Origin of the sequence: Herminiimonas sp. KBW02, from assembly GCF_003852535.1 — a bacterium.
GTDB lineage: Bacteria > Pseudomonadota > Gammaproteobacteria > Burkholderiales > Burkholderiaceae_D > Oxalicibacterium.
Window position 1 is genome coordinate 6,013 of record NZ_QAJP01000008.1, and the last position, 57,671, is coordinate 63,683.

General features: G+C 53.5%; 53 protein-coding genes and 2 tRNA genes (1 of these 55 running past the window's edge). 8 read left to right on the forward strand and 47 right to left on the reverse strand.

Annotated features, from left to right (window positions below):
- The 9 genes from DBR37_RS13290 to DBR37_RS13330 form a co-directional block, all read right to left on the reverse strand.
- On the reverse strand, nt 1-732 hold a 732-nt coding region (locus DBR37_RS13290; RefSeq protein WP_233588383.1), incomplete at its 3' end, for a phenylalanine--tRNA ligase subunit alpha.
- Nucleotides 733-861: 129 nt separating this feature from the next.
- Nucleotides 862-1,221, reverse strand: a complete 360-nt coding sequence (gene rplT / locus DBR37_RS13295) for a 50S ribosomal protein L20 (protein ID WP_012079346.1) — start codon at nt 1,219-1,221, stop codon at nt 862-864.
- 28 nt (nt 1,222-1,249) lie between these two features.
- Nucleotides 1,250-1,447, reverse strand: a complete 198-nt coding sequence (gene rpmI, locus DBR37_RS13300; protein WP_124574982.1) for a 50S ribosomal protein L35 — start codon at nt 1,445-1,447, stop codon at nt 1,250-1,252.
- 161 nt (nt 1,448-1,608) lie between these two features.
- Complete coding sequence (infC, locus tag DBR37_RS13305) at nt 1,609-2,130, reverse strand: translation initiation factor IF-3 (RefSeq protein WP_124574983.1); 522 nt, start codon at nt 2,128-2,130, stop codon at nt 1,609-1,611.
- Between the two features lie 60 nt (nt 2,131-2,190).
- A complete protein-coding gene (gene thrS, locus DBR37_RS13310) occupies nt 2,191-4,098 on the reverse strand; it encodes a threonine--tRNA ligase (protein WP_124574984.1) in 1,908 nt (635 codons plus the stop codon).
- A gap of 222 nt (nt 4,099-4,320) precedes the next feature.
- Nucleotides 4,321-4,397: transfer RNA gene (locus DBR37_RS13315), tRNA-Val, on the reverse strand.
- Nucleotides 4,398-4,501: 104 nt separating this feature from the next.
- On the reverse strand, nt 4,502-6,778 hold the full coding sequence (locus DBR37_RS13320) for a bifunctional (p)ppGpp synthetase/guanosine-3',5'-bis(diphosphate) 3'-pyrophosphohydrolase (protein WP_124574985.1): 2,277 nt from the start codon (nt 6,776-6,778) through the stop codon (nt 4,502-4,504).
- A 7-nt stretch (nt 6,779-6,785) separates the two neighbouring features.
- Nucleotides 6,786-7,136: a RidA family protein gene (locus tag DBR37_RS13325; RefSeq protein ID WP_124575405.1), complete on the reverse strand. Its 351-nt coding sequence runs from the start codon at nt 7,134-7,136 to the stop codon at nt 6,786-6,788.
- 33 nt (nt 7,137-7,169) lie between these two features.
- Entirely contained in the window at nt 7,170-8,036 is an 867-nt protein-coding gene (locus DBR37_RS13330; RefSeq protein ID WP_124574986.1) for an alpha/beta fold hydrolase, read from the reverse strand.
- A 164-nt stretch (nt 8,037-8,200) separates the two neighbouring features.
- On the opposite strand from DBR37_RS13330, the gene DBR37_RS13335 reads away from it, so the two are divergent.
- Nucleotides 8,201-8,995, forward strand: coding sequence for a 3-hydroxybutyrate dehydrogenase (locus DBR37_RS13335; protein ID WP_124574987.1), 795 nt, complete (start codon nt 8,201-8,203; stop codon nt 8,993-8,995).
- 23 nt (nt 8,996-9,018) lie between these two features.
- Here DBR37_RS13335 and DBR37_RS13340 read toward each other — a convergent pair whose 3' ends face one another.
- A complete protein-coding gene (locus tag DBR37_RS13340) occupies nt 9,019-9,672 on the reverse strand; it encodes a CoA transferase subunit B (RefSeq protein WP_124574988.1) in 654 nt (217 codons plus the stop codon).
- Between the two features lie 18 nt (nt 9,673-9,690).
- Entirely contained in the window at nt 9,691-10,389 is a 699-nt protein-coding gene (locus tag DBR37_RS13345; RefSeq protein WP_124574989.1) for a CoA transferase subunit A, read from the reverse strand.
- Between the two features lie 117 nt (nt 10,390-10,506).
- On the opposite strand from DBR37_RS13345, the gene DBR37_RS13350 reads away from it, so the two are divergent.
- Nucleotides 10,507-11,091, forward strand: a complete 585-nt coding sequence (locus tag DBR37_RS13350; protein ID WP_233588384.1) for a LuxR C-terminal-related transcriptional regulator — start codon at nt 10,507-10,509, stop codon at nt 11,089-11,091.
- 42 nt (nt 11,092-11,133) lie between these two features.
- Here DBR37_RS13350 and DBR37_RS13355 read toward each other — a convergent pair whose 3' ends face one another.
- Nucleotides 11,134-11,910 carry an SDR family oxidoreductase gene (locus DBR37_RS13355; protein WP_124574991.1) on the reverse strand — a complete coding sequence of 259 codons (777 nt, stop codon included), beginning with the start codon at nt 11,908-11,910 and terminating at the stop codon, nt 11,134-11,136.
- Nucleotides 11,911-12,334: 424 nt separating this feature from the next.
- On the opposite strand from DBR37_RS13355, the gene DBR37_RS13360 reads away from it, so the two are divergent.
- A complete protein-coding gene (locus tag DBR37_RS13360; RefSeq protein WP_124574992.1) occupies nt 12,335-14,023 on the forward strand; it encodes an electron transfer flavoprotein-ubiquinone oxidoreductase in 1,689 nt (562 codons plus the stop codon).
- Between the two features lie 59 nt (nt 14,024-14,082).
- Here DBR37_RS13360 and DBR37_RS13365 read toward each other — a convergent pair whose 3' ends face one another.
- The 21 genes from DBR37_RS13365 to rpsO form a co-directional block, all read right to left on the reverse strand.
- Entirely contained in the window at nt 14,083-14,637 is a 555-nt protein-coding gene (locus DBR37_RS13365) for an NUDIX domain-containing protein (RefSeq protein ID WP_124574993.1), read from the reverse strand.
- A 69-nt stretch (nt 14,638-14,706) separates the two neighbouring features.
- A complete protein-coding gene (locus DBR37_RS13370) occupies nt 14,707-15,012 on the reverse strand; it encodes a DUF2818 family protein (protein ID WP_124574994.1) in 306 nt (101 codons plus the stop codon).
- Between the two features lie 11 nt (nt 15,013-15,023).
- A complete protein-coding gene (gene nuoN / locus DBR37_RS13375; protein ID WP_124574995.1) occupies nt 15,024-16,508 on the reverse strand; it encodes an NADH-quinone oxidoreductase subunit NuoN in 1,485 nt (494 codons plus the stop codon).
- Between the two features lie 45 nt (nt 16,509-16,553).
- Nucleotides 16,554-18,044 carry an NADH-quinone oxidoreductase subunit M gene (locus tag DBR37_RS13380; RefSeq protein WP_124574996.1) on the reverse strand — a complete coding sequence of 497 codons (1,491 nt, stop codon included), beginning with the start codon at nt 18,042-18,044 and terminating at the stop codon, nt 16,554-16,556.
- Between the two features lie 26 nt (nt 18,045-18,070).
- The gene (gene nuoL / locus DBR37_RS13385; protein WP_124574997.1) at nt 18,071-20,170 is read right to left on the reverse strand and encodes an NADH-quinone oxidoreductase subunit L; all 2,100 of its coding nucleotides are present in this window, start codon (nt 20,168-20,170) and stop codon (nt 18,071-18,073) included.
- A 28-nt stretch (nt 20,171-20,198) separates the two neighbouring features.
- Nucleotides 20,199-20,507, reverse strand: coding sequence for an NADH-quinone oxidoreductase subunit NuoK (gene nuoK, locus DBR37_RS13390; RefSeq protein WP_012079328.1), 309 nt, complete (start codon nt 20,505-20,507; stop codon nt 20,199-20,201).
- Between the two features lie 10 nt (nt 20,508-20,517).
- Complete coding sequence (locus DBR37_RS13395; RefSeq protein ID WP_124574998.1) at nt 20,518-21,159, reverse strand: NADH-quinone oxidoreductase subunit J; 642 nt, start codon at nt 21,157-21,159, stop codon at nt 20,518-20,520.
- Between the two features lie 67 nt (nt 21,160-21,226).
- Nucleotides 21,227-21,715 (reverse strand): NADH-quinone oxidoreductase subunit NuoI, encoded by a 489-nt coding sequence (nuoI, locus tag DBR37_RS13400; protein WP_012079326.1) that lies wholly within the window; start codon nt 21,713-21,715, stop codon nt 21,227-21,229.
- Nucleotides 21,716-21,747: 32 nt separating this feature from the next.
- Nucleotides 21,748-22,821, reverse strand: a complete 1,074-nt coding sequence (nuoH, locus tag DBR37_RS13405) for an NADH-quinone oxidoreductase subunit NuoH (RefSeq protein ID WP_124574999.1) — start codon at nt 22,819-22,821, stop codon at nt 21,748-21,750.
- Nucleotides 22,821-25,160 carry an NADH-quinone oxidoreductase subunit NuoG gene (gene nuoG, locus DBR37_RS13410; RefSeq protein WP_124575000.1) on the reverse strand — a complete coding sequence of 780 codons (2,340 nt, stop codon included), beginning with the start codon at nt 25,158-25,160 and terminating at the stop codon, nt 22,821-22,823. The genes nuoH and nuoG overlap by 1 nt, the downstream gene beginning before the upstream one ends.
- 62 nt (nt 25,161-25,222) lie before the next feature.
- A complete protein-coding gene (gene nuoF, locus DBR37_RS13415) occupies nt 25,223-26,518 on the reverse strand; it encodes an NADH-quinone oxidoreductase subunit NuoF (RefSeq protein WP_124575001.1) in 1,296 nt (431 codons plus the stop codon).
- A complete protein-coding gene (nuoE, locus tag DBR37_RS13420; RefSeq protein WP_124575002.1) occupies nt 26,515-26,994 on the reverse strand; it encodes an NADH-quinone oxidoreductase subunit NuoE in 480 nt (159 codons plus the stop codon). Before nuoE ends, nuoF begins: the two co-directional genes overlap by 4 nt.
- A gap of 27 nt (nt 26,995-27,021) precedes the next feature.
- The gene (locus DBR37_RS13425) at nt 27,022-28,275 is read right to left on the reverse strand and encodes an NADH-quinone oxidoreductase subunit D (protein ID WP_124575003.1); all 1,254 of its coding nucleotides are present in this window, start codon (nt 28,273-28,275) and stop codon (nt 27,022-27,024) included.
- A complete protein-coding gene (locus tag DBR37_RS13430; RefSeq protein ID WP_124575004.1) occupies nt 28,275-28,871 on the reverse strand; it encodes an NADH-quinone oxidoreductase subunit C in 597 nt (198 codons plus the stop codon). The genes DBR37_RS13425 and DBR37_RS13430 overlap by 1 nt, the downstream gene beginning before the upstream one ends.
- Before the next feature lie 13 nt (nt 28,872-28,884).
- Nucleotides 28,885-29,361 carry an NADH-quinone oxidoreductase subunit B family protein gene (locus DBR37_RS13435; protein WP_012079319.1) on the reverse strand — a complete coding sequence of 159 codons (477 nt, stop codon included), beginning with the start codon at nt 29,359-29,361 and terminating at the stop codon, nt 28,885-28,887.
- 3 nt (nt 29,362-29,364) lie between these two features.
- On the reverse strand, nt 29,365-29,724 hold the full coding sequence (locus DBR37_RS13440) for an NADH-quinone oxidoreductase subunit A (protein WP_041296455.1): 360 nt from the start codon (nt 29,722-29,724) through the stop codon (nt 29,365-29,367).
- Nucleotides 29,725-29,842: 118 nt separating this feature from the next.
- Nucleotides 29,843-29,927, reverse strand: a tRNA-Leu gene (locus DBR37_RS13445).
- Between the two features lie 84 nt (nt 29,928-30,011).
- Complete coding sequence (gene secG / locus DBR37_RS13450; protein WP_124575005.1) at nt 30,012-30,398, reverse strand: preprotein translocase subunit SecG; 387 nt, start codon at nt 30,396-30,398, stop codon at nt 30,012-30,014.
- Nucleotides 30,399-30,442: 44 nt separating this feature from the next.
- Nucleotides 30,443-31,201, reverse strand: a complete 759-nt coding sequence (gene tpiA, locus DBR37_RS13455; protein WP_124575006.1) for a triose-phosphate isomerase — start codon at nt 31,199-31,201, stop codon at nt 30,443-30,445.
- 144 nt (nt 31,202-31,345) lie between these two features.
- Nucleotides 31,346-33,481, reverse strand: a complete 2,136-nt coding sequence (gene pnp, locus DBR37_RS13460; RefSeq protein ID WP_124575007.1) for a polyribonucleotide nucleotidyltransferase — start codon at nt 33,479-33,481, stop codon at nt 31,346-31,348.
- 201 nt (nt 33,482-33,682) lie between these two features.
- Complete coding sequence (gene rpsO / locus DBR37_RS13465; protein ID WP_012079314.1) at nt 33,683-33,952, reverse strand: 30S ribosomal protein S15; 270 nt, start codon at nt 33,950-33,952, stop codon at nt 33,683-33,685.
- Between the two features lie 151 nt (nt 33,953-34,103).
- On the opposite strand from rpsO, the gene bamE reads away from it, so the two are divergent.
- Nucleotides 34,104-34,613, forward strand: a complete 510-nt coding sequence (gene bamE / locus DBR37_RS13470) for an outer membrane protein assembly factor BamE (protein WP_124575008.1) — start codon at nt 34,104-34,106, stop codon at nt 34,611-34,613.
- A 191-nt stretch (nt 34,614-34,804) separates the two neighbouring features.
- Here the strand turns inward: bamE and oxlT are convergent, their stop codons facing one another.
- The 3 genes from oxlT to gdhA form a co-directional block, all read right to left on the reverse strand.
- Entirely contained in the window at nt 34,805-36,115 is a 1,311-nt protein-coding gene (gene oxlT, locus DBR37_RS13475) for an oxalate/formate MFS antiporter (RefSeq protein WP_124575009.1), read from the reverse strand.
- A gap of 244 nt (nt 36,116-36,359) precedes the next feature.
- Nucleotides 36,360-36,677 (reverse strand): hypothetical protein, encoded by a 318-nt coding sequence (locus DBR37_RS13480; protein WP_124575010.1) that lies wholly within the window; start codon nt 36,675-36,677, stop codon nt 36,360-36,362.
- A gap of 282 nt (nt 36,678-36,959) precedes the next feature.
- Nucleotides 36,960-38,303: an NADP-specific glutamate dehydrogenase gene (gdhA, locus tag DBR37_RS13485; RefSeq protein ID WP_124575011.1), complete on the reverse strand. Its 1,344-nt coding sequence runs from the start codon at nt 38,301-38,303 to the stop codon at nt 36,960-36,962.
- Nucleotides 38,304-38,900: 597 nt separating this feature from the next.
- On the opposite strand from gdhA, the gene DBR37_RS13490 reads away from it, so the two are divergent.
- Nucleotides 38,901-40,646: an amidohydrolase gene (locus DBR37_RS13490; RefSeq protein WP_124575012.1), complete on the forward strand. Its 1,746-nt coding sequence runs from the start codon at nt 38,901-38,903 to the stop codon at nt 40,644-40,646.
- A gap of 153 nt (nt 40,647-40,799) precedes the next feature.
- On the opposite strand, the gene DBR37_RS13495 is transcribed toward DBR37_RS13490, so the two are convergent.
- Nucleotides 40,800-41,711, reverse strand: coding sequence for a LysR family transcriptional regulator (locus tag DBR37_RS13495; protein WP_370454257.1), 912 nt, complete (start codon nt 41,709-41,711; stop codon nt 40,800-40,802).
- A gap of 241 nt (nt 41,712-41,952) precedes the next feature.
- Between DBR37_RS13495 and DBR37_RS13500 the strand changes: the two genes are divergently transcribed.
- Genes DBR37_RS13500 through DBR37_RS13510 form a run of 3 tightly spaced genes read left to right on the forward strand, consistent with a single transcriptional unit; the run spans nt 41,953 to nt 45,610 of the window.
- Nucleotides 41,953-42,810 carry a xanthine dehydrogenase family protein subunit M gene (locus tag DBR37_RS13500; RefSeq protein ID WP_124575014.1) on the forward strand — a complete coding sequence of 286 codons (858 nt, stop codon included), beginning with the start codon at nt 41,953-41,955 and terminating at the stop codon, nt 42,808-42,810.
- The gene (locus DBR37_RS13505; RefSeq protein WP_124575015.1) at nt 42,807-43,295 is read left to right on the forward strand and encodes a (2Fe-2S)-binding protein; all 489 of its coding nucleotides are present in this window, start codon (nt 42,807-42,809) and stop codon (nt 43,293-43,295) included. The genes DBR37_RS13500 and DBR37_RS13505 overlap by 4 nt, the downstream gene beginning before the upstream one ends.
- On the forward strand, nt 43,292-45,610 hold the full coding sequence (locus DBR37_RS13510) for a xanthine dehydrogenase family protein molybdopterin-binding subunit (protein ID WP_124575016.1): 2,319 nt from the start codon (nt 43,292-43,294) through the stop codon (nt 45,608-45,610). Before DBR37_RS13505 ends, DBR37_RS13510 begins: the two co-directional genes overlap by 4 nt.
- A gap of 76 nt (nt 45,611-45,686) precedes the next feature.
- Here the strand turns inward: DBR37_RS13510 and DBR37_RS13515 are convergent, their stop codons facing one another.
- The 10 genes from DBR37_RS13515 to DBR37_RS13560 form a co-directional block, all read right to left on the reverse strand.
- On the reverse strand, nt 45,687-47,072 hold the full coding sequence (locus DBR37_RS13515; protein WP_124575017.1) for a UbiD family decarboxylase: 1,386 nt from the start codon (nt 47,070-47,072) through the stop codon (nt 45,687-45,689).
- A gap of 97 nt (nt 47,073-47,169) precedes the next feature.
- A complete protein-coding gene (locus DBR37_RS13520) occupies nt 47,170-48,084 on the reverse strand; it encodes an amidohydrolase family protein (protein ID WP_124575018.1) in 915 nt (304 codons plus the stop codon).
- A gap of 60 nt (nt 48,085-48,144) precedes the next feature.
- On the reverse strand, nt 48,145-49,059 hold the full coding sequence (locus tag DBR37_RS13525) for an amidohydrolase family protein (RefSeq protein ID WP_124575019.1): 915 nt from the start codon (nt 49,057-49,059) through the stop codon (nt 48,145-48,147).
- A 315-nt stretch (nt 49,060-49,374) separates the two neighbouring features.
- Nucleotides 49,375-50,793: an amidohydrolase family protein gene (locus DBR37_RS13530; RefSeq protein WP_124575020.1), complete on the reverse strand. Its 1,419-nt coding sequence runs from the start codon at nt 50,791-50,793 to the stop codon at nt 49,375-49,377.
- 133 nt (nt 50,794-50,926) lie between these two features.
- The gene (locus tag DBR37_RS13535) at nt 50,927-52,012 is read right to left on the reverse strand and encodes a BMP family ABC transporter substrate-binding protein (RefSeq protein ID WP_124575021.1); all 1,086 of its coding nucleotides are present in this window, start codon (nt 52,010-52,012) and stop codon (nt 50,927-50,929) included.
- A gap of 73 nt (nt 52,013-52,085) precedes the next feature.
- On the reverse strand, nt 52,086-53,018 hold the full coding sequence (locus DBR37_RS13540) for an ABC transporter permease (RefSeq protein WP_124575022.1): 933 nt from the start codon (nt 53,016-53,018) through the stop codon (nt 52,086-52,088).
- Nucleotides 53,003-54,094 (reverse strand): ABC transporter permease, encoded by a 1,092-nt coding sequence (locus tag DBR37_RS13545; protein ID WP_124575023.1) that lies wholly within the window; start codon nt 54,092-54,094, stop codon nt 53,003-53,005. Before DBR37_RS13545 ends, DBR37_RS13540 begins: the two co-directional genes overlap by 16 nt.
- Nucleotides 54,087-55,661 (reverse strand): ABC transporter ATP-binding protein, encoded by a 1,575-nt coding sequence (locus DBR37_RS13550; RefSeq protein WP_199739121.1) that lies wholly within the window; start codon nt 55,659-55,661, stop codon nt 54,087-54,089. The genes DBR37_RS13545 and DBR37_RS13550 overlap by 8 nt, the downstream gene beginning before the upstream one ends.
- A gap of 65 nt (nt 55,662-55,726) precedes the next feature.
- Nucleotides 55,727-56,839, reverse strand: coding sequence for a GTP-binding protein (locus tag DBR37_RS13555; protein WP_124575024.1), 1,113 nt, complete (start codon nt 56,837-56,839; stop codon nt 55,727-55,729).
- 552 nt (nt 56,840-57,391) lie between these two features.
- Nucleotides 57,392-57,671, reverse strand: the 3' end of a protein-coding gene (locus DBR37_RS13560; RefSeq protein ID WP_199739122.1) for a UbiX family flavin prenyltransferase. Its footprint extends 308 nt past the window's final position; 280 of the gene's 588 nt are visible here — the last part of the coding sequence; the start codon falls outside the window, past its right edge — the gene reads right to left on this strand; it ends in the stop codon at nt 57,392-57,394.

The following is a 57,671-nucleotide window of genomic DNA, read 5'->3' on the forward strand; positions in this document are numbered from 1 at the left end:
GTCGGTTTCAAAAAACGCTTTGACGAAATTGAGGTAGACGCCTTTGAGGTCGGCGAAGCTGATGTTTTCATCGATCCACAGACCTTCGACCTGATGGAACATAGGTGAATGGGTGGCGTCGCTATCGACGCGGTAAGTACGACCCGGCGCGATGACTTTGATCGGTGGTTTGTTCATGCGCGCATAGCGCACTTGCATCGGGCTGGTATGCGTACGCAGCAGCAAAGGCTTGCCTTGCGTATCGTTGCCTTCGATGTAGAAAGTATCCTGCATCGAACGCGCAGGATGATTTTCCGGGCTGTTCAATGCGGTGAAATTGGTCCAGTCGTTTTCAATTTCCGGACCGTCGGCAACGTCAAAGCCGATGGAACCGAAGATTTCTTCAACGCGCTGCCATGAGCGCATGACCGGGTGGATACCGCCGGTGCCGCGACCGCGACCTGGCAGTGTAATGTCGATTGCTTCTGCGTTCAGACGCGCTTCCATCTGTGCATTCGATAATGCATCGCGGCGCGCAGTCAGTGCAGCTTCAATCTTTTCTTTGGCAGAGTTAATGACAGCGCCCTGTGCTTTGCGCTCTTCCGGCGCAAGCTTGCCAAGGCTCTTCATTTGTTCGGTGATCTGTCCCGTTTTACCGAGGTACTTCGCTTTCGCGTTTTCCAGCGCGGCGGCATCTTCTGCGGCGGCGAAATCGGTCTGGGCCTGGGTGACTAATTGTTCGAGGTGATTCATGCGGTTTGTTCTCGTCCTTTGCAAGGAAGCCGAAAAGGAAAGCAAAAATAAAACGGGGCATAGGTATGGAACCCTGCCCCGCTCGGATATTGCTGCACCGTCCGCAGACGGTGCATACGATCACAACACTTAAGCAGCGATGTTTGCTTTCACCTGATTCACAATTGCAGCGAATGCCGGTTTGTCCATCACAGCCATATCGGCCAGGACTTTACGGTCCAGCTCGATGGATGCGCGTTTCAGACCGTTCATGAACACGCTGTATGTCAGACCATGTTCACGCGATGCTGCATTGATACGGGTGATCCACAGAGCGCGGAAAACGCGTTTTTTGTTACGACGATCGCGGTATGCATATTGGCCAGCGCGCATAACTGCTTGCTTGGCAATACGGTAAACCTTGCTGCGACGACCACGGTAGCCTTTGGCTTGGTCGAGGACTTTCTTATGACGGGCCCGTGCTGTGACCCCACGTTTTACTCTAGGCATGATTACTCCTTAATAATTGAGTGTGAGGTTAAGCGGTAGGCATCATTGCGCGTACGGAATTCATGTTGGTGTCATGGACACCGACAGCACCGCGCAATTGACGTTTGTTTTTAGTGGTTTTTTTGGTCAGGATGTGACGTTTGAACGCTTGACCGCGTTTAACGGTACCACCCGGACGTACACGAAAGCGCTTTTTGGCGCTGCTTTTCGTTTTCATTTTAGGCATGACACACTCTGTCCTTTTAAGGGACAGTTCCATTTTATATGATTGCAGGTGGCAACAATTTCGTTACGCTTGGATGCCTGCTTTCACTTGTTATGCAGTGGAATCGAGTCCACTGCTATTTTGTGTAAATCGTCCGTTACCGGACGACTCGCACGAAATTCTTATTTCTTCTTCTTCGGCGACAGAACCATGATCATCTGACGACCTTCCATCTTCGGCCATTGTTCAACCTGGCCGTATGGTTCGAGATCTTGTTTCAGACGTTCCAGCATTCTTACGCCGATATCCTGATGCGCCATTTCACGACCGCGGAAACGCAGTGTGATTTTGGTTTTATCGCCGTCTTCCAGGAATTTGATCAGGTTGCGCAGCTTGATGTTGTAATCACCATCATCGGTACCAGGCCGGAATTTGACTTCCTTCACCAGAATAACCTTCTGTTTCAGCTTGGCTTCGTGCGCCTTCTTTTGTTCCTGGTACTTGAACTTGCCGTAGTCCATCAGGCGTGCGACTGGCGGTTGCGCGGTTGGCGCAATCTCTACCAGATCGACGTTAGCCTCTTCCGCCAGGCGGAAGGCTTCAGCCAGAGTGACGATACCGAGCGGCTCGTTTTCTACACCAGTTAAACGTAGCTCAGGCGCTGTAATTTCACCGTTGATCCGATGCGACTTGTCAGTAGCTATTGCAATTTCCTTTTAAAATCAAATAATTAAGCCGTGCTCTTGCGCTATGGGTTACCCCTTTTAGGCTTTGGTATCCATCTCGTTTTTGAGACGTTCCACCAATAAATCGACAGGCATTACACCCAGATCGACATTGCCTCGCGCTCGCACGGCCACTGTACCTGCGTCCCGCTCTTTATCGCCAATAACAATGATGTACGGCAGCTTCTGAACGGAATGCTCGCGTATTTTATAGGTAATTTTCTCATTACGCAAATCAAGGTGCACCCTAAACCCTTGTTTTTTCAGGTTTTGTGCAACAGCCTGTGCATATTCAGCCTGTGCGTCAGAGATGTTCAGCACGGCAATTTGCACCGGAGCTAGCCATAATGGCAACGCGCCAGCGTAATGTTCGATCAAAATACCGATGAAACGCTCGAGCGAACCGACGATAGCCCGGTGCAACATAATCGGCGTTTTACGGCTGTTATCAACTGCCACATACTCGGCACCCAGGCGACCCGGCATCGACGGATCGATCTGCACGGTACCGACTTGCCATGCGCGACCCAGGCTGTCTTTCAGGTGATATTCGATTTTCGGACCGTAGAAGGCGCCCTCGCCCGGCAATTCAGTCCAGCTGACGCCACAGGCACGCAACGCCGAACGCAGCGACTCCTCGGCGATATCCCAGCTTTCTTCGGTACCGATACGGCTATCCGGACGCAAAGCCAGTTTGACGTCGATATTTTCAAAGCCGAAAGCTGCATACACCGCCATCGCCTGCGCGTGGAACGCTGTTACTTCTTCGGCAATTTGCTCTTCTGTACAGAAAATGTGGCCGTCATCCTGCGTAAAGCCACGCACCCGCATCATGCCGTGCAAGGCGCCGGACGGCTCATTGCGGTGGCACTGCCCGAATTCGCCGTAGCGCAAAGGCAGGTCGCGATAGCTGCGCATATCGCTATTGTAAATTTGTACGTGACCCGGGCAGTTCATAGGCTTGAGCGCGTAAGAACGGTTTTCCGACTCGGTCACGAACATGTTTTCGCGGTAGTTATCCCAGTGACCGGTTTTTTCCCACAAACCACGATCCAGGATTTGCGGCGCCTTGACCTCCTGGTAATCGTTATCCTGGTAGACCTTGCGCATATATTGCTCGACCTGTTGCCAGATCGACCAGCCTTTTGGATGCCAGAAGATCAAGCCTGGCGCTTCTTCCTGGAAATGGAAGAAATCCAGCTGTTTGCCCAGTTTGCGGTGATCACGCTTCTCGGCTTCTTCCAGCATGTGCAGATAAGCTTCCTGCTCTTCCTTCTTCGCCCAGGCGGTGCCGTAGATACGCTGCAGCATTTCATTCTTGGAATCACCACGCCAGTAAGCACCCGCCAGCTTCATCAGCTTGAATACTTTCAGCTTGCCGGTCGACGGCACGTGCGGTCCGCGGCACAAGTCGGTGAACTTGCCTTCGGTGTACAGCGAGACTTCCTGATCCGCCGGAATGGATGCAATGATTTCAGCCTTGTACGCTTCGCCTATCGATTTGAAATAGGCCACAGCTTCATCACGTGGCATGACCTTGCGTGTGACCGGCTCGTCTTTCTTCGCCAGCTCGGTCATTTTCTTTTCGATCGCAACCAGATCGTCCGGCGTAAACGGGCGCTTGTACGAGAAATCGTAGTAAAAGCCGTTATCGATTACGGGGCCGATGGTGACCTGCGCGTCCGGGAACAATTCCTTGACTGCATAGGCCAGCAAGTGAGCGGTCGAGTGACGGATCACATCTATGCCTTCAGCATCCTTGTCCGTGATGATGGCCAGATCGCTGTCTTTGTCGATCAGATACGAGGTATCAACCACATCGCCGTTGACTTTGCCTGCCAATGCAGCTTTGGCAAGGCCGGTGCCGATATTGGCAGCAACTTGCGCTACGGTGACAGGCGTATCAAATTCGCGTTGCGAACCATCGGGAAGTCGGACTGTAATCATTTTGCTCTCCGTTTCAGCGGGACCCTGCATGCTGACGCTAGACTGGATAAATTGAACAACAAAAAATGCGGGCGAAAAAAAACGCGGGCTAGCCGCGCTTTTTCAATGGTAATGACGAAAAAGAACCCGACTTAGCGTCGCCTGGAAACCAATGTGGTTGCCGTTCGCGGTGTCATAACCGGGTTGCCTTTCTCGCTCTTACAGGTTTTACCAATTTTTCGTTGGTAGGCACGATTGGACTCGAACCAACGACCCCTACCATGTCAAGGTAGTGCTCTAACCAGCTGAGCTACGCGCCTAAAGAAGCGAAATTATAGCGGCAAATTATTTACTTAGCTAGTGCTTCTGCGAACTAAGTGCAAAAAATTCATCGCAAGCGAATTCCGCCACTGAAAAAATGCCATTAATGCCGCTTGGCTTCGAGTACGCCGTTGACCTCACGTATCACGTTCAGCGCTTTCTGCAATTGCGCAGTCGAGGCAATTTCTGCGGTAAAGGCCATGCGTGCCTGCCCTTTGACGCTTTGTGTACTGACGCCGATCACATTGATTTTTTCACGCAGGAAAATATCCGAGATATCGCGCAGCAAGCCTTGCCGGTCGCCGGCCAGCACAAAGATATCGACCGGATACACGGTCGCCGACTCCGGCCGGCCCCAGGCAGTCTGAATAATGCGCTCCGGTGCCTTGTTACGCATCTCGACGAAATTCTTGCAATCCGCACGATGGATGGAAACGCCTTTACCGCGCGTAATGAAACCGACGATCTCATCCGGCGGCGCCGGTTTGCAGCACTTCGCCAATTGCGTCATCAGGCCGTCGGTACCGACCACCAGCACGCCGGACTTGGCGCCGTGCACCACGCTGGAAGCGCGACTCTTGCGCGGGATGACGGCATCTTCCGGTTCCGCAGCATTCGGATCTTCACCATGCAGTGCCTGTTCTACCGTGCGCAGGCTGAATTCATCCTTGCCCACTGCGAGGAAGAGATCATCGACTTTGGAGAAGCCGAGCTTGTGCGCCAGCTCTTCAAGATTGACAGCTGTTTTACCTTCGCGCTGCAAGGTTTTTTCCACCAGGCCACGACCCTGCGACAGGGTCTCTTGCATATCGATCGCATTGAACCATGCGCGCACCTTGGCGCGGGTACGCGAACTGACTGCATAACCAGGTGACAGCCAGTCGCGCGACGGACCGACAGTTCCGGTCACTGTGCTGACGCCTTTAGCGGTGATGATGCCTACCGTCTGGCCATTCTTCAACACGGTATTCAGCGGCACCAGCACGCCGTCCACACGCGCACCACGGCAGCGATGTCCTACATCGCTGTGCAAGTGATACGCAAAGTCGATAGGTGTTGCGCCGTTCGGCAATTCGATGACGCGTGCCTGTGGCGTCAATACATAGATGCGATCATCCAGCGTCGCCGACTTGAGTTTCTCGACCCAGTCGCGGTGCACTTCTTCCTGTCCGACGACGGTATCGACCACCTCGCTTTTCCACGCCAGCAACTGACGCAGCCAGGCGATCTTCTCATCGTATTTTTGTCCGGAGAAGTTAGAGCCGCCGGACTCCTTGTAACGCCAGTGCGCCGCTACGCCATACTCGGCGAAGTCGTGCATATCGTTGGTGCGTACCTGCACTTCCAGTGGACGACCATCCTCCGCAATGACGATGGTGTGCAGCGATTGATAGCCATTCGGTTTCGGTCGCGAAATGTAATCGTCGAACTCTTCCGGTATCGGCGCCCAGATGTTGTGGATGATGCCCAGCACCGTGTAGCAGGTTTTCACATCGTCGACGATCACGCGGAATGCGCGTACGTCATACAAATCAGAAAACTCGATGGCCTTGCCACGCAGCTTGCTCCAGATACTGAAGATGTGCTTCGGACGACCAAAGACTTCCGCCTTGATACCGGCGGCCGCCATTTCCGATTGCAAACGTTTGATCGCGTTGGCGATGAAGGCTTCGCGCTCGACGCGTTTTTCTTCAAGTTGCGACGCAATGCGTTTGTACGCTTCCGGCTGCAGGAAACGAAAGGATAAATCTTCCAGCTCCCATTTGAGCTGCCACACGCCGAGACGGTTGGCCAATGGCGCATAGAGATCAAAAGTCTCGCGCGCGTATTGTTTCGAACGTTCGTTCTGTACCTTGTTATCGGCGAAATAGCGCAGCGTAGTGACGCGTGTACCGAGACGCACCAGCACGACACGCATATCGGACGCCATCGCCAGCAACATCTTGCGCACGACTTCGAGTTGCGCCGCCGCTTCCTGCGCCGCATTCTTGCTGCGCGCCGCCTCATGCTGGACGAAGGTGACTTCGTGCAGGCGCATCAATTGCCGTACACCCTGCACCAGGTTGTTCACTTCGGTACCGAAGCGCTCTTCTATCTTTTCAGCAGCGGCCGGGTCTACGGTTGCCAATTCAAACAGCAAGGCGGCAATCCGCGTATCCGCATCAGTTTCCAATTGAGAGAGAACCGTGGCGACGCCTTGCGCAAACTCGAAGGTGTCCTGTTCACTTTCAAATGCATCCTGTCCGGCCGAAACATTCTTGCCGCTATAAATCGGTTTGACGAAGGCGAGCGCATCCATCACGCGCGCACTGTCGTGTTCGGTCAAACCAGAGCGAAGCAGCTCCTGCGTATCGCTCTGTGATGATGCTAAGGAAACCATTTAAAACCTAAGAAGATGCTGCAACTACAATTATCTCTACCAGGCGCTTAGTATCAGGAAACTGCGCACCCACTGTGGCACGTGGGGGTGTATGGCCTTCCGGCACCCACTCATTCCACGCTTCATTCATACCGTCGAAGTCCTTCACGTCAGCAATAAAAATCTGACACGACAAAATACGCGTCTTGTCGCTACCCGCTTCTGCCAGCAGGCGGTCAATATGACCCAGCACCTCGCGGGTCTGTCCCTGGATGTTTTGCGTCGTGTCTTCGGCGATTTGTCCCGCCAAGTATACCGTGCCGTTGTGTATCGCTACTTCAGACAGCGTATCGCCTATGTGCAAACGTGTAATGTTCATCATGTATCCAATATAAAAACCGACCTGAAAATATCAAGCCAGCAAAAAAATTTTCGCTACTGCGATCTGATCCGCATGCAGGAAAGTCGGCGCGTGACCGACTCCCGGCAACTCCACAATTTGCGCTTTCGGCCCGCGTTGTGACATCGCCTGCACTGTTTGGTTCGACAGCAAATCCGACTCCGCACCGCGTATCACCAGCGTCGGGCACCGGATCGCATCGTACGCAGCCCACAGACGCTGCGTATCCGCTTGCACGCTGTGCACCGTGGTCGCCTTGAACGGCACGGCAATGCCCGGATCGTAGCTAAAGACCCATTGCCCGTCAGCATCCTGATGCATCACATCAGCGGCCAGTTTGCGCCACTGCGGATCACTATGCTGACCGAAGGAGAGCGAAATGGCGCGCACATAATTCCATGCCTCATCGAAAGTTGCGAAGCGCACATCCTTGCCGACATACTCGCCGATGCGCGCCAGAGCCGCCGCATCCATCTCCGGGCCGATATCGTTCAGGATCAGCCTGCGTATCGGATTCGCAGGCAGGGATGCAAGTGCCATGCCTATCACGCCACCGAGGGATGTCCCTAACCAGTGCAGCTCGTTCACACCGAGGCGCGCGATCAGCGTGACCATATCGCTGACGTATTGCGGGATCTGGTAATACTGCGGATCCAGCAGGTGACCGGAACGACCGCGCCCGACCACATCCGGGCATATCACCCGGTAATCCCTGGCCAGTTCTTGCGCCAACACATCAAAATCGTCAGAAACCCGGCTCAGGCCATGCACGCAAATCAGCGTTTTCGGATTGTTGCTCGCGCCCCATTCCTTGTATGCCATTTGATGCAGGCCGGTCGGGGAAAGACATTGCACAGACTTGATTTGTACCTGGGTCATAAGTTTCGCCATGGGATGGTCGGCGCATAAAGCGCGACATTTGCGGTTTTCTCTTGCTTATCTCTTGTTGATTTCTTGTCTCTTTATTGCTTCTTTTTTCTCTCTTACGCGTAGAATCTTACCAAAGATCGCCAGGCAGAAACTTTCAGATTGAAAGGTACACCATGCAAAAAGCTCCACTACACGGCAAGACCGCGCTGGTAACCGGCTCGACTTCAGGCATAGGATTGGGAATTGCACAGGCGCTGGCGCAGCAAGGCGCTGATATCGTGCTCAATGGTTTCGGTGATGCGAATGAGATCAAGACACTGCAGGCAGCATTGATGCGCAAGCACGGCGTCAAATGTGTGCATCACCCTGCCGACATGTCCAAGCCCGCCGAAATTGCCGCCATGATGGCGTTTGCCGCCGAGCAGTTCGGGACTGTAGACATCCTCGTCAACAATGCCGGTATCCAGCATACCGAGACCATAGAAGACTTCCCGGTTGAGAAATGGGACGCGATCATCGCCATCAACCTGTCCTCTGCCTTCCATACCACGCGCCTCGCGCTGCCTATGATGCAGGCGAAGAACTGGGGTCGCATCATCAACATCGCATCGGTACATGGGCTGGTCGGCTCGGTGCAGAAATCAGCTTATGTCGCAGCCAAGCACGGCATCGTCGGCCTGACCAAGGTGACGGCACTGGAGATGGCGCATACCGGCATTACCTGCAATGCAATATGTCCGGGCTGGGTCCTGACGCCGCTGGTGCAAAAACAGGTGGATGCGCGTGCCGCACGCGAAGGTTTATCGGATGAAGCAGCGAAGAAGGATTTGGTTTCAGAGAAGCAGCCGTCCGGCGAATTTGTCACGCCGCAGCAATTGGGTGCGCTCGCGGTGTTCCTATGTAGCGAGGCTGCAGTGCAGGTACGCGGTGCAGCATGGAATATGGATGGCGGCTGGACTGCACAGTAAGTCCAGCGCCCCGCTCCTCTGCTTTATTGCAACTTGCTGCTGTCCAGCGGTACACCAGTACCGGCCTGGATTTCTTCCAATGTGACACCTGTCGCCAGTTCCACTAACTGCAAACCTTGCGGCGTCACATCCATCACACCCAGATCGGTGATGATGCGATCAACCACTGCAACACCCGTCAACGGCAGGCTGCATTGCGGCAATATCTTGTGCGATACCGTGCCATCCTTGGCACGCGCCACATGCTCCATCAACACCACGATGCGTTTGACACCTGCAACCAGATCCATCGCGCCGCCCATGCCCTTTACCATCTTGCCCGGGATCATCCAGTTTGCAAGGTCGCCCTGCGCCGATACCTGCATCGCACCCAGCAAGGCGATATCGATTTTGCCGCCGCGTATCATGCCGAAGGAATCCGCCGAGCTGAAATAGGAGGAGCCAGGCAAGGAGGTTACCGTCTGCTTGCCGGCATTGATCAGGTCAGGGTCTAGCTCATCTTCGGTCGGAAACGGGCCTATGCCCAGCAAACCGTTCTCCGATTGCAGCCAGACGTGGATATCGTCCGGCACGTAATTCGCCACCAGCGTCGGTAAACCGATGCCGAGGTTAACGTAAGCACCATCCTGTAATTCCTGCGCTGCGCGCGCTGCCATTTCTTCCCGGGTCCAGGCCATATTATGTCTCCGCGTTGATTAGTTAGCGCGCAAAGTGCGTTGCTCTATCCGCTTTTGCGGGTGCGCATTCAGCACAATGCGATGGATGAAAATACCTGGTGTGTGGACGTGATCCGGATCGATTTCGCCGATTTCAACCAGCTCCTCCACTTCCACCACGGTGATTTTTCCGGCCATCGCCACATTCGGATTGAAGTTGCGCGCGGTGCGGCGATAGACCAGGTTGCCCGCCTTGTCCGCCTTGTAGGCTTTAACGATGGAAATGTCAGCGACCAGCGCCCGTTCCATGACGTATTTTTCGCCATCGAATTCCCGCACATCCTTGCCTTCAGAAACCACCGTACCAACACCGGTTTTAGTGAAAAAAGCAGGTATGCCTGCACCACCGGCGCGCAATTTTTCGGCCAGCGTGCCTTGCGGCGTAAATTCCAGTTCCAGTTCCCCGGCCAGGTACTGACGCTCGAATTCCTTGTTTTCACCGACGTAGGAGGCAATCATTTTCCTGATTTGACGGGTGACCAGCAATTGGCCAAGGCCAGCGTCATCGATCCCGGCATTATTGGAAATGGCAGTCAGATTCCGTACGCCGGAGTCGCGTAAGGCCGCGATCAGGGCCTCAGGGATGCCGCACAGGCCAAAACCGCCGACGGCGATGGTTTGCCCGTCGCGGACTATATCTGCCAGCGCGGATGCCGCATCAGGATAAACTTTGTTCATAGTCACCCTTCTTTGTGTAGAGTAGTCAGAAGCACAGCAGGTGCATCCGCCAGCATACGGCGGTGCTGTCATCGTCACAATACCGTAGAACTACGAGGCATGAGGGCTAAATCCGGCATGAGTGAACCAGCAGACATCGCAGCTATCGATTACGAAGGCATATTCCGGCACGCGCCCATAGGCATGTGTATTTCGCAGCATCGTGTGATGCATGACTGTAATCATGCGTTGACCACCATGTTTGGCTATGCGCCCGGCGCATTGAGCGGCCTGTCCTTCGCCCTGCTCTATCCAAGCTACGCGGAATTCGAGCGCACCGGTGCACGCATCGTCCCCATCATGAATGCCAAAGGCTGCTACTCGGATGAGCGCATCATGAAGCGTGCGGACGGGCAATTATTCTGGTGCCATGTCAGCGGACGCGCCTTGCAGAGCAAGGATCCGCATGCGGCAGGAATCTGGACGTTTGAAGACTTGAGTGAAAAGCGCCCGGTCACGGCTGAGCTGACGCCGCGTGAACGGGAAATCGCCGCACTACTGGTAGATGGCAAAACCAGCAAATTAATCGCGAAACAAATCGGCCTCAGTCCCCGTACGGTAGAGATGCACAGGGCGAAACTGATGCGAAAATTTACCGCAACCACGTCCAGCGAACTGGTGAACCGTTTGCTGGGCGTAGCCAGGCAGAACACTGCCGGTTAGCAGGCCAGGCACCATTAGCCAACCGGCGTTTCCGAATGGAAGTTACTGCACGCTCATGCCGTCGTCGGCAGTCATGATAGAGCCGTTGATAAAGTGCGATTCCTCCGCCGCCAGTAGCAGCAGCAAGCCATCCAGATCTTCCGGCTTGCCTATGCGTTTGCGCGGCAACAGTTCCAGCACTTGCCGTCCTTGCTCACTCTGGAAGTATTCAGAATTAATCTCGGTACCGATATAGCCTGGGCAGATGGCATTGACGTTAATACCAAACTTGCCCCACTCCAGCGCCATCGCCTTGGTCATGTGCACCACCGCCGCCTTGCTGATGCAATACAGGCCCAGCTCCGGCACGACGCGCAAACCTGCGACCGAACCGATATTAATAATACGGTGCTGTTTTTTCGGATCGCCTTTGTAGCGGGTGATCATGCGTTTGGCGACTTCCTGCGCCACGAAAAATGCGCCGCGCTGATTGGTATCCATCATGTGTGCGTAATCTTCCGGCGTCACATCGACCAGGCGCTGGCTGGCAGAAACACCCGAGTTATTGACCAGGATATCGATCGCGCCGGTTTCGGTCTCTGCATGCGCAATCGCAGATTTGATGCTGGCGTAATCAGTCACATCCAGGCTGACGACCTGGGCAGCGCCACCTTCGGCTTCGATCTCGGCACGCAACTCCTTCAAGCGGTCAACCCGGCGTGCGGCCAGGATGACCTGTGCCCCTGCCATCGCCAATACTTTTGCAAAACGCGCACCCAGACCACTGGAAGCACCGGTAACGAGGGCTACCTTGCCCTCAAAATTGACTTCTATGCCCACTGAATTCCCCTGATTATTGATGCAGTGCAAATAAAAACGTACGACTTACGCGTTATCATTACACGAAAGCGCAGGAATGCGCGTTTTTGCGCTTCGTATTGCTGCTAAAACAAGGGACAATATCGGCTTCAAGCGTGAAAATATCAGAACTCATTTCATAAATATCCGTGAGATGCGTTCTTACCAAAAGCGGTGCTGGCAAGGCGTGCGACGCGTCGCATAGTGGCCTATGCGCAAGGAGCACAACGCGGCCAGCGCCGCTTTTGGTAAGAACCCGAAGGGAACGGGCTATTTGGGCGTATTGCTGCGTTGCGCCGCTTGCCAAGGGGACCACCCTTGGCGGCACGACGCGCCTTGCACTACATCCCCAATAGCCGCGTTCGCACTCGCGGATATTTATGAAATGAGTTCTAGACAATACATAATGACCAATACCCAAACTGCCGATTCCAGCCTGCTCGAACAATACGGCCCGCGTGAAGCGATGGAATACGATGTCGTGATCGTCGGCGGCGGCCCTGCAGGCCTGGCTGCGGCGATACGCCTCAAACAACTGGCGGCTGAAAAGAATAGCGAAGTATCCGTCTGCATCCTGGAAAAAGGCGGCGAACTAGGCGCGCATATCCTGTCCGGCGCAGTGATGGATCCGCAAGCGATCACCGAACTGTTTCCTGACTGGAAGGAACTCGGCGCTCCGTTGAATACAGCTGTCAGCGAAGACCGCTTCCTGTTCCTGAGTGAGAAAAAAGCCTACAAGACACCGAACTTCCTGTTGCCTGCCTGCTTCCAGAACCACGGCAATTATGTAGTTTCACTGGCTAATGTCGTACGCTGGCTGGGCCAGCAAGCCGAAGCACTGGGCGTCGAAGTATTCCCCGGCTTCCCCGCTGCTGAAATCCTGTACAACGACGACGGCTCGGTCAAAGGTGTAGCGACCGGCAATATGGGCGTGAATCGCGCTGGCGAGCCTACTGCTGCCTTCCAGCTGGGTATGGAACTGCACGCCAAGTACACACTGTTTGCCGAAGGCTCGCGTGGCCACCTTGGCAAGCAGCTGATGGAGAAATTCAATCTGAACGAAGGCAAGGCACCGCAAACCTATGCCATCGGCATCAAGGAATTGTGGGAAATCGATCCGGCCCTGCATCAGCCTGGTCTGGTGATCCACACCGCAGGCTGGCCACTTGCCAGCGATACCTATGGCGGCTCTTTCCTCTATCATCTGGAAGACAATCAGGTCGCAGTTGGCTATGTGGTCGGCCTCGGCTATGACAATCCTTATCTGTCGCCGTTTGAAGAATTCCAGCGCTACAAAACGCATCCGGAAATCAGCCGCTTCTTTGTCGGCGGCAAACGTATTTCCTACGGTGCGCGTGCGATCACCGCTGGCGGTTTGCAATCGCTGCCGAAGCTGGTGTTTGCCGGTGGCGCACTGATAGGCTGCGATGCGGGCTTCCTCAACGCCAGCCGTATCAAGGGCAGCCACGCGGCGATGAAGAGCGGCATGATGGCAGCCGACGCTGCCTTCGTCGCCCTGGGTGAAGGTCGTCAGGCCGATGAGTTGAGCGACTACCCTATCGCGTTCAAACAATCATGGCTGCATGAAGAACTGCACGTCGCGCGCAACTTCAAACCGTTCATGAGCAAAGGCCTGTACACCGGCTCGCTGATGGTCGGCATAGACCAACTCATCTTCCGCGGCAAGGCACCGTGGACCCTGCGTAACACGCACGCTGACCACACTTGTCTGCGCCCTGCCTCCGAGTTCCAGCCTATCGCGTATCCGAAACCGGACAACAAGCTGACGTTCGACCGCCTGTCATCGGTATTCATTTCGAATACCAATCACAGCGAAGACCAGCCTATCCATCTGACGCTGAAAGATCCCAACGTACCGGTGCAGGTCAACCTGGCTGAGTATGCGGGCCCTGAAGCACGCTACTGCCCTGCCGGTGTCTATGAATTCGTCAAGACAGATGCGGGTGACGACCGTTTACAAATCAATGCGCAAAACTGCGTGCATTGCAAAACCTGTGACATCAAGGATCCGACACAAAACATCGTATGGGTTACGCCTGAGGGTGGCGGTGGCCCTAACTATCCGAATATGTAAAAACAAAAAGCCGCTTTTCAGCGGCTTTTTTAATATTCATTGCACGACAGCGTGAAGGCTTAGAGCTTCCATTCCCCGCTGATTATTTTCTCCAGCCAGAATGCGCCGATGACGGTTTTGACGTCGGTGATTTTTCCTTCGCGTATCAGGCCGGGTAGTTCATCCGCGCCCAGCGTAAAGATATCGAGGAACTCCTCATCATCCAGCTTGCGCTCGCCGGCAGTCAGGCCGCGCGCCAGATACAGGTCCAGGTGCTCGTCTGCATAAGCAATCGCATTGTGTATGGTGCACACGAATTGCCAGTCGGTCGCGGTGTAACCGGTTTCTTCCAGCAACTCACGCTTCGCGCAGGCCAATGGCTCTTCGCCCGGATCTATCTTCCCGGCAGGGAATTCGATAAAGACGCGATCTATCGGGTAGCGGAACTGCCGCTCCATCAACACCTTGCCGTCATCAAATAAAGGCAGGACGACCACCGCACCAGGATGCTTGATGTACTCACGCGTAGTCGGCTGGCCATTCGGCAGACGCACGGTATCGCGTTGTACTTTCAGGAAATGACCGTCGTAGGCGAGCGTGCTGTCGATGCGAATTTCTTTGAGGTGATTATCCATCTGCAGCTCCGGTAGGCACTCAGCCTGCATGATAAGGCCGATGTGCGTCACTGATGTCAGTAAAGTCTGTCAGTGATGACGCTTGCGCATATAGCGCATGACAAAGCCTGGATAGGCCAGCACGATAAATAGACAGCCGGTCACGGCGAAAAATTCCCAGCCTTGCGGGAAAACACTGCCGATACGGGACTCCAGCCCGCGTGCGACCAAACCGACGACCAGATACAGTACGAACAGTTCGATCAGACGCAGCCAGACCGGCTTGCTGGAGGAAGATAAAGGAAGAACGGCGAAAAGCCGTTCATTGAAGAATGGAAGGTTGGCGCTGAACAGCGCCAACAAAATCACAAACCAGCTGGCAAGTGAGACATCCACTCAGTTTCAGATCAGGACGCGAGCGTCTTGACGATAGCAGCTGCGCAAGCTGTCATCAAAGGACCTGGTACCAGGCCCAGAACCAGCAAGGAAGCGCCGTTGATGCTCAGTGCAACACTCACGTCTTTGCTGACCACGATCTTGGAGTTATCCAGTGGCTCATCGAAGTACATGACTTTGACCACACGCAGGTAGTAGTAAGCACCAATCAGCGAGAACAACACTGCTACGATCGCCAGCCAGATCTGGCCTGTGCTCAATACAGCTTGCAATACCGACAGCTTGGCGTAGAAGCCGACGACTGGTGGCACACCTGCCAGCGAGAACATCAGCATCAGTGTAACCAGCGCGAACCATGGGCTGCGTTGGTTCAGGCCTTTGAAATCGTCGATGTTTTCAGCTTCGAAACCAGCACGCGACAACAACATGATGACGCCGAAGATGCCCAGGGTAGTCAGCACATAGGTGATCGAGTAGAACATCGCTGCGCTGTAACCGTTGGTAGTCGTGCCATCAGCACCGACAACCACGCCGGACAACAAACCGAGCAGGATGAAGCCCATTTGCGAAATCGTCGAATACGCCAGCATGCGCTTGATATTCGTTTGTACGATCGCGGTAACGTTACCGATTGCCATCGACAGCACAGCCAGGATGGTCAGCATTTGCTGCCAGTCGATCGCCAGTGCCGGCAAACCTTCTACCAGCAGACGGATGGTGATCGCGAATGCAGCCAGTTTAGGCGCACCACCCAGCAACAGGGTGACCGATGTAGGCGCACCTTGATAAACGTCAGGTACCCACATGTGGAACGGTACCACGCCCAGTTTGAACGCCAGACCAGATACCAGGAATACCAGACCGAAGATCAGGATAGGTTTGTTCACGGTACCAGCTGCGGTAGCACGTGCCACTTCGGTCAGGTCGAGCGAACCGGTTGCACCGTACAACATCGAGATACCATACAACAGGAAACCGGAAGCCAGCGCACCCAGGATGAAGTACTTCATCGCAGCTTCGGTCGAGACAGCGTGGTCACGACGCATAGCAACCAGTGCGTACAGCGACAACGACATCAGTTCCAGACCCAGGTAGATGATCAGGAAGTTGTTGGCCGAGATCATGACCATCTGACCCAGCAGCGAGAACAGCGCGAGCAGGTAGAACTCACCGCCGAGGCGGCCATTTACCATTTCACGGTCCAGACCGTATTGGCGCGAGTAAATCAGTGTCAGGCCAACGGCAACATACGAACAGATCTTCAACAGGCTCGACATCGGATCCGAGACGAACATATTATTGAAGGTGTAGACAGTCGCACCTGTGTTGAAGTCACACAGGCTAAGCACACCGCAAACCAGCAATGCAATAATCGACAGCACGTAAGTGATGTTGCGTTTCTCGTCCTTCAGAAACAAGTCAATCAGCAAAATTGCGCAAATCGCAATTGCCAGGAATATTTCAGGAAGGACGGGTATCAGATTCAAATTATTCATTTTGTCGCAGTTCTTGTGCGTTTACTTTCGCGGTCGCGGCGTTTATTAATTCAGTTTCGAGATGGCGACGTGCTTCAGCAAGTCGGTAACCGAAGTTTGCATCGCATCGGTGAATGGTGCCGGGTACAAGCCCATCGCCAGGACAGCGATAGCCAGCAGGCCCAACATCAGGAATTCACGTTTGTTCAGATCTTTCATCTCAGACACGTGGTGATTGGTGATAGCACCAAAGATCACGCGTTTAGCCAGCCACAGCGAGTACGCTGCACCCAGAATCAGAGCGGTTGCTGCCAACAGGCCGATCCAGAAGTTGAATTGGACTGCGCCCAGGATCACCATGAATTCGCCGACGAAACCGGAGGTTGCTGGCAAGCCGGCATTACCCATCGAGAACAGTACGAAGAATGCAGCGAACTTAGGCATGACATTCACAACGCCACCGTAGTCAGCGATGTTACGGGTATGCATGCGGTCGTACAGTACACCGATACACAGGAACATTGCGCCGGATACGAAACCGTGCGAAATCATTTGTACGATACCGCCCTGCACTGCCATGTCGTTAAACATGAAGAAACCGAGGGTAACGAAGCCCATGTGTGCAATCGACGAATAAGCAACCAGCTTTTTCATGTCGGTTTGTACCAGTGCGACCAGACCGATGTAGATAACAGCGATCAGCGACAGGGTAATCATGAAGCCTGACAGGTAGTGGCTGGCGTCTGGTGTGATCGGCAGCGAGAAACGCAGGAAGCCGTACGCACCGAGTTTCAACATGATTGCTGCCAGTACGACGGAACCACCGGTAGGCGCTTCCACGTGGGCATCCGGCAACCATGTATGCACTGGCCACATCGGAACCTTGACCGCAAACGCCATCAGGAATGCCAGGAAGATCAGGATCTGTGCATCCATAGGCAGCGGCAATGTGTGCCATGCCAGGATGTCAAAGCTGTGGCCGGACTTGAAGTACAGGTACAGCAATGCCACCAGCATCAACAACGAACCGAAGAAGGTGTAGAGGAAGAACTTGATCGAAGCGTAAACACGGTTCGCACCACCCCATACACCGATGATGATGAACATCGGGATCAGTGTCGATTCAAAGAATACATAGAACAGTACGCCATCCAATGCGCTGAACACGCCGATCATCAGACCGGACAGGATCAGGAACGCACCCATGTACTGAGCCACGCGCTTTTCAATCACTTCCCAGGCTGCGATCACGACGAAAATCGTAATGAACGCGGTCAGGATGACGAACCACATCGACAGGCCGTCTACGCCCAGCGAGTAGTTAATGTTGAAAATGTCGATCCATTTCAGCTTCTCGACGAACTGCATGCCGTGAGCGGCATTGTCGAACTTTGCCACGATAGGCAAAGTCACCAGGAAGCTGACGATAGAACCAAACAGCGACAGGACGCGCACCGCGTTTGGATTGGTATCACGGCCTACGGCCAGGATGAACACACCGAACGCGATTGGTAGCCAGATCGCGAGACTCAAGAGGGGAAAAGTTGACTGCATCATGTTTTTATTTACTTTATTTCGCTAACTTATTTGGCGAACAACGGGAATATCACGAAATAACTCAGTAAACCCAGCATGCCGAGAATCATGACAAATGCGTAGTGATAAATGTAGCCACTTTGGAATACACGGATCACGCGGGAGGACCAAGCTACTACTTTGGCACTACCGTTAACAATCAGACCATCAATCAATGTCTTATCACCGACTCTGGACAAACCACCACCCAGCAGACGTGCACCGCCAGCGATGACAACTTCATTGAATTTATCCATGTAGTACTTGTTCTCAAGCAGCGTGTGCAGAGCATGGAAGTGCTTATAGAACCATGCTGGTACACGCGGATTGATCATGTAGCAGTAGTAAGCAGCCACCACACCTGCCAGTGCCAGCCAGAACGGCGCGGTAGATACACCGTGGATCGCCATCGCTACTGCGCCATGGAAGTGTTCTTTCAACTCAGCCATTGCACCGTGCGATTCGCTGACGGTGATCACACCGTTGAAGAAGTCGCCGTGCAACATAGGCTGGATCGCGAAGAAACCGATCAATACCGACGGTATTGCCAACAAGATCAGCGGCAAGGTAACAACCAATGGCGACTCGTGCGGCTTCTGACCTGGGGCCAGACCGTGGTGTTCATCATGGCCATGGTCGTCATGCGCGTCATGTGCATGATCATCGTGACCGTGGTCAGCGTGAGCAGCTTTAGCATGTGCATGGTCGTCATGGTGTGCGTGCTCTTTACCGAAACGCTCTTCACCGTGGAATACCAGGAAGTACATACGGAAGGAGTAGAACGCGGTAACGAATACACCAGCCAATACAGCAAAGTTAGCGAAACCGGAACCAAACAGAGTGGTTGCGTGCACTGCTTCGATGATGCTGTCCTTCGAGTAGAAACCCGAGAAGAACGGTGTACCGATCAATGCCAGCGAACCAAGCAAAGATGTGATCCAGGTAATCGGCATGTATTTACGCAAGCCACCCATATTGCGGATGTCCTGATCGTGGTGCATACCAATAATGACGGAACCCGCAGCAAGGAACAGCAAAGCCTTGAAGAACGCGTGAGTCATCAGGTGGAATACAGCAACCGAGTAAGCGGATGCGCCCAGTGCCACAGTCATGTAACCAAGTTGCGACAGGGTCGAGTAAGCAACCACGCGCTTGATATCGTTCTGGATGATGCCCAGGAAGCCCATGAACAGCGCAGTGATCGAACCGATGATCAGTACGAAGGACAAGGCGGTATCCGACAATTCAAACAGTGGTGACATACGCGCCACCATGAAGATACCTGCGGTAACCATGGTCGCCGCGTGGATCAGCGCGGAAATCGGGGTTGGGCCTTCCATCGAGTCAGGCAGCCAGACGTGCAGCGGGAACTGCGCCGATTTACCCATCGCGCCGATGAACAGGCAGATACAGGCAACGGTCAACAACATCCAGTCAGTACCAGGCAGAGTCAGGGTCGCGAGTTGCTCTTTCTTCGCGAAGACTTCTGCGTAGTCCATCGAGCCAGCGTACGCCAGCAACAGGCCGATACCGAGGATGAAGCCAAAGTCACCGACACGGTTGACCAGGAACGCCTTCATGTTCGCTACGGTCGCGGTAGGCTTGGTGTACCAGAAACCGATCAGCAGGTAAGAAACCAGACCCACTGCTTCCCAACCGAAGAACAGTTGCAGGAAGTTGTTGCTCATGACCAGCATCAACATCGCAAACGTAAACAGCGAGATGTACGAGAAGAAGCGGTTGTAGCCTTCGTCTTCTTCCATATAGCCGATCGTGTAGATGTGCACCATCAGCGACACGAAGGTCACGACGCACATCATCATCGCGGTCAGGCTATCGACCAGGAAACCGACTTCAAGCTTGAGCCCGACGACGGTCATCCATGTGTACAGGTTGCCGTTGAAAGTCGCACCATCCAACACCAGCGACATCGTGTGCAATGACAAGATGAAAGAAATCAGAACGCCCAGGATCGTCACAGTATGCGACGCCTTGCGACCGATCAAGTTACCGAAAAATTTTGTACCGAACAATCCAGCAATCATAGAGCCGGCAAGTGGTGCCAGCGGTACGACCAGAAGGAGGTGTGGGTTAAGTTGCCCCGCCATGAGTGAACCTTATCGTTATTTTTTGGGATTAGCCTTTGAGGCCGTCAAGATCTTCGACATTGATGGTATCCAGAGTACGGAACATGGAAACCAAAATGGCAAGACCAATCGCAGCTTCAGCAGCAGCCACCGTCAAGATGAAGAAAACAAAAATCTGACCGGCTGCATCACCCAGGAAATAGGAGAAAGCGACGAAATTCATATTCACCGCCAACAGCATCAATTCGATAGCCATCAACAAGATGATGATGTTCTTACGATTCAGAAAAATACCAACGATCGAGATCGCGAACAAAATCGCGCCAAGGATCAGGTAATGTACGAGCGATAACTCCACAACACTCCCCTTATTTTTGTTCTGCTGCAGGAGCAGCTGGTGAATCGCCATTGGCGCGAGCGGAATCCGCCTTCATTTTTACGACACGCAAACGATCGCTGGCTTTAACTCTGACTGCGTCGCCAGGAGCGAAGTACTTGCTGTCTTTACGTTTGCGCATGGTCAATGCCACTGCCGCGATCATGCCGACCAACAACAGCACCGCTGCAATTTCAAACGCATACAGATAGTCGGTGTAGATCAGTTTGCCCAGTTCCTTGGCGTTGCCGATGTTGGCCGACACTTCAGGGACTTGGGTATGCGAGCGCCAGAAGCCGCGGAACAATACCGCTGCCATTTCCAGCACGATCACGACACCGATGGTTGCTGCCAATGGCAAGTAACCCCAGAAACCTTCACGCAGTTTGGTGAGTTTGATGTCAACCATCATGACCACAAACAGGAACAGCACCATGACCGCACCGACATAGACCAGAATCAGTACGATGGACAGGAACTCAGCTTTGAGCAACATCCACAGTGCAGCAGCCGAACAGAACGAGAGCACGAGGAACAGCGCCGCGTGAACCGGATTCGATTCGGTGATAACGCGTATGGCAGCGAGTACGAGAATCGCTGAAAACACGTAAAACAAGACAGTTGTAAATTCCATAAGCAGTCTAAAAATCAGCAAAAAGTCAGCAAGAGGTCAGCCAGTAACAGCGACCCATACTATTAAATCAACGATAGGCCGCGTCGGCGGTGCGTGCTGCTGCGATTTCTGGTTCGTAGCGATCACCTACTGCCAGCAACATTTCCTTGGTGTAGTACAAGTCGCCGCGTTTTTCGCCGTGGTATTCCAGAATATGTGTTTCCACGATCGAATCGACCGGGCACGACTCTTCACAGAAACCGCAGAAAATACATTTGGTCAGATCGATGTCGTAACGGGTGGTACGGCGGGTGCCGTCCTCACGCTGATCCGATTCGATCGTGATTGCCATCGCCGGGCACACTGCTTCGCACAACTTACATGCGATGCAACGCTCTTCCCCGTTCGGATAACGACGCAGCGCATGCAAACCACGGAAACGTGGCGACTGCGGAGTCTTCTCTTCCGGGAACTGCACGGTAATTTTGCGTGCAAACATGTAGCGACCTGTCAGCGCCAGCCCTTTGAAGAGCTCACGCAGCATCAAGCTACCGAAAAAATCCTTAATTGCTTCCATCTTGGCTTCCCTCTTTGCTCAGCCCTGCTGCATTAATTCCAGATATTCCACGGAGTCTTCATCCAGATCGCGACGATCAACAGATAAACGAGTGTCAGTGGGATAAACACTTTCCAACCCAAACGCATGATTTGATCGTAGCGATAGCGTGGGAACGATGCACGGAACCAGATAAACATGGTTACGACCATCAAGGTCTTCAGACCCAGCCAGATCCAGCCTGGTACCCAGGTGAACGGCGCCATATCGATCGGTGATGTCCAGCCGCCCAGGAACATCAGGGTAGCCATGATCGAGATCAACCACATGTTGGCGTATTCAGCCAGGAAGAACATCGCGAACGACATACCCGAGTATTCAACCATGTGACCGGCAACGATTTCTGATTCGCCCTCAACCACGTCAAACGGATGGCGGTTCAATTCAGCCGTACCCGAGATGATGTAGATGAAGAACATAGGCAGCAATGGCAACCAGTTCCACGACAGGAATGTCAGGCCCATTTCTGCAAAGCGACCAGTGTTTTGCGAGTTCACGATAGTGGTCAGGTTCATGCTGCCGGTAACCATCAGGATGATCACCAACACGAAGCCCATCGCGATCTCATACGAAATCATTTGTGCCGATGCACGCATCGCACCGAGGAAAGCGTATTTGGAGTTCGATGCCCAGCCGGCGACGATCACGCCATATACTTCCAGCGAAGTAATCGCCATCACGAACAGCAAACCTGCATTGACGTCAGCCAATACTGTTTCTGGTCCGAATGGAATCACAGCCCATGCAGCCAAGGCCGGCATGATGGTCATGATAGGAGCGATGACGAACAAGGCCTTGCTCGACTTGGCCGGAACAACGATCTCTTTCAGCAAGAGTTTGACGCCGTCGGCGATCGGTTGCAGCAAACCTGCAGGACCGGTACGGTTGGGGCCATGACGCACGTGCATCCAGCCGATGACCTTACGTTCCCACAAAGTCAAATAAGCTACAGCACCCATCAATGGGGCGACCACTGCAATAATTTTGACCAGATTCCAAACTAACGGCCAATAGTATCCAAGGAAAGATTGACCCGTCGCGTGGATGGATGCAAACAATTGATCCATTACGCTTTCTCCACGCTGATAGAACCAAACATCGCGCCCAGACCGGCGGTGGACTGATGTCCTGCCGCTACGCGCACCACATTAACCGGCAACTTCGCATCGATGGCGGCAGCCAGGACTGCACTACCCGCACCTTGCGTAACCTTGACCTGATCGCCGGCAGCTACACCGAGCTTGGCAGCCAGATCAGCCGACAGCCATGCCTTAGGCGCAGCACCGTCGTTGGTTTGTTGCAGAGGTTGCGAGCGACGTACGATCGCGTCAGTTGCGTAAATCGATACATCAGCAACGCGTTCCAGTTGCAAGCCAGTCGCTGCTACTTCTGCCTGCGGCGCTGCTTTGCCGAGGTTGTTCAGACGTGGCACCAGGTTGGCATCTGCAGGAGCGTTCGCACCGATGATTTCGTTACGGATAGCTTCCGATGTTTCGTAGTCGAAACCGCTCAGTTCGAGCAGATTGCCGAGCACGCGCAATACTTTCCATGCCGGACGTGTATCGCCCAGAGGCTTGACGGTACCGTTGAAGCTTTGTGCACGGCCTTCGCAGTTGACGAAAGTGCCGGAGGTTTCGGAGAACGGTGCGATAGGCAACAAGACGTCAGCAAAATCATTGCCGTGCTTGTATGCGGACATCACAACAACCATCTCGGCCTGGTTCAACGCAGCGCGTGCTACTTGCGGGTTGAAACTGTCGAGTTCTGGTTCTGCGTTCAGCAAAACGTATGCTTTACGTGGCTGCGCAAATGCTTGCGCTGCGTTTGCACCGTTGGCGCCTGGAACTGCATTGACCAGATAGCCACCAACGCTGTTGGCTGCTTCGGTCAGGAAGCCGAACTTGGCTTCCGTGTTTTGTGCAATCCATTGTGCTGCTGCGTGCAATTTCGCTGCTTGTGGGTGCTGCAATACTGCATTACCCAACAACACTGCCTTAGGCTCACCGGACAACAGGCTGGCCGCGATTTGTTTCGCTTCAGCCGAAGGCTGGATAGCGTCGAAACCGGCTGGTGCCGAGATGCCTTTGGCTTGTGCCACGGCAGCAACCACTTCGCTCAGAGCCGACAACCAGTCCGATGGCGCCTTGATCATTTTGTTTGCAACCGGCATCAACAGATCGTCGTCGCTGGCGTGCAAGATGCTGACGCTGGCGCCCTGCTTCACTGCCTGGCGCAGACGTGCTGCCAGCAATGGGTGATCTTTACGCAGGAAGGAACCGATGACGAATGCACGTTTCAATGCGCCGAACTCTGCGATCGACATGCCGAGCCAAGGAGTAACACCAGCGTCCAGCGAGAAGTCGGATTGACGCAGGCGGAAGTCGATGTTTTCCGAACCGATGCCACGTACCAGTTTCTGCAACAGCGACAGTTCTTCCAGTGTCGAGTACGGTGTAGCCAACGCAGCGATGGAATCAGCACCGTGTTCGTGCTTGATGTTACGCAAACCGTGCGCAACGTATTCCAGGGCGGTTTGCCAGTCAGTTTCCTGCCATTTGCCGTCTTGCTTGATCATAGGGCTGGTCAGACGGTCTTCGCTGTTCAAGCCTTCATAGGCGAAGCGATCCTTGTCCGAAATCCAGCATTCATTGACGTCGTCGTTTTCCAACGGCAGTACGCGCATGACTTTGCCAGCTTTGACTTGCACGATCAGGTTTGCACCGAGGCTATCGTGTGGGCTCACCGATTTGCGACGCGACAATTCCCAGGTACGGGCGCTGTAGCGGAATGGCTTCGATGTCAACGCGCCAACCGGGCACAGATCGATCATGTTGCCCGACAATTCGGAATCAACAGTTTTGCCAACGAAGGAAGTGATTTCTGCGTGCTCACCGCGATTGAGCATACCGAATTCCATCACGCCTGCAACTTCCTGGCCGAAACGGACGCAGCGTGTGCAGTGGATGCAACGGCTCATCTCTTTCATCGAGATCAGCGGGCCGACATCTTTCGGCGCTACTACGCGTTTTTCTTCTTCGTAACGCGAAGAAGAGTCGCCGTAGCCGACTGCCAGATCCTGCAATTGGCATTCGCCACCCTGATCGCAGATAGGGCAATCGAGCGGGTGATTAATCAGGAGGAATTCCATCACGCCTTTTTGCGCTTTGACGGCCTTCTCACTGTTGGAGCGGACAATCATGCCTTGCGCGACAGGTGTCGCACAGGCTGGCAATGGTTTAGGTGCTTTTTCAACCTCTACCAGGCACATACGGCAGTTCGCCGCGATGGATAATTTTTTGTGGTAACAAAAGTGTGGGATGTAAGTGCCAAGCTTATTGGCAGCGTCCATCACCATGCTGCCTTCTTTCACTTCGACTTTTTTACCGTCTATTTCGATTTCAACCATGGCTTTGCTTTTGTTGACTTCAGTGTTCTCACTAGGTTCGTATTGCTAAACGAAGTGATCGGCTAAATGTAAGCGGGCACCAAGCAATGTTTATGCTCAATGTGATATACAAATTCTTCACGGAACTGCTGAATCATTGCGCGTACAGGCATCGCAGCTGCATCACCAAGTGCGCAGATGGTACGACCCTGAATATTGTCGGCGACCGAATTCAGCATATCGATATCTTCCGGACGGCCTTGACCGTTCTCGATACGATGCACCATGCGATACAACCAACCAGTACCTTCGCGGCAAGGTGTGCACTGACCGCAGGATTCTTCAAAATAGAAGTAAGACAGTCGCAACAGTGCTTTGACCATGCAACGTGTTTCATCCATCACGATGACCGCGCCTGAGCCCAGCATCGAACCTGCTTTCGCGACCGAATCATAATCCATGTCGGTAGCCATCATCAGGTCGCCCTTCACTACCGGCACCGACGAACCACCAGGGATCACAGCCTTGAGCTTTTTACCGCCGCGCACGCCACCAGCGAGCTTCAGCAATTCAGCAAATGGTGTACCCAATGGGATTTCGTAGTTGCCTGGACGCTCGACGTCGCCGGATACCGAGAAAATCTTGGTGCCGCCGTTGTTAGGCTTGCCCAGTGCCGCATATGCTTCAGCGCCCACCTGGAAGATGAACGGTACTGCAGCAAATGTTTCCGTGTTGTTGATTGTGGTTGGCTTGCCGTACAAACCGTAGCTGGCAGGGAAAGGCGGTTTGAAGCGCGGCTGGCCTTTTTTGCCTTCCAGCGATTCCAGCAACGCAGTTTCCTCACCGCAGATGTACGCACCAAAACCATGGAATGCATGGAGTTGGAAGCTGTGTGCCGAACCCAGAATGTTATCGCCGAGGAAGCCAGCTGCGCGCGCTTGCTCCAGCGCTTCTTCAAAGCGATCGTATTCAGCGAAAATTTCGCCGTGGATGTAGTTGTAGCCGACGCTGACGCCCATCGCATAAGCAGCAATGGTCATGCCTTCGATCACGGAGTGCGGATTGTAACGGAGGATGTCACGATCCTTGAAAGTACCTGGTTCGCCCTCATCTGAATTACAGACCAGATATTTTTGGCCAGCAAAATTCTTCGGCATGAAGCTCCACTTCAGACCGCTAGGGAAGCCCGCACCACCGCGACCGCGCAGGGTCGATGCCTTGACTTCAGCGATGACCTGGTCAGGGGTCATGCCTTCGCTCAGGATGCGCTTCAACGAAGCGTAACCACCGCGCTTGACATACTCTTCCAGGCCCCAGTTATCACCGGTGAGGCCAGCGAAAATCAATGGCTTGATATGACGATTATGCAGACTGGTCATTTCTTCAATTCCTCTACCAGGGCGTCGATTTTGTCATCCGACATAAAGCTGCACATACGCTTGTTATTGACCAGCATGACAGGCGCATCACCGCAAGCGCCCATGCATTCGCCTTCAACCAGGGTGAACAGATCGTCATCCGTGGTTTCGCGATAATCGATACCGAGTTTATGTTTCAGGTAATGCGCAGCCTTCTCGCCGCCAGATAATTGGCATGGCAGATTGGTACACACCGAGATCTTGTACTTGCCGACCGGCTTGGTGTTGTACATGTTGTAGAAGGTCGCAACTTCTTGCACCGCGATCGCAGGCATGCCCAGATAGTCAGCAACATCTTGCATGACTTCAGGCGGCAGCCAACGGGTTTCGTCCTGGGCAATCTGCAGCGCGGCCATCACGGCGGACTGCTTCTGATCCGGAGGGAACTTGGCGACCTCGCGGTCGATTCTTTTATACGTTTGCTCTGATAACAGCATGTCTATGCCTCAAATATTGAGCCGCGATTAGCGGTCAATCTCACCAAACACAATATCTTGTGTGCCGATGATGGTTACTGCATCGGCAATCATGTGGCCCTTGGCCATTTCATCCAGGCCTTGCAAATGCGGGAAGCCCGGTGCGCGGATCTTCATGCGATATGGCTTGTTCGCGCCATCCGAAACCAGATACACGCCAAACTCACCCTTCGGATGTTCCACCGCTGCATATGCCTCACCTGTCGGCACGTGGAAGCCTTCAGTGAACAGTTTGAAGTGGTGAATCAAATCTTCCATGTTCGACTTCATGCCCACGCGTGATGGCGGCGCAACCTTGTGGTTGTCCGTCATGACTGGACCGGCATTGTTACGCAGCCACTCGACGCATTGTTTGATGATGCGATTCGACTGACGCATTTCTTCAACACGTACCAGGTAACGATCGTAGCAATCACCGTTGGTGCCGACCGGAACGTCAAAGTCCATCAGGTCATACACTTCGTATGGTTGTTTCTTACGCAGATCCCACTCAACGCCCGAACCGCGCAACATCGCACCGGTAAAGCCCATGGCCATCGCGCGCTCTGGCGACACCACACCGATACCGACCAGACGCTGCTTCCAGATACGGTTATCGGTCAACAGTGTTTCGTATTCATCGACATAGGTCGGGAAACGATTGGTGAAGTCTTCGATGAAGTCGAGCAAGGAACCTTGACGGTTTTCGTTCAGCTGGCTGATCGCTTTTGCATTGCGGATGATCGATGCCTTGTGTTGCGGCATGGTATCCGGCAGATCGCGATATACGCCGCCTGGACGATAGTAAGCAGCATGCATACGTGCGCCCGACACTGCTTCGTAGCAGTCCATCAGGTCTTCACGTTCACGGAATGCGTACAGGAACACGCCCATAGCACCAACGTCCAGCGCATGCGCGCCGAGCCACATCAGGTGATTCAGGATACGGGTGATTTCATCGAACATCACGCGGATGTACTGCGCACGCAGCGGCACTTCGATGTTCAGCATCTTTTCGATGGCCATCACATACGCGTGCTCGTTACACATCATCGAGACGTAATCGAGGCGATCCATGTAAGGCACGGATTGCAGATAGGTTTTTTGCTCAGCCAGCTTTTCTGTCGCACGATGCAACAGGCCGATATGCGGATCAGCACGCTGGATAACTTCGCCGTCGAGCTCCAGAACCAGACGCAAAACACCGTGCGCGGCAGGATGCTGAGGACCAAAGTTGAGGGTGTAGTTCTTAATTTCGGCCATTATTTCGCCCCGTATTGTTCTTCACGAATCACGCGCGGCACATTTTCGCGCGGGTCTATCGTTACAGGTTGATAAATGACGCGTTTTTGTTCCGGATCGTAACGCATTTCAACATAGCCAGAGACTGGGAAATCTTTGCGGAATGGGTGACCGATGAAACCGTAGTCGGTCAGGATGCGACGCAAATCGTTGTGACCTTCGAACAGGATGCCGTAGAAGTCAAAAGCTTCACGTTCATACCAGTTGGCGGTAGGCCAGACGTCGATCATCGATGCGACTACCGGCATTTCATCGTCAGCGGCGAATACACGCACACGGACACGCCAGTTATGCTTGATCGACAGCAGGTGCGAAACCACAGCGAAGCGTGGACCTTCCCACAGACCGTCGCCATATGTCGAATAATCGACACCGCACAAATCAATCATTTCTTCAAAGCGCAGGTCAGCGTGGTCACGCAGCACACGCATTGCAGACGCATAGTCATGCGACTTAACAACAATGGTGACTTCGCCCAATGCCTGCGTCAGGCTTTGAAGTTGGTCGCCGAGCGCATTGCGCAGAGCGGCCTCAAGGAGTTCAAGTTTGATCGTCATTTAAAAACCAGCCTTAGCGAGCAATCGTGTTGGTACGACGGATCTTGTTTTGCAACTGCATGATCCCGTACAACAACGCTTCAGCGGTTGGAGGACAACCAGGAACATAGACATCGACTGGAACGATACGATCGCAGCCGCGCACAACAGAATACGAATAATGGTAGTAACCGCCACCATTGGCACAGGAACCCATCGAGATAACCCAACGTGGCTCAGCCATCTGGTCATACACCTTGCGCAATGCAGGTGCCATCTTATTGCACAGTGTGCCTGCCACGATCATCACGTCGGACTGACGTGGCGATGGACGGAACACAACACCGAAACGATCCAGATCGTAACGCGAAGCACCTGCGTGCATCATTTCAACTGCGCAGCATGCCAGACCAAACGTCATTGGCCACATCGAGCCTGTGCGCGTCCAGTTGATCAGCTTGTCAGCTGTGGTGGTTACGAAACCCTCGTTCAATACGCCTTCAATTGCCATGACTTACTCCCAATCCAGCGCGCCTTTTTTCCATTCGAACACCAGACCGATGGTCAGCACTCCAAGGAAAATCATCATTGACCAAAATCCCAGCATCCCTACTTCGCGCATTGCTACTGCCCAAGGCACCAGGAACGCAACTTCGAGATCGAACAGAATGAACAGAATCGCGACGAGGTAGTAGCGCACGTCGAACTTCATACGTGCATCTTCAAACGCTTCAAAACCGCATTCGTAAGGGGAAAGTTTTTGTGCATCCGGTTTGTGCGGAGCCAGAACACGACCCAACACTTGTGGCACGACACCAACGCCGATACCGACCAGAATAAAAAGCAAAACGGGGAAATAGTTTTCGAGGTTCACGATTAGCGCAGTATGTTGAACGATTAATTGGCTTGCAAAATAATCCGTTAAATCAAACGACAATTTGTCGATAAAAAGCCAGCTTAGGTATGCCCCCTTGCTGGCTTAGAATTTTTGTTGGTGCCGACGGCGAGACTCGAACTCGCACAGCTTTCGCCACTACCCCCTCAAGATAGCGTGTCTACCAATTTCACCACGTCGGCAAGACTTCTATTCTAACCCGCCTTGACACATTTGCTCAATGCGCAATTGCATTAAAACAAGAACAAACAGCGAATAAAACACGCTTATTTTGGAATCTGATTTGATTGACCAGTTCCACTCGGCACAACTGGTGTTTCAGGAGCAGCAGCAGGTGCATTTTGTGCAGGTGCAGCAGCGCCAGGAACAGCCGAAGCAGGCAGATTTTCCATCACGCCGGCACTTGGTGTGGATGGCTTGTTACCGATGAATGCCAGACCCAATGTTGCGGAGAAAAAGATGACCGCAGCAACACCAGTAAATTTGGAAAGGAAGTTGGACGAACCGGTCGCACCAAACAAGCTGCCCGAAGCACCAGAACCGAAGGATGCGCCCATGTCGGCGCCTTTACCATGCTGCAATAATACGAGGCCGATAATCGTCAATGCGGACAAGACCTGAACAACGACGATGATGGTGTGAAAGCTATTCATTTAAGTTCCAGTATTTATGTAATTCGTAATAAAGCTATTGCAACTCAAGCCGCTTGAATGATTGCGAGGAAGTCTGCCGACTTCAATGCTGCCCCGCCTATCAAACCGCCATCAATATCTGACATGGCAAGCAACTCTTGCGCATTGTCCGGCTTCATGCTGCCGCCGTACAGGATTCTGACTTGCGCTGCGGCTTCGGCATTTTTGACCTGCAGCTGCTTGCGCAACATCGCATGCACTTCCTGCGCCATTGCCGGCGTCGCTGTCTTACCGGTGCCTATTGCCCAAACCGGCTCGTATGCTACAACAATCTTTGCCAAATCGCTTACAGCAATCGCTGCCAACACGACATTCAGTTGTTCTGCAACCACGCTATCAGTCTCTCCTGCTTCGCGTTGCGCCAGTGTTTCACCGACACAAACGATAGGAGTCAAACCTGCATTCAGTGCACGCACTGTCTTTTGCGCAATCAATTCATTCGATTCGGCGAAATAGGCACGACGCTCAGAGTGACCGACGATCACATAGCGACAATCGAATTCCTGCAGCATGCCGGTCGATACTTCACCGGTATAGGCACCTGCTTCGTGACTGGAGACATCCTGCGCACCGAGGGCGATCGCAGCGCCATTTAACAAGCCCTGGCACTGCGCAAAATAAGGAGCTGGGACACAGACAGCAACATCACACGTTGCGCTGCTTACATTGCCTTTTAATCCGCTTTTAATCTCTGTCAGCAATAGCGTATTGGCAGCAAGGCTGCCATTCATTTTCCAATTGCCAGCGACGAGTTTGCGGCGCATATAAGACCCATAATTTCAATAACCCGCTATTCTATCCCCTTGCAGCGAGCATGGTCAAACGGCATACCACTCTCACAGAATGAAAAAACCGCCCACTGCTTGCACAGTGGGCGGTTTTTAAACATCTGGCATGTCAGGAGTCGATTACTCTTGCGCTGCCGCTGGCTCCGGATTCTCTTCCGCAACCGCTGCCTTCATCGACAACTTCAGGCGACCGCGGTCATCTGTTTCCAGAACTTTAACGCGTACTTGCTGACCTTCTTGCAAGTAATCAGCAACTGCATTGACGCGCTCATTAGCGATCTGGCTGATATGCAACAAGCCATCTTTACCTGGCATTACTTGCACGATGGCACCGAAATCCAGCAATTTCAGCACAGTACCTTCGTAGATCTTGCCGACCTCAACCGAAGCGGTCAGCTCTTCGATACGACGTTTGGCTTCCTGACCAGCAGCTGCATCTACCGATGCAATGGTGACCACGCCTTCATCGCTGATATCGATCTGGGTACCGGTTTCTTCGGTCAATGCACGAATAACTGCACCGCCCTTGCCAATGACGTCACGGATTTTTTCTGGATTGATCTTGATCGTGATCAGGCGTGGCGCGAAATCGGACAATTCGCCAGTAGTGCCGCTAGGCACTGCTTTTTCCATTTCGCCGAGGATGTGCACGCGGCCTTCTTTAGCTTGCGCCAAAGCGACTTGCATGATTTCCTTGGTGATGCCCTGGATTTTGATATCCATTTGTAAAGCGGTGATGCCGTTAGCGGTACCAGCCACTTTAAAGTCCATATCGCCGAGGTGATCTTCGTCGCCGAGAATGTCGCTCAAGACTGCGAATTTGCCGCCGTCTTTGATCAGGCCCATTGCGATACCAGCTACGTGTGCCTGCATAGGCACGCCAGCATCGATCAATGCCAGGCAGCCGCCGCATACCGATGCCATCGACGAGGAGCCGTTGGATTCGGTGATTTCGGACACCAGACGTACCGAGTAGCTGAAATCTTCCGGTGCTGGCAACGCAGCAACCAGTGCACGCTTGGCCAGACGGCCGTGACCGATTTCACGACGTTTAGGCGTACCAACGCGACCGGTTTCGCCGGTTGCGAACGGAGGCATGTTGTAGTGCAGCATGAAGCGATCCGAGTACTCACCCATCAATGCATCGATCTTTTGCTCGTCACGTGCGGTACCCAGGGTTGCGATAACCAATGCCTGTGTTTCGCCGCGGGTGAACAATGCAGAACCGTGGGTACGTGGCAATACGCCGGTACGGATGCTGATAGGACGCACTGTACGGGTATCACGACCATCGATACGTGGCTCGCCTTCGAGGATCTGCGAACGAACGATTTTTGCTTCCAGATCAAACAGGATGTTGCCGACTTCAGCTGCGTCAGGTGCTGCTGCGCCGATGGAAGCAGCTTCTGCCGCCAACTCGTTGTTCACTTCAGCAAATGCATCTTTCAGCTTGGCGGTACGTGCCTGCTTGTCTTTGGTTTGGTAAGCAGCGCGCAATTTCGCTTCAGCGAAATGTGCGACGCGCGCGATCAGCGCTTCGTTCTTTGCCGGAGGTGTCCATTGCACTTCTGGCTTGCCGCCATCACGCACCAAATCGTGAATCGCATCGATCACTGCTTTCATTTGATCGTGGCCATAAACAACCGCGCCCAACATGACTTCTTCCGACAATTGCTGCGCTTCGGATTCAACCATCAATACGGCTGTTTCAGTACCAGCAACAACCAGATCCATCTGCGATGTTTTCAGTTGTGTTGCGGTCGGATTCAGGATGTATTGACCATCGATGTAACCAACGCGAGCAGCACCCAGAGGACCGGCAAACGGGATACCAGCCACGCACAACGCAGCCGATGCGCCGATCATCGAAGCGATGTCCGGATCAATCTCAGGATTGACCGACATGACGTGAATGATGATTTGAACTTCGTTCAAATAACCTTCCGGGAACAGCGGACGAATCGGACGATCGATCAGACGCGATGTCAGTGTTTCTTTTTCGGAAGGGCGGCCTTCACGTTTGAAAAAGCCACCTGGAATACGACCGGCAGCGTAGGTTTTTTCTACATAATCAACGGTCAATGGGAAGAAATCCTGACCTGGTTTTGCATCTTTGCGAGCGACAACCGTTGCGAGTACGACCGTATCTTCGATCGAGACGAGTACGGCACCGGAAGCTTGACGAGCGATTTCGCCGGTTTCAAGCGTGACCGTATGTTGACCATACTGGAAAGTTTTAGTGACTTTATTAAACACGGTGTTCCTTTCTAATTTTACCGACAGATTTTCAGGCGCTGTCGTTCACCTCACCACAAACAACCGGACGATATGAGCGATTGTTTTTATTACTAACTACATTACAAACAAGTACAAACCACCAAAAGACAAAATGCCCGCATCAGAGAACTGACGCAGGCATTTTTATCTATGAAAGCCGGATAAAATAGCGCAACGAAATTACTTGCGCAGACCGAGCTTTACAATCAGATCGCGGTAACGAGTAGCGTCTTTACCTTTGAGGTAGGACAACAGGCTCTTACGGCGATTAACCATCATGATCAAACCACGACGGGAATGATGATCTTTAGTGTGTGCTTTGAAGTGGCTGTTGAGTTCGTTGATACGAGCTGTCAACAATGCGACTTGAACTTCCGGCGATCCGGTGTCGTTTTGACCGCGGGCGTTATCGGCAACAATAGCTGCCTTGCTTGCTTTTTCGAGAGACATAAAAACTACCTTTCACATGCGATGCATAGAGTCTGAACCCCATACACCGTGAACAACGATTAAAAAAACTGGTCGAATTAACCAGCCCCGCAGTATAGCGGAAAGACCCAGCCGATTCAAACACTTAGCGCATTTATTTGAGGAAAACAGCATGAAATATGGTCAAAAAGCAATCCTGGGAGGATTACTCCTGATGCTGGGCGCTTGCGCCAGCTTCATGCCGCCGCCTATCAGCATAGGCGAACCCGAGTCTTCCGTCGTCTCCAAGCTGGGACAACCGACTTCCCGGATCGAGGATAAAAACGGGTATTTACTGGAGTATACGCGTAACCCCTGGGGCCAGGCCACCAATATGGCGCGCTTCGACCGCAGCGGCAGGCTGATTTCCTATGAACAAGTGTTAACAGTCGAGAAATTCGCCACCATCAAGCCCGGCATCGCGACCAAGGATGATGTGCTGCGCACCATCGGCCACCCTTCCGAGACTTCCTACCTGTCCCGGCTGCAACTGGAAGTCTGGAGTTATCCATACAAGGAAGCTGGCGTCTGGAATTCGGTCATGCATGTGCATTTCGACAATAACGGCGTCGTCAAGATGATGCAAAACGCGCAGGATATGCGTTTTGAGAGGGATGGCATGTTTGGCTTCGGTCGCATGTAAAACAGCCGTAAACACTGAAACCAACACCGAAACCAGCGCGCAATAAACGTCCGTAAACGAAAAAAGGCTGATGCTTATGGCATCAGCCTTTTTTATCGCCCTCCTCGCAAGGAGCGCTGCTTCAGCAGCCCGGCGCCACGATCATGGCGGCGCGCAGGCCCTGAACATTCAATTCCAGACGGCCCAGCCGATTAAGCTGTAACGCGCTTGTCTTCCGACGAAGCTTGCAAAGCAGCTTCTTTCGCCTGCATGTTTTTACGCATAGGGCTCAGGATCAGTTTTGCCGACAAGCCAGCGAAGATAGTGATGATCGCTGCCACCACAAATACGCGGCTCCAGCCACCACCGGCAGCCAGTACCGATGCCAGTGGCACCAGCAAAGCAGCCGTACCTTTAGCGGTGTACAGGGTACCCGAGTTACCAGCGGCGAATTTGCTACCGAAGATGTCAGCGCAGATTGCTGGGAAGATCGAGAAGATTTCACCCCAGAACAGGAAGATCAAGGCTGCGAAGAACATGAACGCGTACATATTGTGGCCCCAGGTCATCAAGCCCAACAGCGCCAGACCTTCGCCGATGAAGACGATGAACATGGTGTTTTCACGACCGATTTTGTCGGAGATGAAACCGCACAGTGGACGGGTGATACCGTTGGCAACGTTATCGATCGACAAGGTCATGGTCAACAAAGGCAAGGTAACGCCGAACAGGGTAACGGGCAGCGAAGCAAGGCCGTAGTCGTTAGCGATAGGACCCAATTGTGCAGTTGCCATCAGGCCACCGGAAGCAACCAGTACGAACATCAGGTACAGAACCCAGAATACTGGCGATTTCAGCATTTGCTTGGTGGTGTAATCAACCTTGGTAGCGGAACCGGCTTTAGCCAATGCAGCTTTAGGAGCAACAGGCTTAACCAGCAACATCGACAAGATGAAGATACTTACGCCCTGGATGATACCGAAGGTGAAGAAGGTTTTTTCGTAGCCAGCCGATTGGATCATGTTAGCGATAGGAATCACTGTGATCGCAGCACCAGCGCCGAAACCGGCAGCGGTCAAACCAGCAGCCAGACCACGACGGTCCGGGAACCATTTCAACGCGTTACCAACGCAGGTACCGTAGACGCAACCAGCGCCGATACCCGACACCACCGCACCTGCGTACAGCATAGGCAGCGACGAAGCGAAGCTGTAGATGATCCAGCCCAGGCCTGCACAAATAGCGCCGCCGGCAACAACAGGACGAGGACCGAATTTATCAACCAGGTAACCTTCGATAGGAACCAGCCATGTTTCAGTCACGATAAAGATCGAGAATGCGAGTTGAATCGCAGCCTTGCCCCAGTGATGGGCATTGTCCATCGGCGTCACGAACAGGGTCCAGCCGTACTGCAAGTTCGCCACAAAACCCATACATACGATACCGATGACGAGTTGCATCCAGCGATTTTTGTAACCTGTGCCAGCTTGTGCTACTGCCGCGCTTGTTTGATTGTTGCTCATTTCTAACCACCTCTCAAGAAGTCATAAACGTTGAAACAGCGTTGGTCAGGCCATGACAGGCCGACAGCTTGTTTCGAATGAATTGTTTGACGGCAGGCATCCGAATAAGGAAACGTAAGGTTTCCGATGTGGGTCAAGACCATCGACGATCTGTGACTTATTCGTGTAGTTGATGACGTTGACCAACACGGCCAGATGTGTGCGTATCGGCAAAGCCGGCACACGCCATTACGTCAAATGCCTGCTATACCAGAGGAGGTGCGCGGGAGCGATATGGTAGCGAAGCTACCGAGATGAATTGCTCGAAAGTGGCTTCGAGTCTGGCCACGATCATCTGTGGCACAAATGGTTTGATCGACAGCGACGATGCGCCGTCATCGAATTCGTCTAATGCAAGGTGCTTGGAGAGATTGCCATCAGCGGAGTCACCCTCTTCGAGCGTACATTGATGGTCGAAAGCCGTTTGTTGTACATATGTCAGCGCACCGGCAAACGCAACGTGCTGCGAAAATAGCAGCAAGAAGGCAAACCAGATATAGACAAAGGATGAACGGGATTTCATGTTTGAGATGATCTCGCTGGTGACATTTGCAACCAGTTACAAGCAAGATCCTTTCAGCTCATTTATTTCATCAATGAAGCAATTATATATATTTTCGGCGTTTGGTGTCCGATAGATATTCAATCGCCGACTGACAGATATTCGATCTCGTCATAATGGCACAGTTCCCAATGCACGATCAACGCTTGTTGATGAGGGATAACACGTAGAAATCAAAACGCTTCCGTTAAGGAAGCGTTCAGATTGATGCCTTGAAGCAAGGTGAAAAGCCAGGAATGCGAATTAATAAACGCCTTGCGCCAGGATCGCGTCTGCCAGCTTGACGAAGCCAGCGATATTCGCGCCATCAACATAGTTGATGGAACCATCAGCACGTTTGCCGTGGTGTGCGCAGTTGGCATGGATTTCTTTCATGATGCTATGCAAACGCTCGTCAACTTCCGCATGGTGCCAGGACAAGCGCAAGGCATTCTGCGACATTTCCAGACCCGAGGTAGCAACACCGCCTGCATTGCTCGCCTTGCCAGGTGCATACAGTATGCGTGCATTGATAAAGGCATCGACGGCTTCCAGCGTCGAAGGCATATTGGCACCCTCCGCTACACATACGACACCGTTCTTGATCAGGGTTGCTGCATCGCTGCCATCCAGTTCATTTTGCGTTGCGCAAGGCAATGCGATCTGAACCGGGATATGCCATGGGCGCTTGCCTGCTTCGTATTGCAATTTGAATTGCTTGGCGAACTCTTCGACGCGACCGCGCTTGACGTTCTTCAATTCCTTCATCGCTTCCAGCTTTTCTTCGTTGAAGCCATCCTTGTCGTAAACCGTGCCGCCGGAATCGGACATCGCAACGACCTTCGCATTCAGCTCCATCGCTTTTTCAACTGCAAACTGCGCAACGTTACCAGAGCCGGAAACCGAAACGGTCATGCCGTCGAAGGATTTGCCGCTGTGACGCAGCATCTCTTCAGCAAAGTAAACGGTGCCGTAACCGGTCGCTTCCGGGCGCATCAGGCTGCCACCGTAAGCCAGGCTTTTACCAGTGAAAACGGCTGAAGTATCATTCGACAGCTTTTTCATCATGCCGGCCATGTAACCGACCTCACGCGCACCGACGCCTATATCGCCAGCAGGAATATCGGTATCCGAACCGAGGTGACGATACAGTTCAAACATCAATGCCTGGCAGAAGCGCATGACTTCGCCGTCACTCTTGCCCTTGGGATCAAAATCGGAACCGCCCTTGCCGCCGCCCATAGGCAATGTGGTCAATGCATTCTTGAAGCTTTGCTCGAACGCGAGGAACTTCAGGATAGACAGATTGACCGACGGGTGGAAACGCATACCGCCCTTGAACGGACCAATCGCCGAGCTGTGCTGAATACGGAAAGCACGATTGACTTGCACCTGACCACGATCATCCACCCATGACACGCGGAATTGAATGACGCGCTCTGCCTCTACCAGTCTCTCCAGCAAACCATCCTTTGCATACTTCGGATTTTTTTCGATAAAAGGCCACAAGCTGAGCATGACCTCTTTAACAGCTTGCAAAAATTCTGGTTGATGAGGGTCGCGCTTGGCGACCATGGCAAGAAAGCCGTCCACGGTGGCGTGAGTCAAAATTGCTCCTAATATAAATGGGGGAAGTACGTATCCGGCTTAGTACCGGATCACAGTCTGCGATCGCAATTGATGTATAGCGTCGCTTTACTACGTGAAGGAATAGGCTGAATCTGCATCTTTCACAGAGCGCACTATTTTAGTGCAATTTGACAAGATACGCAGCTAAAAGCTATCTGCCATGTCACAAATATGTTGAAACACATCAAATGCTTATCGAAATCAGAACTGCCAGAAGGTAAATAAAGGGCCTACAGCACCATGAGTAAACGCACGTAAACAGTGCAAAATCTGTGATTAAAACAAACAGCCAGAGCAGTTGAGTATTCGCATGAGCATTGCCCCTAGTTTGCAAAGCAAAGTCGCCATTTAGCCGCATCTCAATGTTGCAGCCCGTTCGCATTTCAAGTTTGCCAGGGATATCTAGCCTTGCTGAATGTATGCTATCGACCAAAAGCGGGCATTCACCCCTTTCCCCCCATATTCACGGGATACTCATCAATGCGCCAGTCAGCGATGATCTGCATTTGAGCGGAATACATGCGTGACTGATGGCTTTATTTAAAATATCGAATCTAAATAACCGGAGAGGCAATAATGCTGCGAGATAAAAAACTGTGTAAGTTAGTTTTAGAAAGTGTCGTTGTCTCCGCATTGACTGCATTCACGTCATTTGCTTACTCCCAAAATACCGCCTCTCCCCGCGCTGAAACCATTTACTTGGGCGGCAGCATTCTCACTATGGCGGGCGACACCCCTCACTATGCAGAAGCAGTTGCCATTCAAAATGGAAAAATCATTAATGTTGGCTCAAAGGCTGCTGCTTTAAAGTTACGTGATGAGCGCACGCGCGTGGTTGATCTTGCCGGTAAAACCTTATTGCCGGGATTTATCGATGCTCATGGCCATGCCTGGATGACTGGATTCCAGAAATTATCCGCTAACCTTCTTCCTCCACCTGACGGAAAGGGCAGCGATATTCCCACTTTGGTTTCTTTGCTCAAGGACTGGCAAAGCAAAAATCAGGTTGCCATCGACAAGGTCGGCTGGATTATCGGGTTCGGTTACGATGACTCCCAACTTGCGGAGAAAAGACACCCAACGGCGACTGACCTCGATCAGGTATCGACTGACATCCCAGTCGTAGTTATTCATCAATCCAGTCATTTAGCCTCAATGAATCATAAGGCGCTGGAGATGGCCGGCATTACTTCCGAATCCCCAAATCCAGCTGGCGGCGTTATCCGACGCTTAGCTGATGGACGCACACCGGACGGTGTTTTAGAGGAAATGGCATTTTTTGGCCCGATGTTCAAGGTATTGGGCTCATTCGACCAGGATGTAAGTGAGAAAATTGCTCTTGCAGGTGTGGACTACTACATGCAGTTCGGCTTTACTACCGCTCAAGAAGGCCGCGCGAGTAAACAGATTACTCAAACCTGGAATAAACTGGCCAAAGAAGGAAAGCTAAAGATCGATGTCGCTGCTTACCCTGACCTTCAGGCGGAACAGGCGTTCATGAGTGCAACCGGCACCAAAAAGAGCTATAGCAATCACTTCCGTGTCGCCGGTGTCAAATTAAGTCTTGATGGCTCTCCGCAAGGCAAAACCGCGTGGCTAAGCAAACCATATGTTCATGCTCCTGCTGGACAGCCTGCCGACTATCGAGGTTACCCAGCGATTCCCAAAAATGATGATTTGCAATTATTGGTGAACCAGGCGTTCAAGCACAATTGGCAAATCCTGGCTCATACGAATGGCGATGCTGCCGCAGATGCCTTGATCAACGCTGTCGCCAAAGCCGAGAAGACGTATGGCAAAGGCGACCGTCGCACGGTCATGATTCATGCGCAAACGGTGCGTGAAGATCAGCTTGATCGCATGAAACAACTCGGCATTATTCCTTCATTCTTTTCCATGCATACCTTTTATTGGGGCGATTGGCATAGAGATGAAACACTCGGCAAGGATCGGGCATTTCGTATCTCACCAACACAGTCTGCACTGAAACGTGGGATGTGGTTCACCGAGCACCACGACGCGCCTGTGGCGTTACCAAGCAGCATTATGATCCTTCACACCACTGTGAATAGAACAACCCGCAGCGGTGCAGTTCTTGGAGAGGATCAACGGGTCAGCCCTTACATCGCATTGAAAAGCATCACCGACTGGGCATCACGACAGTATTTTGAAGAAAAGAACAAAGGAACGATTAGTGTCGGTAAGTTGGCTGACTTGGTCATTTTGGATAAAAATCCATTGAAAGTAGATCCTGCAACTATCCGCGACATTAAAGTGCTAGAGACGATCAAGGAAGGCAAGACCATCTTCTCTCAAGATTAAAGTGTTCGTTTAATTGCATTCGACGGTTGAAACCGCCGTCGAAAGCGGCCATTCAAGCAAGTCTAAAGATAACCTGACAACGTTGAGATCCGGCTAGATGGCAACTTTACTTTAAGCACTAATGGCAACAAGGATACCCATACTCAGCATTAATCAATCCTGGAAAGCTTCAAACCTGCTACGTATCAGGATGTCGCGAAAACGTTGTGCTGTAGGCGATAACGAACGATCCGCGTGCGTGATCAGCGACACTTCACGCCTGACATCAAAGTCCGCCAGATTGCGCATCACCAGGCCCAATCCGGTTGCCAGTTTAGTCAATGCAGTACTCATCACCGCGACCCCCAGTCCGGCCTCGACCATACCCACCATGGTCAGCGGCAAGTAAACCTCGTACAAGCGCGACAGTGTTACCCCCTCTATCGCCAATGCCTGATCCAGCCGGTCACGAATTGGATTACCTGCATGTGGACCGATTACCGGCACATCCGTCAAATCGCGCCAGCGTAAAACACGCTTATGCGCAAGCGCATGATCCGCGCGCATCACGACGACAAACGCATCAGTCGAAAGCAGGTAAGCAGTCAGATCGGGACGGTTCACGGATTCGGTACCGATACCGAAATCCACTTCACCCGAAGAGACCATCTTGGTCACCTGATGTTCGGCCACGTCGTGCAACTCAACTTTGACATCCGGGTAATCAAGTGCGAATTGCTTGATGTAGTACGGCAAGACCAGCGCAGCCTGCACCGAAGAGGCGGCGATCGAGACACGTCCTCGCCCCAGGGTCTTCAGTTCGCTCGAACTCAGGATCACGCTATCGATATCCGATACCGCTTTTTTCATCATGGGTAAAAGCTCGGCACCCGCCTGAGTAATGTGCAACTGCCGGGTATGGCGATCAAACAGGCGCAAGCCAAGATTGGCTTCCAGTTCATGCACCAGCGTGCTGACGGAGGACTGCGACAGATCCAGCTTATCCGCCGCGCGGGTAAAACTCTGCTCGGTAGCGACCGCGATAAATGCGCGTAACTGGCGCAAGGAAACGCTGTTATTGCTCATAGTATTCATAGCCTTACACGATTAATAAATTTGATTATATGTATTTACTGATACGTTGCAAACAATGATTATTCATTCGTCCGGGAAAGCACCGAGTTTGGTTGTTTAAGCCTACACAGAGCATCTCTACCAGCTCTCTCCTTCCTGGATAAACGAACGTACTCACAGCCTGCCCCGCGACATCATTGCGACGGCTCCGGGCCTGCATGGTGAGCAATTCATGACTCTTTAAGGAAAACCGATGAGAGATTTTGCGTACTTCGAACCAACCTCACTGGATGACGCGGTCACGCTGCTGCAGAGCTGCAAGGGTACTTTGCTGGCAGGTGGCACAGACCTGCTGGTGCAGATAAAGGAACATGTGCGTCAGCCCGACCATGTCATCAACATCAAAAAAATCCCTGGCATGAGCGGGCTTGATTACGACGAGCAAACCGGTTTGCGCATAGGCGCACTCACTACCACCCGCGCCGTCGAAACATCCGCCGTCGTGCAGCAGCACTATGCGAGCTTATGTCGTTCCGTGACCGACTTCGCGTCGATACAGGTGCGCAACCGCGCGACGGTAGTCGGCAATATCTGCCGTGCGTCGCCGTCGGCAGACACGCTGGCGCCGCTGATTGCCGACGGTGCCAGCGTGCAGATTTATGGCCCCGCTGGCTATCGCCAGGTAGCACTGGATGGATTCGTAACCGGTCCCGGGCAGACCGCGTTGGCCAGCGATGAAATCGTTACCCATCTCGTCATCCCGCCACCGCTGCCGCACACCGGCAAGGTCTATATCAAGCATGGTCGCCGCATCGCGATGGAACTCGCCACCGTCGGCGTCGCGGTGAGCCTGACGATGGACGGTCGCATCTGTCGCGACATACGCATCGTACTGGCAGCCGTTGCAGCGACGCCGCTACGCGCGACCAGTGCAGAACTCCTGTTGCGCGACCAGCACCTGGATACCCAGACCATCAACGCTGCGGCAGAAGCAGCCATGCATCAGTCACGTCCTATCAGCAATATCCGCGGCAGCGCTGACTACCGCAAACAAATGGTGAAGGTGCTCACACGCAGGGCAATAGAACAAGCCATCAAGGAGGCAGCATGAAGCAAATCATTCCCGTCACCATCAACGACGAAGCATGCGAGCTGGCGGTCGAACCTAATCGCACCCTGCTCGATGCATTGCGTACTGAAGGCGCACTGACCGGCACCAAGAAAGGTTGCGACGTCGGTGAATGCGGTTCATGCACAGTGATCCTGGATGGCAAGCCGGTCAATTCTTGCCTGGTGCTGGCGGTCGAAGTACGCAATCGTCACATCCAGACCATAGAAGGCATACAGACTTCATACGATGAAGTGCATCCGCTGCAGGACAACTTCATGCGCTGCGGCGCTGCCCAATGCGGCTTCTGTACTCCCGGCATTATCGTCATGGCAAAAGCCCTGCTCGATGAAAATCCGACACCGACTGAAGATGAAATCAAATTCGCGATCGCCGGGAATATCTGCCGTTGCACCGGCTATACCAAAATTATTGAAGCAATCAAGCTGACAGCAGCGCAGCAACATCAAAAAACGGAGGCTCCATGAGCGATCTCATCATAGGCCAGAGCGTCAAACGCACAGACTTGCTGGCTAAAGTAACGGGTAATGCCAAATACGTCGCCGACATGGGCATGCCTGGACTGCTGTACGGCAAAATGAAACGCTGCAACATTGCGCACGCGAAGATCAAGCGCATAGATACCAGCAAGGCACTTGAGCTGGCTGGCGTCAAAGCCATCCTCACACATGAAAACGTGCCACGCATCTTGCACGCAGGTTCACCGCATCCGCGTTCCGCCTCCGTCACTTGCGATCAGTACATACTCGATAACAAGGTGCGCTATTGGGGTGAAGGTGTCGCGGTAGTGGCAGCGATCAGCGAAGAAATTGCAGAGAAGGCGATAGCACTGATCGAAGTTGAATACGAAGAACTACCTGCAGTATTCACCGTCGAAGATGCGCAACGTCCGAATGCACCGCTGATCCATGACCGTCAACCCGGCGGCAATCTGGTACTCGATCCGGTGCAGTTCACGCGCGGCGATATAGAAGCAGGCTTTGCCGAAGCAGACATCATCATCGAAGGCGAATACGAAGGTGGCCGCCCCACTCCTGCCTACATGGAACCGAATGTCTGTACCTGCCAGTGGGATGGCAATGGCAACCTGACGGTCTGGATCTCGACCCAGACAGCCTTCATGGTGCGCGGCATCATGGCTGAAGTGATGGGCCTGCCTTTGCACAAAGTACGTGTACTGGTCGATCACATGGGGGGCGGCTTTGGTGCGAAACAGGATTTATTCCAGCATGAATTCCTGTGCGCATTACTGGCCAAGGAAACGCGGCGACCAGTGCGCATGGAATACAGTCGTGAAGAAACCTTCCTCGGCGGACGCTCGCGGCATCCAGCTAAAGTGTGGCTCAAACAAGGCTTTAAAAAAGACGGCACCATCACAGCACGACAAGCACGCGTGGTTTTCAATTCCGGTGCCTATGGTTCACACGGACCTGGCGTCACCATCGTCGGCACCTCGGCACTGCTGTCACTGTATCGCTGCGAAAACATCCATCTGGAAGGCCGCTGCGTCTACACCAACAGCCCGATCGCTGGTGCGTTCCGTGGCTATGGCGTGGTGCAGACCTATTACGCGCTCGACATCCAAATGGATGAAGCGGCAGAACGTCTGGGCATGGACCCGCTGCAACTCAAGCTGAAGAACGCAGTACGTGAAGGCGACATCGCGCCGTCCAACCACCCGCTCATCGGTCATGGCCTCGAGGATTGCATTAGCAAAGGTCGTGAAGTGACCGGCTGGGACCAGCTGCGCAAGCGCAAACGTGACCTCAGCGGACCTATGCGCAACGGCTGGGGCATAGGTTGCGAGATGCATGGCAGCAGCGCTTATCCTGGCATCAAGGAGCAAGGCAATGCCATCGTCAAAATGAACGAAGATGGTTCCGTGGTCTTGCTGACCGGCACCGCAGGCCTCGGTACCGGTGCGCATACCGCACTGGCACAAATCGTGGCTGCAGAACTCGGTGTGCAGTTCGATGCGGTGTCGGTGGTGCACGGCGATACCGATGTGGTGCCATGGGACATCGGTGCTTTCGCCAGCCACACTACCTTCATGGGTGGCCGCGCTGCGCAAATGGCGGCCGCCAATGTCAAAACTCAACTATTGGAACGCGCCGCCAAACAGCTCGAAACAGCTGCTGACAATCTGCTGGTTGACCAGGGCCGCATCACTATCCGCGACGGCAATGCAGCAGGCATCAGCGTAAGCGAAGCCGTCAGCGCCAAGAAAGGCATACCGGCAGCGCAACTGGTAGGCAGCGCCACCTATCATCCGACCAAGTCGTATTCGTTTGCCGCCCACTTTGTCGAAGTGAACGTAGATATTGAAACCGGCTACATCACCGTGGCTCAGGTCATACCCGTGCATGAAATCGGCAAAGTCATACACCCGGTTGGCGCAGCCGGCCAGATCGAAGGTGGCATACAGCAAGGCATAGGACATACGCTGTACGAGGACTATCAGATAGACATGCAGACCGGACGTTCACTGAATGCGAACTTCGTCGATTACAAAATGCCGCTATCGATGGATATGCCTCCTATCCACACACTCATCCTCGAGAGCGCACCTGATCCAGGTGGGCCCTTCGGTGCGAAAGGTGTAGGTGAGGATCCTATCGTGGCGATAGGCCCGGCGATCGCGAACGCGGTGTATGACGCCATCGGTGTGCGTTTCCATCACTATCCGATCAAACCGGAACAAGTGTTGCTGGCTTTGAAGCAGAAAGCAGAACAGGACGCGTCGGAGCAAACCGAACAGGAAGCGCTGGAGCAACAAGCGTAAAACTGGTACAGCAGAAACTAAAAGGCCGGACTAGCAATACTAGTCCGGCCTTTTTACTACGTTCATATTGCTGCGCTCAGAGTGGCGCCAATATCTGCTGCGCCCGCGCAATCGAATCAGGCGATATCTCCGCACGTATGCCATCAAACTTCGGCCCACGCGTCGCATCCAGTCCCATGCGCGAAGTAGTGCCGACGCCGGAAGCTGAAGGATCAAGCGCACTCCCCGGCAAGCCATCGACGATCACCACATCCTGATGCGGTTGCAAATGTGTCGCGATCGCCCACAGCACTTCCTCATCGCGTGTGATGTCGACGTCTTCATCGACCGCCACTACAGTTTTCAGATAAGGATCCCAGCCCAGCAGACCCAGCATCACCTGACGTGCCTCGCCCTGTCGCATTTGCTTAAGTGCGACGTAAGCATGGAAGTGTGTACCGGAACTCGGATAATGAACCGCAGTGACACTGGGGAAACGTTCACGCAGTTTTTCCACCATCTCCGATTCACGCGGTATGCGACCCAGATTCAAATGCTCGGCCGAGTTACCACCGACCACATCAACCAGGATGGTATCGTGTCGGCGTAATACCGTTTCGACCTTGAACAGATTGTTGGTCGATCTGTCCGACGAGTATCCAGTAAATTCTCCAAACGGCCCTTCATCCACGCGCGCTTCCGGATCGATCACACCTTCCAGCACGATCTCAGCCGATGCCGGTACTGCTATCCCGTACTTGGGCGTACGCACCACATCCAGCGGTGCGCCGAACAAGCCACCCGCGACATGACGTTCGTCTACACCAAACGGCAAACGTGCGGCACCTGCCAGCATGAACAAGGGATGCGCCCCTATCACCATAGCAATCCGCAACGGTTGCTTACGTTCAATCGCAATTTGCAGCAAACGCCACAAGTGTCCGCGTGAATGCAAGCTGGTCGCAATTTCGGTAGCTGAATGCAAAGTGGAACGGTGATAGCTCATATTGCCAACACCGGTGTCCGGATGTTCGGCCACGATCACCGCATTCGTAATGTATGGTCCTCTATCGGTAGCGAAGTGCTTGATGATGGGCAGTGTATGGAGATCGAAATTACTGTGCTGCACCGCATCCATGATCGGCCCGGTCGCAACCACATTTGGTGCTACCAGACGTCGTGCACGAGCCTGGTATTCTTCGTGCAGATGTTGCACTTCCACGCCCAGCATACGTGCTACGCGCTCGCGTGAAGCGAACATATTCGTCACCAGCCTCGCCCCCAGGTCGCGTACCTGATCAAATACCAGCAGCGGATGCTTACCCTGCCGCGCCAATTCCCACACGATGGAGGTCGGGTCCTGATCTGCACTAACCTCTTCCTTGATCGTCAAGGCATCATCCGGATAAGCTTGCAGATAGTCGCGCAGGAAGATGCGGAAATCCTGACTTCTGGAGAAATCAGGAATGTGTTTTTGTGTCATGCCGTGTCCTCTTTTACAGTTGGCTCATCAGCACATAAAGCTGGCGGACGATGCTGCACGCCCACCAGCTTTTTGCTTCGCATATACGCTATGAGGCTTACTTCACGCCGGCATAGGTATCGGTCAGGCGGGCTTGCGCTTCTTCCATCGTGCGCGGCGGCGGCGTCGTCTTGAGGCCGATCAGGCGTGCGATGTTATTGCCCATATAGTCTTCCAGGCCATCTTCATCCAGGCCCATGCCTTGCGGTGCAGGTGAGCACAGCACTTCCAGCTCACGCAGCCACATGCCAGGTTCGTTCGGTGGTGTATCGGTACCGAATACGATCTTGTTGCGCGGCAATTGCTTGGCGAATTCCACGATGCGTGACTGGAAGCACCAGCCCGATTCGCAGACCACATTAGGCGTATCCATCGCCATCCAGAATGCTTCGAACGAATAGTTACCACCGGTCTGAATACCGAAGTGACCGATGATGAAATTCACCATAGGGAACTCGCGGATGATCGGATAGAACTGGGTCGGGATGGTGTAAGGACCGTCCCCTGTGTGGATCAGTACAACGATGTTGTACTTCGCGCACATTTTCATCGCAGGACGCAGCCAGTCCAGCGCACGATCCGGGCGATAGCCGTGCATATTGGCGTGCAGCTTGAGCATCTTGAAGCCATATTCCTTGACGTGGAACTCCAGCTCCAGCGCGCCTTCTTCAGGGCCCCAGCGCGGATTGAAGGTGAAGTTGCCGATGAAGCGGTCAGGATATTTTTGGCACAGCTCCGCGATGTAAGCCATGTAGTCACGTATCCCGTCACGGCCACGACGGTTGCCGTCACGATAGCCGGTATTGCCTGGTGGCGGCTGGATGAAACCCATGTCGATGCGGCGTGGTTTGCCGTTGATCATGTAAGGTCCGTCCATCATTTTAAGCATACGCTCGCCATTGAATGGTTCGCCGGTGTGACGCCATGCTTCATCCACCAGATTGGTTGGGTGCAGATGAGTATCAATAATCATTTGTAGACTCCAGAATTAAGTGTGGGGAGCACGCAAGTAAGAGAGGCAATTAATGCCTGCTTACTTGTGCTTGCTGCCTGCCAGGCGCAATTGCGCCTCTTCGAGATTGCGTGGTGGCGGAGTGGTTTCGAGACCGATCATGCGGGCCACGTTGTTGCCCAGGTAGTCTTCCAACGTATCCTCATCCAGGTTCAGGCCTTGCGGCGGCTCGAAGCACAGCACTTCCAGCAAACGCAACCACATGCCTGGCTCATTCGGCGGGGTATCCGAACCGAACAGAACTTTGTGTTTAGGCAGCACCTTGGTGAATTCCACTATGCGTGACTGCAGGCACCAGCCGGATTCGCAATACACGTTAGGCAGGTCCATCGCCATCTGGAATGGTTCAAAGCAATAGACGCCACCGGTCTGCACACCAAAGTGCGCCATGATGAAATTCACGGTCGGGAATTCCTTGATCATCGGCACCCATTCAGTCGGGATGCTGTATGGACCGTCGCCGGTATGCAGCTTCACCAGCAAGCCGAGCTCTGCACATTTCTTCAACGCAGGTCGCAGCCAGTCGAGTGCGCGATCGGGTCGATAGGCGTGCATATTGGCCTGGAACTGGACCATCTTGAAGCCCAGTTCTTTCGCGTAATACTCGATGGCTTCGACGCCATTTTCAACACCGCAACGCGGGTTGTAGACGAAGCAGCCGATCAGGCGATCAGGGTATTTTTTCACCATCTCGACGGTATAAGCCATGTAGGCGTCGATGGATTCACGGCCATTGAGGTCGCCGTCGGTCCAGGTATAAATCGTGTTGCCTTGCGGTGGTTGTATGAAGGCCTTATCGATACGGCGTGGCTTGCCGTTGATCGTAAAAGGGCCATCCATCATTTTGATCAGCCGTTCGCCAGTGAAAGGTTCACCGTCATGGCGCCAGGCAAGATCGACTAGATTAGTGGGGTAACAACTGGTGTCGACTATCATGTGGATCTCCTCACAGTACATCAGGTTAGGATTACGCAAGTCTCATATCGAGATTTACGCTCTGCTTTCTGGAGGACTGTCAGGGGGCGACCTGCATAAGAAAAAACCCACTGACGAGTACTCCGCCAGTGAGCAATCTCCTATCGAACCATTGCGGCATTGCACCGCGCGATGTTCAATTGAACGCTTATACCCACTTACTGCTTCAAGTTATACATTTCGCCAACTTGGCCTGTCAAGACGAAATGGAAAAACCGTTTGATATATCGGGAATGCAGCTAGATCATTTCTATCTGCACATAAATCACAGGCGGTTCAGACGTCCCTGATCAAACGTAAAACATCGGCACGCGCCTCGGCACGCAAGGCAGCCATATCCAGTCCTGGAATCGCGTCATCCTCAACCACTATCGCACCGTCAGCCAGCAACCATTTCAAACGTGGCCGGCCACCGCTGGCGACCGGACCTATCGCCATATCATGCAAACCGAAATAGCGCGGCGCATCAAGGTCATACACCGCCAGATCAGCGGCCTGCCCTACTTCCAATGTACCCACGCCTTCGAAGCCCAGCATCTTTGCACCGTTCGCCGTCGCCCATCGCACGACCTGCTCGGCGGTGACGCTATCCGCTCCGGCCTCGCCTGCGCCATCAGGACGCGGTCGGGTTGCGGCACCTGCTTTAGCCCGGTGCACCAGCCAGCAAAAATGCACTTCACTGAGCATATCGGCCGCTTCATTCGAGGCCGCGCCGTCCACGCCCAGCGTCACCTGCGCGCCCAGTTTTTCCAGCATGGGGGCATTTGCAATACCATCCGCCAGACGCGCATTACTCTGCGGACAGTGCGCCATGCCGGTGCCGGATTTGCCCAGTATCTGCATTTCGGTATCGGTTAAATGCGTCAGGTGCGCCAGCGACACGTCGGGGCCTAGCCATTCATGTTCGGCCAGGAATTCTATCGGCAGGCAGCCAAATTTTTCGCGGCAATACTCCATGTAGGAAACCGATTCCGACATGTGCGTATGCATCGGTATCCCCATGCCACGTGCGATGCGCGCGATGTACTTCAAATCGTCTGCCTGTACGGAGACGGTGGCGGTGGTCGGCGCCATCGCCACGCGGGTACGCGGCCGCGGTCCGTTTTGATGGAAACGCGCAGCCGTTCTCTCGACATCGGCCAGCATGCCGTCCAGTGTCTCCGGCTGCGCCTGATTACTTGCATTCGTTTCCAGCTTGCGTGTGACCGTCGCACCACCGCGCAGCAACATGAAGCGCACGCCCAGGGCCTCTGCCTCTTCGAACAGCACAGCAGACGGGTCATAAGACATCCCCGGCGTGTAAATGTAGTGATGGTCGGCTATCGTGGTACAACCCGACAACATCAGCTCTATCATGCCTATGCGCGCCGCCAGACGCAGACGCTCTTCATTGAACGAATGCCGATACAGATAAGGTACGGACTGCAGCCACGGGCTGAGCGTCTGATTGATGCCGTTCGGCACACCTTTCAGCAACGTTTGAAACAAATGATGATGGGTATTGACCCAACCCGGATAAATCACGCAATCCCGTGCATCCAGCACCCGTTCGCCGCCTTGCGGCGTCAGGTCATTTCCCATTTCGGTAATAACACCCTGCTCGATACGTATATCGCTGGCCTTGCTACGCGCATCTACACCGGACTTGCCAGTGAGGATGGCATGCGCGTTCCTGATGAATACTTTGTTCGTCATGTGCGGAATGCTTTCTTTATAAGCGTGCTGCATAAGCGGCCAGTCAGAGAACATCGGCGATGCAACAACACGATGTTCACTAACCGTATGCCGATAACCTTAAAGACCAGAATTACCCGGCGTCTGCGTCAGATTATTTCTGTGGCATGCTGCCGTCTATACCTCTGACCAGATAGTTCATATTATTCATTTCATCATCGCTCAGGAATTTCCCGGCAGCGACGCGTTCTTTGCCGCTTTGATCGTAAATGGGACCGGCAAACGGATGCAGCTGACCATCGATGATGGCTTTCTCATCAGCGGCCATTTTTTCACGCACATCAGCAGGTACGGCGGCATTGAGAGGCGCCATTTTGATCATGCCTTCACGCAGCCCGCCAAGTACTTGCTTGGACTTCCAGCGCCCCGCCAGCACCTCCTCTACTTCCTTAATGTAATAGTTACCCCAGGTGTGAACGACAGAAGTCAGATTTGTTTTCGGACCGAACTTGGACATATCCGAGTAATAGCCGAGCGTGTACACGCCCTGTCCTTCCGCCATCGTGACGATCGCGATGCCCGATGGCGCATAGGCCAGGATGTCGACACCCAGTTTGATCAATGTGTTGGCGGCATCCCGTTCCTTGCCCGGGTCATACCAGGAGTTGACCCAGATCAGTTTGACCTGCGCCTGCGGATTGACGCTGCGCATGCCCAGCGTAAATGCATTTAACCCCTGCAATACTTCAGGGATAGGAAAAGCCCCGACATATCCGGCCACGCCCTTCTTGCTCATTTTGCCAGCCAGCACGCCTTCCAGATATCGGCCTTCGTAATAGCGCGCGTTATAAGTACCGACGTTGGCAGCGGTCTTGTAACCGGTGCCTTGCATAAAAGTGACTTTCGGTGCCTGACGCGCCACCTTGAGCGTCGGTTCCATGAAGCCGAATGAAGGCGTGAAAATCAGCTCACAACCTTCCTGTACGAAGTTGCGTATCACGCGCTCGGCATCCGGACCACCATGCACATTCTCTACATACTTGGTCGTGATTTTATTACCCATCGCAGCGACCAGTTCCTTGCGGCCCAGTTCATGCTGGTACGCCCAACCGCTTTCACCGATCGGCGTGGCGTAAAGAAAGCAGGTTTTAAGTGGCGCCGCCTGTGCTGATGCAACAAAACCCAAACCGGCAAACAGGCCGACAAGTACGCGCTGCAAGTGACGAAAATCGTATGACATGGTGAGTCTCCTTTTGTATTAATTTTTTAAACTAATTTTTATCAGGCAAAAAGTGAGTAGCAAAAATATGTACTCAGGCATCGGGCCGGAACGGCTGGCCCAGAGAAAATGGCGCATTGAGGCGTATGGTTTGTACATTGCGCGAGATCAACACCAACACCACGATGGTCGCCATATACGGTAAGGAAGACAGTAGTTGCGCCGGGACATTGATATTCACGCCTATACCTTGCACAAATAATTGCAGGATCATGACGCCGCCGAACAGATAAGCACCGACCACTACACGCAAAGGACGCCAGGTGGCAAAGACCACCAGAGCCAATGCAATCCAGCCTCGGCCGGCCACCATGCCTTCATTCCACAAAGGGGTGTAATACACAGACAGGAAAGCACCGCCTATGCCGGCCATCGCGCCGCCAAACGCCACTGCCATATAACGCAGCAAAATCACGCGATAGCCGACGGAATGTGCAGCCGACGGCGACTCCCCGACCGCACGCAGTACCAGGCCCCAGCGGCTGCGGTAGAGAAACCAGATCACTGCTGCCATTAGCAGCCACGAGAAATACACCAGTGATTGCTGATTAAAAAATGCCGGACCGATAAACGGAATATCAGCAAGTACCGGAACAGGGATAGGTGCTATCGCCGGCAACGGCGCTGCTTCAAAAGGTCGCCCCATGAAAGCGGACAAGCCGACACCGAAGATCGCCAGTGCCAGGCCGGATGCAACCTGGTTTGCCATCATGGTCAGGGTCAGAAAACCGAAGATCAGTGACATCGCGCAACCTGCCACCATCCCCGCCAACACTGAAACCAGCGGACTGGCGCCGGAGAATCCGACTGCGAACGCCGTCACCGCACCGACCGACATCATGCCTTCGGCCCCCAGGTTGAGTACTCCTGCTTTCTCCGTCACCAGTTCACCCAGGGCGACGATGATCAATGGCGTACCAGCAGCCAGCGTGGCGGCAATAATCGACGTGATCAGGTAGCTTTCCATAGCAACTTCCTCCAGGTAGCGGCGCCGTCTAAACGCAGGCGATAAGCAATGAATAAATCCGAAGCAAGCAGGAAGAACAGCAACATGCCCTGAAACACTTTGGAAATAGAAGAAGGCAAATCGATGAATTGCTGCGCCTGCTCGCCACCCAGATACAAGAGAGCCATCAGCAAGCTGGCAAGACAAATTCCGACCGGATGCAGACGTCCGACAAAGGCGACGATGATGGCCGCGAAACCATAGCCACTGGAAATGGATTCAGTCAGTTGCCCCATCGGTCCGGCCACTTCTGTCATTCCCGCGAACCCGGCCATCGCACCGCCAGCCAGCAAGCCTATCCAGATTGCACGCGATGCCGAGTAACCGGCATAACGGGCAGCGGCATCGGCTTGTCCGGATACCTGCATCTGATAACCAAGAAAGCTGCGCTCGAGGAATACATAGGCCACAGCCAGCGTCGCCAGCGCCAGCAGGAAAGCCAGGTTCAGCCGACTCCCTTCTATCAGCAGGGGCAACAAGGCCGAATCGGAAAAGGTAATGGTTTGTGGGAAGTTGAAACCTTGCGGATCTTTCCACGGCCCATGGATTAGCCACGAAGACAGAAACTGCGCGACATAGACCAGCATGAGTGTGACCAGGATTTCATTCGCATGGAAACGGGTCCGCAGGAACGCTGGAATCGCCGCCCACAGGCCACCACCGATTGCACCGGCCAATACCATCAATGGCAATATCCACAGGCTGCTACTGTGCTGGAAATACAAAGCGACGCCAGTCGCCGCAATTGCCCCCAGCAGAAACTGGCCTTCCGCACCTATGTTCCAGACATTTGCGCGATACCCGACAGCCAGCCCCACCGCAATCAGCATCAAGGGCGTGGCTTTCAGGAAGAGCTCGGACACCGCATTCAAATCGCGCACCGGATTCAAAAAGAAAATCCTGAAACTGGTGAGCGGATCTTTGCCGAGTGCAAGAAATAAAATCAGGCTGCCTGTCAACGTCAGAGCCAGCGCCAGCAAAGGCGACAGATAGCGCATGCGCCGGGACGCTTCCGGCCGCGCTTCCAGTCTAAGCATAACGAACCTCCATCGCGCTCAGTTCTGGCGCCGGACTATCCGTAGTGACGGAGTTGTTCCAGCGTCCGCCCATGAGCATGCCGATTTCCTCGACGTTGGTGTCGCAAGTCGGTGTCGCAGCTGAAAGCCGCCCGCCCGCGATCACTGCGATGCGGTCACTGATTTCAAACAACTCACTAAGTTCTTCCGAGATCACCAATACTGCGCCGCCGGCATCCCGCAGGTCGAGCAAAGCCTGGCGTATAAAAACCGCAGCCCCTACATCCACGCCCCAGGTCGGCTGCGCGATTACCAAAAGCTTGGGTTGCTGCATGATCTCGCGACCGACGATGAACTTCTGCAAATTACCGCCGGACAAGGAACGCGCCTGAGCATTTGCACCGCCGCATTTGACTTTGAAACGGGCGATGCAACGCTCTGCAAAATCCTGCACCGATGCAAAGTGAATCAGGCCCTTCTGTACCATGCCCGTGCCATATGCAGTCAGCAAAGCGTTCTGCGCCAGCGACATGCGCGGGACCGCGCCGCGGCCCAGCCGCTCTTCCGGCACAAAGCACATGCCGAGCGTCCGGCGCTGGTCAGGATTCATACGCCCTGCCGCCACACCGCAAATCTCGATCTGTGATTGTTGCGCCAGAGGCTGCTCACCGGAAAGTGCATAGAGCAACTCCTGTTGGCCATTGCCCGATACACCGGCAATACCAAGAATTTCACCCGATCTGACTTCCAGATGTATGTCTTTCAGGTCAATACCAAAAGGATCATCCGACGTTTGCGATAAACTTTCTACACGCAGACGCAACTTGCCACCACCACTGGGTGCACCACGTTTGCAGACCGGCAGATCCTTGCCTATCATCAGGCGCGCCATGGATTCCGGCGTTTCCTGCTGCGGCAGGCAAGTGCCGCTGACCTTGCCACCACGCAGCACGGTAGCCGTATGGCACAGCTCCTGGATTTCATCCAGCTTGTGACTGATATACAAAATGCTGCAGCCATCGCTGGACAGCTGGCGCAAGGTATCGAAGAGTTTATGCACTGCCTGCGGCGTCAGGACCGAAGTCGGTTCATCCATGATCAGCAGGCTGGGGTTCTGCAGCAGGCAACGTATGATTTCTACCCGTTGCCGTTCTCCCACCGACAAACCATGGGTCTGCCTCATGGGATCAACCACCAGGCCATAGCGCTCGGATATTTTTTCGATACGTCGCGCCAGATATTGCAGATCCGGTTTGCCGGGCAGTGACAAGGCGACGTTCTCGACCACGGTCAGGGTATCGAACAAGGAAAAATGCTGGAATACCATGCCTATGCCCAGCTGCCGCGCATGTGCAGGGCTTTCGACCTGTACCTGATTGCCTTCCCAGTACATCTCGCCGGATGTCTGATGGGTCACGCCATAAATGATTTTCATCAGCGTCGATTTGCCAGCTCCGTTCTCACCCAGGATCGCGTGTATCTCGCCCGGCATGACGCTCAAATCTATGCCATCGTTAGCAACAACCGATGGATATACCTTGGAAATGCCCTGCAACCTAAGTCGCGGCATCATAGTCTGCTCATTCATCCTCGTCTCCTTCACAGCACCGTTTCGTCACCTATCTCCGTAAGTTCTGAATTCGCTCCTTGCGCTTATCCCTCGCCGACCTCCTCCATATCGATACAGGCCAGCAACCCTGCCTCCAATCCAGACTCAAGCTCGTCCAGCTTGCGACCTATAAATACAAATTTGCTGGAACGCGCAGCGTCGTCCCAGGCATCCGCAGGACGCAACTCCATAATGCGATGCACTGCCTGCAAGACGTAACGCCTGTCATCACCAGCGATGGACAGAATGCCTTTCAAACGGAAGATGTCGTCACCATGCACAGCCAGCAGTTCCGTCAGATAGACATGCAAGGCCTGCACATCAAATGGCGCATCAATGACAAAAGAAATCGAAGAGACCGAAGGGTCATGCATATGGCCATCATCTGCATGCGCATGGTGATGCGTATGTTCAGTACATGTATCGTCACAGACATGTTCATGCATATCGTCATCCAGGAAATGCGGATCAGTCGCCATGACAGATGAAGTTGCGAAGCCGCCGATGCCGAGGATTTTCGTGAGGTCCACCTGCGCGTGACTGGAGTCCAGTATCTGCGCGCCGGAATTCAGACTGCGCATACGTTTGCGCAGATTGCTGATAGCTGCAGCATCAACCAGATCCGCTTTATTGATGATGATGCGATCGGCCGCGACGATTTGATCCAATGCCTGGTTATCGAAGTTGCGTAACTGCGGATCGTCGAGGTGCCCCTCTATATGCACGGCATCCACCAGAGTCACGATGCCGTCCAGATTAACCTGGCGTGCCACTTCGTTATCCATGAAGAAGGTCGCGGCAACTGGTGTCGGATCGGCCAGTCCACTGGTCTCGACCAGTATGTGATCGAACTGCTCGCTGCGTGCCAACAACTGCTGCAGTATCCGCACCAGATCGGTACGCACATCGATCACACAGCAAATACAGCCATTCGTCATTTGAAAGATTTCTTCGTCAGAGGTCATGACCAGATCCGAATCGACATCGACCTCACCGAACTCATTTTCGATCACGGCAATCCGATGTCCATGCTTCTCGGTCAGGATGTAATTCAGTAATGTCGTCTTCCCCGCGCCGAGAAAGCCGGTCAATATAGTGACGGGTACCTGCGGCACAACTGCCTGCTCATTGTTCTTGATGATCGCTGCCTGGTTCATATCTGCTCCGATGAGGTTGGGATACTGCAATCGAGACGAGACACACAGATGGCTTCTGTCCGAATACCGTTTGCATGTCTGGCACTAAGGTTGAGGACTAAATCAGGATGTGGGTGTAGAAGCTGAACATCGCCCTTCCAACATCCGTTGCTCTGGCGCTGCCAGCGGAAAGTCATGTTGGAAATAGAAATATGCAGTTGACCCGGGCGCAGAAATTTCGGCGGCGGCGACAGCGTGATGCATGGCATGTCGCCCGACGTATCGTGCAATCGTCGACGCGATAGAAACGAGCCGGGCAAAAATGAAGAAACGACTAAAGAACGAGTGGTGCATCACAGCCTCCGCAAAGAGAACTCACATCACTGTCGTCGCCCGGTTAAACCGGGGCGACATGTACACAGTGAGCAATCTCCCGCTTCACACCCATAACATTGCGTCTATGGATGCACAGCTGATCGCTTATACCCACTCATGCGGCTAGTTATATTTTCTATTCATGTGCGTGTCAACCATAAAATCCCGCACACTCCAGAAAACTCCCGTAGAGATAAGCTACATCTCAATATTTTTTTTCAAGCCTTGCCAGCGCTGCAATAAGCCGGCGTGCTCGATACCAAACAAATCCAGAATACGACCGACCGTATGGTTCACGATATCGTCGATGTCTGCCGGCTGATTGTAAAAAGCCGGTACCGGCGGTGCGATGATGGCGCCCAGCTCGGTGGCCGCAACCATATTCCGCAGATGGGCGAGATTAAGCGGCGTCTCGCGTGCCATCAATACCAGTCGGCGGCGCTCCTTCAACATAACGTCCGCCGCGCGCGTGATCAGG

Excerpts from the sequence above, each read along its gene's own strand:
- rplT (WP_012079346.1), bottom strand. The coding sequence starts at position 1,221 with ATGCCTAGAGTAAAACGTGGGGTCACAGCACGGGCCCGTCATAAGAAA.
- rpmI (WP_124574982.1), bottom strand. The coding sequence starts at position 1,447 with ATGCCTAAAATGAAAACGAAAAGCAGCGCCAAAAAGCGCTTTCGTGTA.
- thrS (WP_124574984.1), bottom strand. The coding sequence starts at position 4,098 with ATGATTACAGTCCGACTTCCCGATGGTTCGCAACGCGAATTTGATACG.
- DBR37_RS13320 (WP_124574985.1), bottom strand. The coding sequence starts at position 6,778 with ATGGTTTCCTTAGCATCATCACAGAGCGATACGCAGGAGCTGCTTCGC.
- DBR37_RS13325 (WP_124575405.1), bottom strand. The coding sequence starts at position 7,136 with ATGAACATTACACGTTTGCACATAGGCGATACGCTGTCTGAAGTAGCG.
- DBR37_RS13330 (WP_124574986.1), bottom strand. The coding sequence starts at position 8,036 with ATGACCCAGGTACAAATCAAGTCTGTGCAATGTCTTTCCCCGACCGGC.
- DBR37_RS13335 (WP_124574987.1), top strand. The coding sequence starts at position 8,201 with ATGCAAAAAGCTCCACTACACGGCAAGACCGCGCTGGTAACCGGCTCG.
- DBR37_RS13340 (WP_124574988.1), bottom strand. The coding sequence starts at position 9,672 with ATGGCCTGGACCCGGGAAGAAATGGCAGCGCGCGCAGCGCAGGAATTA.
- DBR37_RS13345 (WP_124574989.1), bottom strand. The coding sequence starts at position 10,389 with ATGAACAAAGTTTATCCTGATGCGGCATCCGCGCTGGCAGATATAGTC.
- DBR37_RS13350 (WP_233588384.1), top strand. The coding sequence starts at position 10,507 with ATGAGTGAACCAGCAGACATCGCAGCTATCGATTACGAAGGCATATTC.
- DBR37_RS13360 (WP_124574992.1), top strand. The coding sequence starts at position 12,335 with ATGACCAATACCCAAACTGCCGATTCCAGCCTGCTCGAACAATACGGC.
- DBR37_RS13365 (WP_124574993.1), bottom strand. The coding sequence starts at position 14,637 with ATGGATAATCACCTCAAAGAAATTCGCATCGACAGCACGCTCGCCTAC.
- nuoN (WP_124574995.1), bottom strand. The coding sequence starts at position 16,508 with ATGAATAATTTGAATCTGATACCCGTCCTTCCTGAAATATTCCTGGCA.
- DBR37_RS13380 (WP_124574996.1), bottom strand. The coding sequence starts at position 18,044 with ATGATGCAGTCAACTTTTCCCCTCTTGAGTCTCGCGATCTGGCTACCA.
- nuoL (WP_124574997.1), bottom strand. The coding sequence starts at position 20,170 with ATGGCGGGGCAACTTAACCCACACCTCCTTCTGGTCGTACCGCTGGCA.
- DBR37_RS13395 (WP_124574998.1), bottom strand. The coding sequence starts at position 21,159 with ATGGAATTTACAACTGTCTTGTTTTACGTGTTTTCAGCGATTCTCGTA.
- nuoI (WP_012079326.1), bottom strand. The coding sequence starts at position 21,715 with ATGGAAGCAATTAAGGATTTTTTCGGTAGCTTGATGCTGCGTGAGCTC.
- nuoH (WP_124574999.1), bottom strand. The coding sequence starts at position 22,821 with ATGGATCAATTGTTTGCATCCATCCACGCGACGGGTCAATCTTTCCTT.
- nuoG (WP_124575000.1), bottom strand. The coding sequence starts at position 25,160 with ATGGTTGAAATCGAAATAGACGGTAAAAAAGTCGAAGTGAAAGAAGGC.
- nuoF (WP_124575001.1), bottom strand. The coding sequence starts at position 26,518 with ATGACCAGTCTGCATAATCGTCATATCAAGCCATTGATTTTCGCTGGC.
- nuoE (WP_124575002.1), bottom strand. The coding sequence starts at position 26,994 with ATGCTGTTATCAGAGCAAACGTATAAAAGAATCGACCGCGAGGTCGCC.
- DBR37_RS13425 (WP_124575003.1), bottom strand. The coding sequence starts at position 28,275 with ATGGCCGAAATTAAGAACTACACCCTCAACTTTGGTCCTCAGCATCCT.
- DBR37_RS13430 (WP_124575004.1), bottom strand. The coding sequence starts at position 28,871 with ATGACGATCAAACTTGAACTCCTTGAGGCCGCTCTGCGCAATGCGCTC.
- DBR37_RS13435 (WP_012079319.1), bottom strand. The coding sequence starts at position 29,361 with ATGGCAATTGAAGGCGTATTGAACGAGGGTTTCGTAACCACCACAGCT.
- secG (WP_124575005.1), bottom strand. The coding sequence starts at position 30,398 with ATGAATAGCTTTCACACCATCATCGTCGTTGTTCAGGTCTTGTCCGCA.
- tpiA (WP_124575006.1), bottom strand. The coding sequence starts at position 31,201 with ATGCGCCGCAAACTCGTCGCTGGCAATTGGAAAATGAATGGCAGCCTT.
- rpsO (WP_012079314.1), bottom strand. The coding sequence starts at position 33,952 with ATGTCTCTCGAAAAAGCAAGCAAGGCAGCTATTGTTGCCGATAACGCC.
- bamE (WP_124575008.1), top strand. The coding sequence starts at position 34,104 with ATGAAATATGGTCAAAAAGCAATCCTGGGAGGATTACTCCTGATGCTG.
- oxlT (WP_124575009.1), bottom strand. The coding sequence starts at position 36,115 with ATGAGCAACAATCAAACAAGCGCGGCAGTAGCACAAGCTGGCACAGGT.
- DBR37_RS13480 (WP_124575010.1), bottom strand. The coding sequence starts at position 36,677 with ATGAAATCCCGTTCATCCTTTGTCTATATCTGGTTTGCCTTCTTGCTG.
- DBR37_RS13490 (WP_124575012.1), top strand. The coding sequence starts at position 38,901 with ATGCTGCGAGATAAAAAACTGTGTAAGTTAGTTTTAGAAAGTGTCGTT.
- DBR37_RS13495 (WP_370454257.1), bottom strand. The coding sequence starts at position 41,711 with ATGAGCAATAACAGCGTTTCCTTGCGCCAGTTACGCGCATTTATCGCG.
- DBR37_RS13500 (WP_124575014.1), top strand. The coding sequence starts at position 41,953 with ATGAGAGATTTTGCGTACTTCGAACCAACCTCACTGGATGACGCGGTC.
- DBR37_RS13505 (WP_124575015.1), top strand. The coding sequence starts at position 42,807 with ATGAAGCAAATCATTCCCGTCACCATCAACGACGAAGCATGCGAGCTG.
- DBR37_RS13510 (WP_124575016.1), top strand. The coding sequence starts at position 43,292 with ATGAGCGATCTCATCATAGGCCAGAGCGTCAAACGCACAGACTTGCTG.
- DBR37_RS13515 (WP_124575017.1), bottom strand. The coding sequence starts at position 47,072 with ATGACACAAAAACACATTCCTGATTTCTCCAGAAGTCAGGATTTCCGC.
- DBR37_RS13520 (WP_124575018.1), bottom strand. The coding sequence starts at position 48,084 with ATGATTATTGATACTCATCTGCACCCAACCAATCTGGTGGATGAAGCA.
- DBR37_RS13525 (WP_124575019.1), bottom strand. The coding sequence starts at position 49,059 with ATGATAGTCGACACCAGTTGTTACCCCACTAATCTAGTCGATCTTGCC.
- DBR37_RS13530 (WP_124575020.1), bottom strand. The coding sequence starts at position 50,793 with ATGACGAACAAAGTATTCATCAGGAACGCGCATGCCATCCTCACTGGC.
- DBR37_RS13535 (WP_124575021.1), bottom strand. The coding sequence starts at position 52,012 with ATGTCATACGATTTTCGTCACTTGCAGCGCGTACTTGTCGGCCTGTTT.
- DBR37_RS13540 (WP_124575022.1), bottom strand. The coding sequence starts at position 53,018 with ATGGAAAGCTACCTGATCACGTCGATTATTGCCGCCACGCTGGCTGCT.
- DBR37_RS13545 (WP_124575023.1), bottom strand. The coding sequence starts at position 54,094 with ATGCTTAGACTGGAAGCGCGGCCGGAAGCGTCCCGGCGCATGCGCTAT.
- DBR37_RS13550 (WP_199739121.1), bottom strand. The coding sequence starts at position 55,661 with ATGAATGAGCAGACTATGATGCCGCGACTTAGGTTGCAGGGCATTTCC.
- DBR37_RS13555 (WP_124575024.1), bottom strand. The coding sequence starts at position 56,839 with ATGAACCAGGCAGCGATCATCAAGAACAATGAGCAGGCAGTTGTGCCG.